Source organism: Thalassotalea euphylliae, assembly GCF_003390335.1.
Classification (GTDB): domain Bacteria; phylum Pseudomonadota; class Gammaproteobacteria; order Enterobacterales; family Alteromonadaceae; genus Thalassotalea_F; species Thalassotalea_F euphylliae_B.
The window spans coordinates 403,701-461,371 of sequence record NZ_QUOU01000001.1 but is presented as its reverse complement, the minus strand read 5'-3'; the positions used below and the strand labels follow the sequence as shown (position 1 = coordinate 461,371).

The window sequence follows — 57,671 nt, the reverse complement described above, 5'->3', positions numbered from 1 at the left end:
GAGCTGTCAACTTAACAAGCTATAACGAGATCATTTTGGTACTAAAAAAACGCTTGACGACACCCTAATTACGAAAACTTTCATAATTATGCGATAATGTCACGCATTCTGGTTGACCTCGTGATGAAATATCCCTAAGTTAACGCCCAAATGAAGTGAACTTTGATACAAGTCATTATCAGTAAAATGAATCTTAATTATCATTGCAATAACCTTATATACCCAAGCGGGATGGACAAAATCTCAGCGCACATGAAGCAACATCAGACATTGCCTTTCTTGCTATCAAAAGCCACTCTAATCGCCGCTTTTTCATCTTGTATTCGACCACGACAGATACTCACTGCACTTTCAGGCAAAGCAACGATTTTCCAGATTCAACTTAACCAGACTCAACCTAAATAGAACAATAAAATGAACGCCCTAAAATCACTCTCTATCAGAACGAAAATACTCCTAATCCCTTGTGTGGCGACAATTGGCTTTTGCCTATACTTAGCCATCAGTATTATGTCGATGAATAAAACCGTTGCTCAACTGGCGCAAGCGTATCAAGTGGATTACAAATTGCTGCAAGGTGCAGAGCGCAGCTTAGTACAACTTGACAAGATCAAAGAAAACTTAGGGAATGCCGTAACGCTTGGTGAGTCAGAGTTGTTGGATTCCGCGTCAGCGCTTGCCGACGAGTTTCGCGCCCGCGTTAACAAAGACAAAAACCTATCTGCCGATGCTGACAGTGCACTGAGTACAATATTGGGTGATTTCAATGCCTATTTTGACCTCGCCTATACATTGTCGAGCCAAATGGTTGATGGCAGTGCCGATTTTAGCACCATTGGTGAAACGTCGAAGCGCATGACTGATACGCTTGACCAACTACAACAAGACTTGGAAGCGTTCCAAGCACAGCGCTATGAAACCTTTGCTAATGCCTTTACTAACGCGTCAAACACAGCTGACACCACAAGTTCAGTCGGTTTAACTGTTGGCGCTATTACTATTTTTATTCTTTTCATCGTAGCGATTCCAATTGCCAACGCTATTTTCCGCAACCTCAACAGTATCATTCATTCGATGCAAGACATCGCCAAAGAAAATGGTGATTTAACCGTGCGCTTGGAAACCAACAGTAAAGATGAAATTGGCGACTTAGTTCTGTGGTTTAATAGCTTTATTGAAAAGCTACAAAGCGTCATTAAAGATGTGGTTGAAACCGCAACACCCGTCGCGCAAACGTCAAGCAGAATCCAAGCGCTTTCAGATCAATCACTCGAGACGTTTAGCCAACAAACGCAAGCGGTAGTGCAATCTCGTCAATCGGTTGAAGAGATGAGCCAAAGCATAGCCAGCATTACCCACAACGCCGCTGACGCAGCAGAAGCAGCTCGCCTGGCAAGCAGCGAGGCCGATAGTGGCAAACAAGTCGTCGAGCAAACGGTTCAGCAAATTCAGGCATTAGCCGAAGATATTGAAGGTGCAGCAGTCACCATTAACCAACTACAGCACGACACTGAGCGCGTTAATGTCGTACTCGACGTGATCAAAGGTATCGCCGAACAAACTAACTTACTGGCACTGAATGCCGCTATCGAAGCCGCGCGGGCGGGCGAACAAGGTCGAGGCTTTGCCGTGGTTGCTGACGAAGTGCGCAGTTTGGCGTCGCGCACACAAGAATCAACAGAAGAAATCAATCAAATGTTGATGCAACTGCAAAATGCTGCCGGACAAGCCGTGACGAAAATGGAAAGCTCTTGTGCTAGTGTTAATGTCAGTGTTGATTCTGCGCACCAAGCGGGTGCTAGCCTAGTCGCCATAAATGAGAAAGTGAATATTATTTCCGATATGAATGGCGCCATTGCAACCGCAACAGAGCAACAAAACCAAGTATCGAACTTAATGATTAATCACGTTGAAGACATCCAAGGCTGTGCCAATGATGCCACGCAAGTATCAAACGATGTCGCTGCGGTCAGTAACGAACTCGCCAATTTAGCGACCGAGCTCGAAGGCGTTACTAAACAATTTAAAGTTTAAAATTAGTGGCCGGGTTAATGCCAATGGCAATGACTTCGCCGCATTTATTAATAACCACAGGAATTCACAAGATGAAAAAAGCACTACTGCCATTAGCATTATTAGCCTGTGCACCTATTGCTTCTGCCTACGCTGAAATCAGCTTCAATGGCTTTGCCAATATTGTTGCTGGTAAGGCATCTAGCGGCGATACGCAATGGGGCTATGACGATGACGTTGATTTCAAACAAGACTCATTGTTTGCACTACAAGCATCAACTGAGCTGAGTGAAGGACTAAGTGCCACAGTACAGCTTATCTCTCGTGGTGAAAACGATTGGGATACTGAGTTTGAGTGGGCTTACCTTGCCTATGACCTCAATGACGAGACCCGTGTTTTGATTGGTCGCCAACGGGCACCAATGTACATGTTCTCAGATTATTTAGACGTGTCATACGCCTATCCTTGGATCACACCACCAGAAGGCGTGTATGACTTAGAGCTGTCAACCTATGATGGCATCAGCGCAAGCTATGCATTCACCGTTGGCGAATTTGATGCCAATGCCCAGCTGGTGTTCGGCTCAGAAACCAATGAAATCGAAATTTTAGGTCAAGAGGTTGAGTCAGAATTCGATAAAATTCACGGTGGTAGCTTGACCTTAAACCGCGACTGGCTAACCTTGCGCGCAGCCTACTTATTAATCGACTTAACGCTGCCTGCACCCGGTGTAGACGAGCTAATCGCCGCTTGGCAAAGTGTTCCTGGCCTAGAATTTATTGGCGATGAAGCAACGATTATCGAAGAAGAAGCCAAGTTTGCTGAAGTTGGCTTTCAAATTGATTACAACAACTGGCTAGTGGTTGGCGAGTATACTCACATCGAATATGAGCAAATGCCGTTAGATGTTGAAAAATCTCTGTTTTTCACCGCGGGTTACCGCTTTGATAACGTGTTAGTGCACTTAACCTATGGCCAAGATGAAAACGAGGTTAATCCGACCATCAACGCGTTGCCGTTTGGCGTTAGCCCAGAGCTAGATGGTTTGTCAGCAGTGACGGCTCAAACGTTCCGTTTCCGCGAGCAAGACTCATCTTATTACACCCTTGGCGCACGCTGGGATTTTCACGATTCAGCTGCCCTTAAAATTGAATACAGCCGCTTAGATAACGATTTAGTGAATCAAGATACTAATTTAGTTCGTACGGCACTTGTTACTGTTTTTTAGAGAATATTTATGAAGTTGTTAAAATCTTTAGCTATTGGTTTACTCGTTTCTGTTAGCACTGCAGCCTCGGCACAAGTGGCTATTATTGTTAACCCAGCCAATGCCAATGCCTTGTCAGACAATGACATTTCGCGCGCCTTTCTCGGCAAACTAAAAACTTATGCCGATGGGCAAACAATTGAAGCAGTTAATAGCAAAGCCAATAGCGATGCTCGCGTTGAATTTGAAAAATTGGTGTTGAAAAAGTCGCCATCACAAGTGAAAGCCTACTGGTCAAAGCGCCTATTTACTGGTAAAGGCAAGCCGTTAAAAGAGCTTAGCTCAGACGCAGAGGTACTAAATCACGTTGCTTCAACGCCAAATGCCATTGGTTATGTTGATGCCAGTGCCGTAAACGACACCATTAAGGTCATCAAAACCTTATAACCAAACGATGTCTAAAAAATTAAAAAGCCGACAATCTTGTCGGCTTTTCTTTTGCTGTTGATTTAATTTCCATTTTTTGCGCTAGTCTGGCTAGTGCCAATATCTAAAAATGCTAATTTCTTGCTGTTCAGACCAGAAAAACTTTGACGTAGCTCAATAAAAACACTATCTTGCGCGCGTCATAACGCTGTTGTGACGGCTGATTAACATTGTGACAACAATTGACCCTGCTTACTACAACAATAATTTCACGTCAAACTAGCTCAATTGAGCTAAGCAAGAGCAATTTCACATAAACCCAGACACTAACGAAATAAGATAACTCATGAGAAAAGCATTACTAAGCTGTGCCATTTGTGCAGCATTACCCTTGGCTTCTGCGCAAGCAGAAATCACCTTTAATGGATTTGCAAACATTGTTGCTGGACAAGCATCTAGCGGCGATACCCAATGGGGCTATGACGATGATGTCGATTTTAAACAAGATTCATTGTTCGCGCTGCAAGCGTCTACGGATTTAGGCGAAGGTTTAAGTGCAACCGCACAAATTATTTCTCGCGGTGAAAACGATTGGGAAGCTGAGTTTGAGTGGGCATACATTGCCTACGACATCAACGACAACACGCGTGTATTAGCAGGTCGTCAACGCGCTCCGCTTTACATGTATTCTGACTACTTAGATGTCTCTTACGCTTATCCTTGGATCACGCCACCAGAAGGTGTGTACAACCTTGAGCTATCGAAATTTGATGGCGTCAGCCTAAGCCATAACTTTACGCTTGGCGAATTTGACACAACAGCCCAAGTGTTCTTAGGCTCAGATAATGATGACATCAATGTTCAAGGCATTGATGTTAACTCAAGCTTCGACGAAATTTTCGGTGGTACAGTCACCTTAAACCGCGACTGGCTAACACTCCGCACGGCCTACTTAACCACAGACTTAACCATTCCAATTCCTGTATTTGATGAGCTAGCAGCTGCTTGGAACAACATCCAAGGCTTTGGCGGTGTCGCCGAAGCCTTGGTCATTAATGAAGACAAAGCAAAATTCTTCGAATTCGGCGCTGTGGTTGATTACAACAACTACTTATTAATCGCTGAAGTTACGCGTATTAACTACGACAACATGCCACTAGACACTGAAGAGTCGATGTATGTGACCGCTGGTTACCGCTTTGACGATGTGTTAGTGCACTTAACCTATGGTGTTGATGAAAACACCATCAATGGTGTTGGTGAAACATTACCGGTTGGCGTATCACCAGAGCTTGATCAATTAGTAGGTTTTACTCGCCAAGGTTTAGAGTTCCGTAACGAAGACTCATCTTACTACACCTTAGGCGCGCGCTGGGATTTCCACCCATCAGCCTCATTTAAAGTGGAATTTAGCAAGCGCGACGATGATTTAATCAACCAAGACACAAGCTTAGTTCGCACTGCCCTTGTTACCGTTTTTTAAGGAAAATTCATGAACTTATTACGACCTCTAACCCTTGCCGTAGCACTGGCCACCAGTATGGTCGCCTCAGCTCAAGTCGCTGTCATTGTTAACCCAGCTAACGCTAATAGTATCTCTGATAACGATATTTCTCGTGCATTCTTAGGGAAGCTGAAAACATTCGCTGATGGTCAATCAATCAAAGCGGTTAACACGAAAGCAAACAGTGCTAGTCGTGTTGAATTTGAAAAGCTGGTGTTGAAAAAGTCACCGGCCCAAGTAAAAGCCTATTGGTCTAAACGACTGTTCACTGGTAAAGGTAAGCCATTGCAAGAGTTAGCATCAGACCAAGCCGTTATTGATTTAGTGGCTTCAACGCCTAATGCGATCGGTTATATTGATGCCAGCAGTGCGACTAGCGCAGTAAAAGTGATTAAAACACTTTAATTGTCACACAATTATTGAAAAACAAAGAGCGACCTATGGTCGCTCTTTTTGTAAAAAGGGTTTAGCTGGCTGATTTACGATCTTTCTTTGAGAAACGCCAAAAAGTCATCCGCCGGCATTGGTTTGGCATAGTAAAAACCTTGCACTTCATCGCAGCCTTGTGCCACCAAGTGAGCCTCTTGTTCTAGGTTTTCGATACCTTCGGCAATCACTTTTAAATCTAACTGTTTACCTAAGTTGATAATGGTATCAGCCAATAGTGAGTTACCATCTTCGGTCACATCGTTGATAAACGAGCGATCCACTTTTAAGCGATCAATTGGTAGCTTTTGTAAGTAACTCAGTGACGAATAGCCCGTACCAAAATCATCAAGTGCAATACTGATCCCTTCGGCTTTTAGCTTTTGCAAGGCATCAATAATGAGCTGCGGATCATCCATTAAGATATTTTCGGTAATTTCTAACTCTAGTTTGGCCGCTTCAATATCGTGAGACCGCGTGGCCGCAATCACTTTACTGACAAAGTCATCTTGCCTGAACTGCGGAATTGAGACATTAATGGAAATACCGACATCGTTAAAACCGTGCGCTTCAACAGCTTTAATATGCTGACAAGCTTGGTGCACAACCCAATCGCCAATATCTAGGATCAGGCCAGAGTATTCAGCAAGTGGAATAAATACCGCTGGTGAAATAAAATTGCCATCACTGGTGCGCCAGCGCAACAATGCCTCAGCGCCAATCACTTTACCGGTTTCCAAATCAAGCTGAGGCTGGTACCAAAGTGCTAAGCGATTTTCAGCAAAATCTGTCCTTAGTTGTCTGATCATCCCCAAACGCCATAGCGTTTGATCTTCCATTTCTTGCTTGTAGTACTGAATATTTTTATCGCGGTTTTTCTTGGCAAGGTTCAGTGCAATATTAATTTGATTAAGCACTTTCACGCCACCTTGGCCCGCGTCGCGCTTGCGGCATATGCCAATGCAAACGTTAACAGGCAAGGTTTGCTCGCCAGCGTCGAATGGTTGGCTAAATACTTCCGATAAAATATCTGGGCTTAGCATTTCTTCATCGCCAACGATACCAAAAACATCAGCACCAACTCGAGCCACCGAAAGCGATTTATCAATACTCAACAAGCGCAGTGCAACGGCGCGCAATAACTGGTTGCCAACGTCTTGCCCAAGGCCATCGTTGATGTCACTAAAGTGGTTAATATCAACTAAGGCCGCGACAGTGTTATCCGCTTGTTCAGCAGAGAACTGGTCAAGTGTTTTCAAAAATTGTAAGCGATTAGGTAACTCTGTTAGCCAATCTTTATAAGCCGCATTGCGCAACTTCTGAAACAAATGAACATTTTCATAACCGATGGACACATTGGACAAAAACACTTCTGCCAACTGCATTTCCAAATTGGTAATAGGTTTTTCAAGTTCAATGTAAATAACCGCACGATAAGCGCTGCGAACAAGGTAAAATGCGATGTGATCACTCGTACATAAGTGCTCTTTGTGCTGAAAACAGGCATTGACGGCTTCGGTAAGTTGCACACAACCAATCTGTTCGACTTTCTCGTTAATAGCATTTGCCTGCCAGCCATCTTGTGCCAGTGCATACAAGCCTAAATCATCAGCGCCATCAATGATGCCGTGGCCTCGTGCACAAAATGCACCGCGCACATAACCATTAAGTAGCGTTTTAAGTTGTGTCAGTACACCAGAGCCAAACTCTTGAATAGAGTGTAATTCCAGTAAGTTTGACGCACTGTTAATGATTTTCTCAAGGCCAGCTCGACCTTGGCTAACCGTGGTAATTTGCTGATAAGAACGAATCGCGGCGTATACTGTAGTCACCAGCTTACGACGGGTTAACTCAGTCTTGGTTTTGTAATCGTTGATGTCGTAATCTTTGATCACGCTTTCTTCAGGCGCATAACCTGGTTGGCCTGTGCGAAGCACAATACGAATATCTTCGCGATTGAGTTGCTCGCGAATATGCTTAACGACTTGCAGGCCTGCATCGTCACTTTCCATCACCACATCAAGCAAGACCAAGACAATGTCTTGGTCTTGCTCAATAATCGCGATGGCTTCCTCGCCAGAATAAGCGTGAAGGTATTCTAGGCGACGGCCTAACACGGTGAGATCAGATAAGGCTAATTGTGTGACAGAGTGTATTTCAGGGTCATCATCTACGATCAACACCTTCCATGTTTCACCACTTGTTTCATCTACAATTTGATCGTCTTCACTGTCATCAATAAACAAAAAGTCGTCATTGCTATGTTCTGAAGCCTGCATACTACCCTCTGCTAACCAACACTGCGCTGGTTAGGATCTGTCCTAAGATATTATTGTTGACAATAACTTGAATTACATCATTTGTGTGAGGTACATAATAAGAGTCACATCAACAATATTCAACTAATCAATCACGAAACGCTAGGTAATCAATTAACAAGTGACGCATTGTTACGCAAGGCGTACGCTGTGACTAAAATCGATACTTAAAATAAGCATTTGAAAGTTATATAAATCTAGCTAAAAATAAACAATAGCACAGGAATAAGAAGAGATGATGAACGCGACGCATGAATAATGAAAAAATGCCGAATACCCCGGTGGTTATCGACGGCGATAGCAACTCAAACGATGATAAAACCTCAGCACCCGTTGTCGCGCAAGAGCAGTCGACCAACCAAGGGAAGAAGAGTAATGCTTCTGCTCAGGTGCAATTGTTAAACCTTGCTAAATTATTTGCCCTCGACGGCAGCCTCAAGCCCGCCGAAAAGCAAATGCCCATTGAAGATCGCAGTGGTCGCCGCCTTCGCATCAATCATCTTCGCCGCCAGCAAAACATGGAAAAGATCATTGAAAAATCCATTCACTACTGTGCTGGTGATCAAGTTGCTGAACGCAGCGATGCCGACTGGTTCGACAGTTTTATTGAATTGGCCGAGCGGGTTAGCAACCCAGCGATGCAAGAGCTGTGGGCAAAAATTCTCGCGGGTGAAATTAGCCAACCTGGCTCATTTTCCCTAAAAGCACTGCAAGCCTTTAAAAACATGAGTATGCACGAAGCCAAGCTGTTCGGGAAAGCTTGTTCACTGGCGGTAAGCGATACCAATAAGAAGAACATTCGCATTATCACCGGCTGCTATCAACAACCGGGCTTACTCAATCTATTTGATGGCAAACGCAAACAACACCTTGGCCTTAATCAATTTGGGTTTAGCTATGGCGATGTACTGACGCTGGCAGAGCATCACTTGCTATTCACTCAAGAAACAGAGTTAGAAACGAGCAAGGCTGGCGACGCTTTAAACTTAAAATACAACGGCCTAGCACTTACCCTTAAAGCAAGAAAAAAACACTGTGCCATCACTTGCTACAAACTGACCCCCATCGGTACTGAACTAGCACAGTTAATTGCCGACAAACCTGACAATCAATTTCTAGCGCATTTAAAAAACCAACTAAGTCATCACTACGTCACCGAGTAGCAAGAGCGTGCTACTCCTTGTCACTCATGGGTTGGATAGCCAAACAGCACCGCCCGTTTTTGCTGCCAGCCTTTGGCTTGTTTTAATTTGCGTAGCATATGTAAGCCTTGATCAACATTGGCTTTAATCGGGTTATTGCCCGGCAGTTCGCCAACAATACCGAACTTACATGGCACGTCGTCTTTTTCTTCGATAAAGGTGCCAAACATTTTGTCCCAAATAATTAATATGCCGGCGAAATTCTTATCAATGTATTCACGGTTCGTGGAATGATGCACACGGTGATGCGACGGCGTGTTAAACACTTTTTCTATCCAACCCAATTTACCCACCGCTTGGGTATGAATAAAAAATTGAAACGCTAAATTAAGGGCGACAATGGCAAACACCATGGCTGGCTCAAAGCCGACTAAAATCATGGGTAACCAAAACAACCACATGCCCATGATTGGGTACATCACACTTTGACGAAATGCCGTCGAAAAATTCAGTTTGGTCGAACTGTGGTGGGCGACATGCGCGACCCAAAACCAATGAATAAAATGTGACGCACGGTGAAACCAATAATACAGGAAATCCTGAATAATAAAGCCAATCAGCAGTGTCCAGCCAGTAAATGGGATCTCGAACAGGCTAAATTGATGTAACCAAATAAACGCCGGCATCAATAGGAACAAGATCAGCGTATCACTTACCTGATAACTGGCGCCTAATGCCATATTAGAAAGACTATCTTTGACTTCATAGAAATGGCGATATTTAAAGTATTCCGCCACCATAAAGAGTAAAAAAATCGGGCTTAGGGCTATTAAAATTAATTCAACACTCATAGTTAACGCATTCCAAACTTAGTTAAATAAGGCAGCAAGCCTTTGCATTGCCTTAGCAACATCCTTGGTTAATAAATACTGCAATAAAGCCGATGGGATAAACCAAGGCGCCTGACAGACAATTTGATAATCCACCACAGTCGCGCCATGTTTGGTTTCAGATAAGGCAATATCGCCGCGATGATGTTTTACAGGCCAATCACCGACAATTTGATAGCTCACGCCGTTTTCATCTGCCGCCAATATTTCTTCGACAAAGCGAGTGCCCAGCATTTTTATTTGTCGCTGGCTGCCTGTGCCGCCAGTAATTTCGTTGCTGTGCTGCGCTTGAATCAAACTAAACTTAGCATCAAAAAAGCGAGACAAATTCACATGATCCAACAGCTCAGCCAGCACTTGCTGACGACTTGCCTGAACTTGTTGTTGAACACTCACTTTCACCATATTGCTTTGCACCATTATTCGTTGAATCGGCTTATTTATTAAGCTTACTGTTGACGAGTAAATTTTTAACGCCTCAACTACGAGACATAAATTATCGACGCTTTATTATCGATACAGGTACTAGCATAATAAAAATTTCTATGGGAAACTTGCGCCATCACGCCAACTTTTTGTCCTAAGGCGACAACCAAGCATTCACAACAAGCTAATTCACTATCATGGAATTTACCAGTTCAACCCATTACTTTTTAAGCATACTGCACTTTCTTGAGCGCCAAGGAATTCCGCCTAAGCACGCGCTTGAACAAATTGATTTGGTGGGATTTAACCTTGACGATAATGAACAGCGCATTGCCCTTAAACAATACAGTGACTTGCTGGCATTTGCCGAGCAGGAATTAGCGCATCCGTTAATTGGCTTTGAATTAGGTAAAGATATTAAAAGTGCTGACTTTGGTTTACTGGGCTATTTGATCGAGTCGGCCACCACCCTCGCCGATGCGGTTGATGTGCTATTAAAATACGATCAGCTGGTCGCCAATATCGGGCAAGCAAGCTTTAGCCAGCAACACAAACTCGCTCGTATTAGTTGGCAACCGTTTGCGCCTTGCAGTCGGCAAGTAGTTTTGCGAAATTTCACTGCGTGGCTAGCTTCTACACGACAGATCCTTGGCCGCGAGCTCAGCCCAACACGGATCTGTTTTCAAGACAATTGGTCCAGTGCAGATCAGCAAAGCTTAGTGGATTGGTTTGGCTGCCCAGTCTTGATGAATGGCGATAGCAACTCTGTTGAGTTTCCAACCGCATACTTAAAACTGCGATTTCAAAGTGCCAATCCGTCCTTATTTACCTCGCTTGCAGAGTTGTCGAAACAACAGCTTGCGCAAATCATCGCGCTTAACGATAACCAAGATGGCATTCAAGGTATTAACCAAAAATTTAGCTCTCAAGTAACATCACTACTGGCAGATCACCCAAGTCTAACCGACTGCTCTATCGCACAAGTTGCGCAGCACTTTGCAATGTCGACAAGGCAGCTACAGCGAAAATTGAAAGCAGAAGGGACAAGTTATGCCGAGCTCTTTGATTTAGAACGTAAAGCAAGAGCTGAAGCCTTGCTGAATCAGCTGGTCGGCAAATACTCAAGTGATAACCAAAAAACAAATGCAAGCCCCTCGCCTGCTACAAAGCCCTCTGCTGCACAACACATAGCTAACCAGTCTATTGGTGATATTGCCGCCGCCTGCGGTTTTAATGAACAAAGCTCATTTAATAAAGCCTTTCATCGCTGGTTTAATTGCTCACCATCACAGTATTTGAAATCTAAAGCTCGAAGCTCAGAGAGCAAAATCTAACGCGCACAAAAAAGACTCTTAAAAGAGCCTTAATCAATTCCAACACGCGAGCGTTTCTGTTTACGAACTTAGATACCATCACCATCCGTATGCAAACCACATTCACGTTGCATACCGTTAAAGCGCGTATCACTTTCGTCCATATCAGCCGTTAATGGTCGCGTGCTATGGGTATCGCCAACCGAGACATAGCCTTGATCCCACAGCGGATGGTAGGGTAAACCGTGTTTCGTTAAGTACTGATGGACATCACGGTTTGACCAATCAATAATGGGGTGTACCTTAAAGCGGCCACGTAAAGTGCTAACAACCGATAGACTGGCACGGTGATCCGATTGCTGGCGACGAACACCGGAGAACCAAGCACCTGCACCTAAGTCAGTTAAACCGCGCTCTAGCGGCTCTACCTTGTTCATTTGGTTATAGCGTTTTAACTCATCTGCGCCTTGCGCCCATTGCTCACCATATTTCGCTAACTGCCAAGCCGCGCTTTCTTTGGCGCTGTATACCTGCAAATTCAGGTTGAGCTTAGTGGTTAGCTCATCAATAAAGCGATAGGTTTCTGGGAACAAATGGCCTGTGTCTGTCACCAACACCGGAATGTTCGGATCCACTTGCGTTAGCAAGTGCAACATTACCGCTGATTGAATACCAAAGCTTGATGACAGCACAAAGTTACCCGGCAAGTTTTCCATTGCCCAAGCAACACGCTCTTGTGGTGTTTGCTTTTCTAGCTGCTCGTTCCACTGGCTGAGCCAAGCGGCTGGTACAGTAGCGGGCGATAGCTCGCTACTCGGCGCACCAGCGACGGGCAATTCAGCGACAGAGGCAGCAGCTTCTGACTGAATACTAGGCATGAAAATCCCTTACACTAATGATCACTTCTTCAACAACGCCAGCGCGGATCACAAAGTCACCAAAGCGCTCTACTTGGCCTTGCTCATCTGTTTTACGCTCAGCGACCCAACGGCCAATTAAACCGTCTAGTTCTGCTAATACCGTTTGCTCGTCAATGTTGTCTTTGTAAAGCTTAGGAATACGTGTACCGCCAGTGTTACCACCTAAGTACATTTGGTATTTACCCGGGCCTTTACCCACTAAGCCAACTTCGGCCAACATGGCGCGGCCACAACCGTTCGGACAACCCGTAACACGCAAAATAATGTGCTCGTCAGCGACATCATGCTTAGCAAGTAAGCCTTCAACATCGTCAACTAGGCCCGGTAAGTAGCGCTCTGCTTCAGCCATCGCTAATGGACAAGTAGGGAATGCTACACATGCCATTGAGTTTTGACGTTGCTCTGACGTTGATGCGTCTAATAAACCATGCTCAATCGCTAAGGTTTCGATTTGCGCTTTATCAGCTTCGGCAACACCGGCAATGATGAGGTTTTGGTTAGCCGTCATACGGAAGTCACCTTGGTGAACTTTCGCAATCTCACGTACACCGGTTTTTAGTGGCTTACCTGGGTAATCTAATAAACGACCATTTTCGATAAATAGGGTTAAGTGATGCTTGCCATCGATACCTTCAGCCCAACCGAAACGATCACCACGTTCAGTGAACTCATACGGGCGGCTTGGCGCAAATTCAACACCAGCGCGTTTTTCTACTTCCGCTTTAAAGACATCAACACCGACGCGATCTAGCGTGTATTTCGTTTTTGCATTCTTACGGTTAACACGGTTACCCCAGTCGCGTTGTGTGGTCACCACAGCAGCGGCAACATCTAACGTTTTCGCTAATGGCACAAAACCAAAATCGTCAGCACGGCGCGGGTACGTTGATTTATCACCATGCGTCATTGCAAGGCCACCACCAACTAACACGTTAAAACCAATAAGCTTGCCGTTTTCAGCGATAGCAACAAAGTTTAAGTCGTTCGCGTGCACGTCAACATCGTTTTGCGGCGGAATAACAACCGTTGTTTTGAACTTACGCGGTAAGTAAGTACTTCCTAAAATTGGCTCTTCCGTGGTTTCGACTTTTTCACCGTCTAACCAAATTTCTGCATAAGCTTTGGTTTTTGGTAGTAGGTGTTCACTGATTTTCGTTGCCCACTCGTACGCTTCTTGGTGCAGTTCAGACTCAACTGGGTTTGAGGTACACAGTACGTTACGGTTTACATCACCTGCGGTGGCAATTGAATCAATACCAATGCTGTTCAGCGTTTGGTGCATTAACTTAATGTTCGGCTTTAACACACCGTGGAATTGGAATGTTTGACGCGTGGTTAAACGAATACTGCCATAAGTGCTACTTTCTTCTGCGAACTTATCAATCGCTAACCATTGCTCAGGCTTGATAATACCGCCCGGCATACGCGCACGTAGCATGACATTGTGCATAGGCTCTAGCTTTTGCTTTTGGCGCTCGGCGCGAATATCACGGTCGTCTTGTTGGTACATACCGTGGAAGCGAATTAACTGGAAGTTATCCGCGGTAAAACCACCGGTAATGCGGTCTTGCAAATCTTGAGCAATGGTACCGCGTAAAAAGTTACTTTCGCGCTTTAGACGTTCGTTATCAGCTAAGTTACCTTCTACCTTAATTGGGCCTTCGCCCTTGAGAGGACCTTGCGCAGGTAATGGACCTGTCACTGTATCTAATGGCTCAGTGGTCGCTACTGGCGTTGGTTTTTGTACAGCACTCATTAGTAAACATCCTTCTGATAACGCTTGCCCTTACGCAAGGTGGTTAAATATTCTTCAGCTTGCTCGGCAGTTTTACCTGACTGCTCAGCAACAATTTCAACTAAGGCGTTGTGCACGTCTTTCGCCATGCGGTTTGCATCGCCACACACGTATAAGTGCGCGCCGCGCTCTAACCATGCAAATACCTCAGCGGCATTTTCTTTCAGGCGGTGTTGTACATACACTTTCTCTGCTTGGTCACGTGAGAAAGCGACGTCCATCTTAGTTAACAGGCCAGATTTTAAGTAATTCTGCCATTCCACTTGGTAAAGGAAGTCTTGGGTAAAGGTTTGGTCGCCAAAGAACATCCAGTTATCACCGCTCGCATCGCTTGCTTCACGCTCTTGCATAAAGGCTCTAAACGGCGCAACACCTGTACCTGGGCCAATCATAATTACTGGCGTTTCTGGATTTTCAGGTAAACGGAAGTTGTCGTTGTGCTCGACAAACACACGTACTTGACCGCCCTCTTCTAAACGGCGACCTAAGAAACCAGAAGCACCGCCAACACGCTCATTGTCGTTAAATGAATAATTCACTACACCAATAGTTAAGTGTACTTCTTCATCCACTTCCGCTTGGCTTGACGCGATTGAATATAAGCGCGGCGTAATTTTGCGTAAGTTGTCTGCTAACAATTGCGCTTCAATCGCTGTTGGCGCCGCTTTAATCACATCAACGACTTGGTGATTGGCAGCAAACTCACGCAATGTGTTCTTATCAACAACCTTCTCAGCTAGTTGCTCGTCACCACTGTGCTGTACCCAGAACTCCACAAACGCTAGTGGTGTTTGGGTAATTTCAAGCTGCTCAACTAAGGCTTGCTTGATCGGTAGTGATAAGGTTTCACCTGATTTTTGTAGCTCAACCGTTTCATCACCCGTCAGTGATACCGCCGCTAATAGCTCTTCAACTAAGGCTTGGTCGTTATCAAAATAAACACCCAGTGCATCACCTACACGGTAAGTAACCCCTGACTCACCTAAATCAATTTCGATATGACGAACGTCTTTCGCTGAATCGCGACCCGTAATTTTCTGGCTAACTAACAGCTCTGCGGCATAGGGATTTTGCTTGGTGTAAATCGACGCAGGCGCTTGAGTGCCCGGTAACTGAACGACTGGTGCAAGCCCCGCTGCCGGCGCAGTTAATTCATCTTTTAATGACTCAACAATGGATACGCGCCATGCATCGGCATCAGCATCGTAATCAACATCACAATCAACACGATCAGCAACACGTGTTGCACCTAGCTCAGCTAAGCGTAAGTCAAAGTCTTTACCGGTTTGACAGAAGAACTCGTAGCTAGAATCACCCAGCGCTAGTACGCTGTATTTCAGGTTATCTAACTTAGGCGCTTTCTTGCTGTTTAAGAATTCGTGGAACTCAATAGCATCATCAGGTGGCTCCCCCTCGCCATTGGTACTCGCGACAATTAATAGATGGGTTTCGGTTTTCAAGCCTTTCGCTTTGTAATCCGCAACATTTTTCAAGACAACTTCAATACCTGCGGCTTTTGCAGCATCAGCCACTTGCGTTGCCACGCCTTTCGCGTTGCCCGTTTGCGATGCATAAAGCACAGTCAACGTTTGGCTAACAGCAGTTTGTGTTGCTGCTGCAACCGCAGTTGCCACTGGTGACATTTCGCTTTTCGCGGCTAAGTAGCCGCTTGCCCAAGCCAGTTGCAATGGCGAATAGCCTTGCGTGAGTTGTTGCAGCTGCGCTAGCTGATTAGCATCTAATGCACTAGTACCTGAAGCTGGCGCACCAGAAGTAGGATTCGAGTTTTGCTGATTAGTAAGCATGAAATACTTCGCCCATTTAAAAAGATGAGCAAAGGATAGACAAATGCACCTTAAAATAAAAAGAATAGAAAACGCTTTTTTATTCCAAAAGTGAATAGCGCGGTGGTTAAGTTGTAATAGTTAGTGGTGAATCTATTCTAAGCTGCAGAATTTCGTGTAACTTTTCATATTTCACTATAATTCTCTCACCTAAAATACTGGCTTTAGGTCTCTGTAGCGCCAACAATTTTAACATTAAGGTTGTAAGGTGTACGCTGTGTGCGTAGACTTTTAAAGATGAAAGCGGTATTTGTAGAATCAAGTATTTTTGAAAAACATCGCCAGGACTATATGTCTGATGATGAATACAGGGCTTTTCAGCAAACATTACTTGTCAATCCTTTACAAGGGGATGTAATTCAAGGCACAGGCGGATTACGAAAAATTCGGGTTGCCGCAAAGGGCAAAGGAAAAAGAGGTGGAGCTAGGGTCATCTATTACCACCTCGATAAGTACCATAGATTCTACTTGCTGACGGTATACGCCAAAAATGAAATGGCAGATTTAACCACAACCCAAAAGAAGCAATTGAAAGGCTTTATGGAGGTCTGGAAAAATGAGCAATCGTGACTTATTTTCTGAGTTAACAACAGCCCTAAATGAGGCAAAAGCTCATAGTGAAGGCAAATTAACGTTAAAAACACACGCAGTAAAAGAGGCTAGCAATTTAGCAATTAGCCCTCAAGAAATATTGTCGATCAGAGAGCAATACAATATGTCTAGAGGGGTATTTGCTAGGTATCTCCATACCTCAATTCGCACCTTAGAAAACTGGGAGCAAGGTAGAAGTGTGCCCAATGGACAAGCAGTTACTTTGCTAAAACTTGTGCAATCTCACCCTGAAACACTTGCTCATATCGCATCTCTTTAACGCTAAAAGTTAATACTTTGCGCCGTCCTAAAATACGTTGACGGTTTTGAAAGCCTGTGACTCGCTCACAGGCTTTTTTCGTTATGCACTATCTGAGCGATGGGTTCAATTGTTGTGATGCACTAACAGGACGCAGGAGACTTAGCAAAGGGGTAAAATAATTTATACAGTTTTCCCGAACGACGACAAAGGAGCATACCAATAGATAAAAACTAATCGTTTCAATATCTTTTCTATTCGCTTATGGTAGCTATTAGATTTTCTTAGCGCTTTTAATTACCTAACAAAGCGCAAAAAATACAGACGGAATTTTAATCTATCTATAACAAGGAGCCTCAATGGACATCATTTTAAATTACGTGTTTACCGTGCAGTTTGCCCTGCTTGTTTTCGTGTTAGTAGTACTGAAAAGCGGGATTAAATTTGTGCCGCAAAACCGCGCTTATGTAATCGAACGATTTGGTAAGTACACCCGCACCTTAGAATCAGGCTTAAACTTCCTCGTGCCTTTTATCGAACAAATCAGCGCCGATCGCTCGTTGAAAGAACAAGCGGTCGATGTCCCCAGCCAAAGTGCGATTACCAAAGACAACATCACCCTTACCGTTGATGGCGTTTTATATTTCCGCGTGTTAGACCCACAAAAAGCAACGTATGGTGTTGATGACTATAACTTTGCCGTGACTCAGCTGGCGCAAACTACCATGCGCTCTGAAATTGGTAAGATGGAGCTGGATAAAACCTTTGAAGAGCGTGACGCCATTAACGCCGCTATCGTTAATGCCATCAATGAAGCCGCTGGCACTTGGGGCGTACAGGTACTACGTTACGAAATTAAAGATATTATGCCGCCAAACTCCGTCATGAATGCGATGGAGCAACAAATGAAAGCGGAGCGGGAAAAACGCGCTACCGTTCTTGAATCGGAAGGTTTAAAACAAGCGGAAATCAACAAAGCGGAAGGTGAAAAACAAGCCAAGATTCTAGCCGCAGAAGCGGATAAGCGTGAGCAAGTATTAAAAGCCGAAGGTGAAGCAGAAGCGATTATTAAAGTTGCCAATGCCCAAGCAGAAGCGATTGAAAAAATTGGTGAAAAAGCGGCAACCCAAGAAGGCCAAAAAGCGGTTGAGTTAGAGCTAGCGACCAAAGCCATTGGCGCCAAAGAAGCTATCGCCAAAGATTCAACCGTTGTCTTACTGCCCGATGGTTCAACCGAAGCGGGTTCACTCGTTGCTCAGGCAACTAGCATTCTGAATGTGATGAAGCAGAAACCTTAATCGAATGTAAGGAAATAAAATGGAACTTATTGCGAATAATGCCGGCGAGTCATTAGTTACGCTCGGTCTTTTACTGCTTATTATTGAAGTAGCTGTGCTGGGCTTTTCCACTTTTATTCTGACCTTTATTGGGCTCGCGCTGCTTGTGGCTGGAAGCTTAGTCTTAGGCGGCATGTTACCCGTGCAATTGATGCCAATTGTCTTGACCACCGCCATACTGACAACGGTATTCGCATTGATATTGTGGAAACCATTAAAGCGATTTCAAAATCGCCAAGATACTCACAAAGTGAAAAATGACTTTATCGGTATGGAATTTGTGCTGGATAAAGCAATTGATTCCTCCACATCCACTACCCACAAATTATCTGGTATCGACTGGCAAGTGAAAGCTAAACGCGCGATTCCTGCTGGCGCTAAAGTGGTTGTTATCGACACCGAAGTCGGCGAGCTCTGGGTAGAGCCAGCCTAGTTTCAAATTTCGATAGCAGTAACGATTAAAAGTATCAGTCTTCACGTATAGCGAACACTGCACAAGCCAAGCAAAACGCTTGGCTGTTTGTTTTCTGTTGCCATGTGAAAACCCCACCAAAAGTAAAAAATCGCCAATAGCAATTCTTTTCACGATTAACCTTCGCGCTGGCTTTTCCCAAAACTAACCGAGATAATTACAGCCAATTTTTCTATCAGTTAGCCCACTTTATGCTGTTTTTGCTGACCGTTTTTTTAAGCGCATTTCTTCTTTTTCAGGTGCAACCTTTTATCGCCAAGGTGATTTTACCGGCATACGGTGGCAGCGCAACGGTATGGACAAGCTGCATGTTGTTCTTCCAATTGTTATTGCTGGCAGGCTATAGCTATGCGCACGTATTACAGCGCTTATCGTTTAAGCGACAATGGCAAGTGCATGCCGTGGTACTGTTACTGGCAGGATTAAGCCTGCCGTTTACCACTCCTGCGGCCAGCCTTGAGTTTGCCAGCAGTATGCCTATAACCAATATTTTAGCGACCTTGGCCGTGGCCATTGGTCTCCCCTATTTTGCTTTATCGGCCACAGGCCCTTTGGTGCAAAAATGGTTAACGATTAGTGATGAAACTAAGGTGCCGTATCGCCTTTACTCACTGTCAAATTTAGGTTCGTTACTCGCGCTATTGAGTTACCCATTTGTGTTCGAGCCGCTATTTAACTTACAGCAACAAACCCTTGTTTGGTCGAGCGGTTTTATTGCTTTTGCGCTGGCGATTATGGCACTTGCTTATCAATTGGAAAAAGCGGGAGTGGGCAAGCCAGTGATCATAAATAATGATGCCCTAAACAACGCTATAAGCGATGAAAATAATACCGCTAGCTCGTCACATCAGTCTTCAAAGCGCTCAGCAAATCCAGTGGCAAATTTAACCATATCGCTATGGTTGGGGCTGTCAGCACTTGGCGTTATGCTGTTAGTTTCCACCACAAACGCAATGACCCAAAACGTTGCGCCTATGCCCTTTTTGTGGGTGCTGCCACTGGCGCTGTACTTGCTCACTTTTATCGTTGCGTTTCACAGCCCACGTTTGTACGTACGTTGGTACTGGCTGGCGTTCTATTTAATTTGTGCGTTAATGGCGATTATGCTGCCAGTGGTTAGCGCACAATTTGATTTTATCTCGCAAGTGTTGATGTTCAGCTTTATTTTGTTTGCTGGGTGTATGATTTGCCATGGTGAGTTGATCAAACAAGCCCCCAAGGCTGAGCAATTGACCTTGTTCTATTTGATGATTGCACTTGGCGGTGTGCTAGGTAGTGCACTGGTATCATTGGTTGCGCCGCAAGTGTTTAACCAATTTAGCGAATACCCGATGACGGTAATTGCCATTGTGATGGCCTTTACCGTCAGTTTAGCGGTGGCATCACACGGCCAGTTAACCTTCAAGACCTTGTTCGGCAGTGTGCCGCGAACTTTGTCGTTAGGCTCATTAGGCATTGTTGTTATCGGCTTGTCGGTATTGCAGATTTCCCTAAATGAGCAATTAGCGAAACACCAAATTGCCAGTGAGCGTAACTTCTATGGTTTGCTGTCGGTAGTGGAAACCTCAGTGAATGGACAAGCAGAGCGCCGCTTGATTGATGGCACTACGTCACACGGCACTCAAGCCCTCGCTCCTGCGCTGGCGCACATACCTAAAAGCTACTACCGCCAAGGCACTGGCGTTGCCTTGGCACTCGACAACTATATGCCATTAAAGCGCGCCATCGCCCCAATAAAAGTTGGTCTAATTGGCTTGGGAGCTGGTACGCTTGCCGCCTATGGCAACACTGGTGAGCAGTATCATTTTTACGAGCTTAATCCCGCTGTTGTTGACTATGCTCAGCAGTATTTTAGTTATTTGCGCAATAGTAAGGCGGATATCTACTTGCATCAAGGAGATGGTCGCTTTTTACTGCAACAAGCACTGGCTGAAAATGGCAGTGAAGCATTTGATATTTTGGTGTTAGACGCCTTCTCTGGCGACGCCATTCCTGCGCATTTACTCACTGTTGAAGCTATGCAACTATATCAAGCGCACCTCAAAGAGAATGGCATATTGGCCATTCATATTTCAAACTCCCATTTAGAGCTAAGCGCGTTAACGCAAAATCTTGCCGATGCGATCAAAATGCAGGCAAAGTACTTTTACACTGCCAGCACTGAACACGAACCAAATGCCGCACAATGGGTACTTATTTCAAATAATGAGGCTATTTTTAAGCGCTACCAAGTCAAAAAGCATATGTCATCGTGGCCGAGTGAGCGCTCAGCGGTATTGTGGCGAGATGATTACAGCAATTTACTGTCTGTGCTCAAATAACAAAGCGAAGTAAACAGTCGCGCTTATGAGTTAACCCCATATATGGGGTTAACTACATTATCAAGGCTCGCTAGCCTCCTAATAGGCTTAATAACGCAACCAGCATAAGGCTAACCTAACGCCTGACTATGCTTAGCTTAGCTATACTTAGTTGCGTCAAGTTGTCTGTGACAATAAAACTTGTATTAAAAATCATCAGCCTAAAGCTTGATAGCAAGTTGAGATGACTGAGCGACCGCTTGGCACGACAAAATCTTACCCTCGGCTTGCTCTTCATCGGTCAGAAACAAATTTTCCACCATCCTTGCCTCACCGCTGACAAGCTCGCACTGGCAACTACCACAAACCCCTTCTTCACAGCTGAACGGGGCATCGAGCTTGGCACGTAACATCGCGGCCAGCAGTGATTCATTTGCCTTAACCTCAATTGTATGCTGCGCGCCACTGAGCTCTATTTTGAGCTTGGCAGACTGGCTAGCGGTTGCTGACCATACCGTTTGCCCACCCCCGAAGCTCTCTCGATGAATACATTGCGGTGCAACGTCAAGCTGAGTTAACGTCTGATGAACTGTCTCCATAAAGCCGCTTGGACCACACAGAAAGTAGTGGCTGTATCCGGGCAAATTCATTTTTTCCAGCGCAGCATAAACCACGGCTTGTGTTACTCGCCCGTGATGCCACATATTTTTCGGTTTAAACCAACCGGGTTTAGAGTAGCAGTTAAGCAACGTAAATTGATTTGGAAAGCGCTCACGCAATACCTCCAGCTTGTCGGCAAAAATAGCACTGCGCCGATTGCGGTTGCTATAAACTAAATACACTCGTGTACTCGTTGCCGTATGTGCCGAAAGCAATGCCGTAATCATGCTAAAAATTGGCGTTATGCCACTACCGGCAGCAAAAAACACAAAATATTGAGCCTCATGCCGTGCACTTGGCACATTGGCTTCGACGGTGCCTATATTTGATGAAAGTTGAGGTAACGTAAACAGCCCACCTGGTTGACTAACTTCCAGATAATCACCTGGCTTTAATTTGCTGATCAAATAGTTGGACACAACACCCAATTCAACCGCTTTCACCGTCAGCCTTAACCCTAACGTTTGCGGACAATTTGATAGTGAATAACTGCGGATATAAGACTGCTCACCCAGCTTGATTCTGACATTCACATGCTGCCCTGGCTGCCAGCGTAAGCTACCGATCAAATTGGTGGGCACATCAAGTAAAAATGATTTGGCACCTTTGGCCTCTTTGTTAATTTCGCTAACTTTTAAACTAAAAAAATCCACGTGTATCACTCACCACAATACTTTCTTATCAGTTATTAGCATAGCCTGTGGCGTCGACAAGTCGATTATTACTGCGCATAAAAATACCATTGTCTCGCCTGCATGGACGCAGGTGCTTAGGTTACGCAGGGAACATGTAACCTGTGTCTAAATCGCTTTTAATGCCAATTGAAACAAGCACGCCGCCAGCCAAATGGTGATATTGCTCGCCCAGCTCAAGGCTTATCTCGCAACGCCTTTTGCAATAGTGATTTGCGGCGGATAAAACCGGTTAATTGGCACTGCTGCATACATCTTGGCCAGTTGCTATAAATGCTCCATGGTTTATCGCGACTCTTACTCTGTTTTTATTGAAGCGTTGTTGGCCGCGGTAAAGCTGACTTGTTGGCCGCGCTCAATTAACAGCCTTGCGCTCACTTCGCTTGCGTCATGGTTTAGCTCCAATACACCAATGCCACAGCCGTTGTACAAGGTTTTGTTGGCATCAATACTGGGTCTTCTAACCCGAATGCGCATTCGGCGGCGTTTGGTAAACCAATTCAGCGGTGAATATCGGCCATATAAGTAATAATTTAAGCGCTCCAGAGTGTGGATCAATTTCGGTGGGAAGGCATTTTTAATGCCGCTACAAGTGATTTGTACAATCGACGAGCTCGAGCGAATAAAACGGTGACTGACATCGTAAACAAACGAATAATGGACATCGCCAGAAAGGATAATAAATTGTGGTGGTGTTTTGCGATTGCGGAAAATATTTAGCATCACATTCGCGGTGCCGCGATGTGCCATCCAGTTCTCGGCATCTACGGCTAGCGGATTGCCAAAGAAGGTAAAAACCCGCTGCACCGCTTCAATTAATTTTACCCCGTAAATCGGCGCGGCAGACACCAAAATAACGCTCGGCTCATGGAGCAATTGCTGCTGTAATTCAGTGAGCGATTCCCAATCCATCAGCCCAGATGGCTTGCCAGCATTACTTTCGCTACGCCAGCGCTGGGTGCGGGTATCTAGCACCAGCATTTTCGGGCTGGTCGGTAAGTGGTAATGCCACTGATCAAACGCCAACATGGTATCTACCAATTGATCGTGCTGCTTCACCCCTTGGTCGGTAAACCAAGTTTCATGTTGGGCAATTAATTCATCGTGGCGATGCAGTTGATTGCCTAAGCCTTGGCACAAGTAATAAGCCACCAAGGCATTACCGATAATACGTTTAGAAAACGGGTTGCCATAAGCCGCCTCTTCCCAGCCACGGGTTAAGTTCCAATCATCAGTAATATCGTGATCATCGAAGATCATATACGTCGGCACATGTGCCATCGCACGCCGAACTTGTCCTAAGCCGATAGTAAAATCTTGGATCGCCGCATATTCATCTAAGTACAGCTGATGGCTTTCGGGTGGAATATTCGCTGGCGGTAATGCCGGAATATTCACTTCGTCCCATAACGTTGGTGACCACGTGAGTAGATACATAGCGATCATCTCACTCAGGGTAACCAAATGATTTTTCGCGTTTACTGAGCTGAAAATAGGTAGCCTGCGAGCGCCAAACAAGCGGCGTTTCCAGCCAGTACTGGCTTTGCTATGTGGCAATAACTGTTCTCGTTGATAGTAGCCCAGCGGGTGATGAAACAGCTGCTCACTGGTGGTAATACTGTACTCTTCTTTGTTGCTCGCATTTAAAACATCATCTGACTGCTGCCAGTGCTCATCAAACAAGCCCAACTTATCGATCAACTGGTGAATGGCGATCAACATCGGGCCGGCAACATCATCCACATACACTTGATCGCCACTTAGCATGAGCAGTGACGGTCGCTCTTGCGCGCTATATTCAGCACCTGCCAATTGGTTATCTAGTGCCACTAAGCTGTCTTTGCCAGCAAAATGCGGTTTACGGCATGAGCCGTGATACAGGCGACGAATATCTGGCTTAATGGCAAAACTCGGCGTTTGTTGTGGCTCATCTGAGTTTTGGGCGCCCCCATCACTGGTATAACTTAACTCAGGTAAGTCTCTAGCCAATGAAAAAGCCGTATCACCATGGTCAGTGATTAGTTTGAGGTTGTAGTGAATCAGCGTATCTATTGGCAGTGGTTTCTCCAGCCCAATATCAATAATGTTGATAAAACACTGAGAGCCGACCGGAATTTGCAGATATTGCGTTGGCGCTAACGGCTGCGAGAAAACGACTTGCTTGCCATCATCCAATATGAGTTCAAGGTGAAATTGGTAAGCGGCTTTTGTCGCAAGCCACAACGTAAACTGGTGCTGATGGCAATCTCGCAGAATGGGACCGGCCAACAATGGCGGCAGCGCAGATTCAGTTGTATCGTTGTCTGATGAAAATGGTGGTGAAGAATGCGCAGAATTGATAACTAAACCTCATGTCATAATGAACCGCCACTATGTGGCAGCGCTAAAATAAAAGTGACTAGGATTACCAATTTACTTTTACTATCAATAAATTGTCTAGTGATATATACCCGTGCCACTTCAAAGTGCTTGTTTCAGTTGGAATTAAAAGCGATTTAGGCAAGGCATTGATCGTAGAGAATGGTCGCCCCTTGTTAAAATCAATAACACAGCATAAATCGCTTTTAAACCAACCCATTTTTTAAGGTAGAGAGGGCGCTTCACAGGAACTCACTCTCTGCGTTGCAGCTTATTGAAAGGGAATAACCATGCCTGCAAGCTGCGCCTTGATACTGAGCCCCTGTGAAAGCGCTGAAATCAAGCATCTTGAAGTAGCACGGGTATAACAACTAAGCCTTAACAATTAATGTTAGCAGTTATTTCGTTTTAGCCCTGTATTGTCGTGTGCTCTAAGTACTTTTAAAAAAAGTAATACGCAAAAAAACCGAGGCTAGCTCTAAGGTTTGTTAACTAGAAATGATTAATATAACATTGAGTTTCTTATAACATCATATTAAGGATAAGCGATGAATGATAAGCAGAGAGTAAAAGAGACTATTAATGCAATATATACTTTCGCAGGGATCGGCAAAAAATTTACTGGCGATGTTAACCCTAAAGTTGCTGAAGTAGTTGGTAATTTGTTAAAGGATATCAACTCATGTTCAACTGCTTTTAGTTGGGTACCACAACCAACAGGAGGAAAAGCTACGATCAGTTGGATCGCTAAAAATATGAGTAGAAGTATTTTAGAGCAGTTAAAAAACGACCAATCATACGTGTGTGCTCGTGCAAGAGTCTGGCAATATGTAAGACCAATTCAGCTTGCTTCACAAGGAGTATAACGTGTTCAATTTATCAAAATTAACTTGTATAGCAATTTTATTCAGTAATATGGTTTACGCTGATAATAGCTGGCCCAAATATTCCTGTAAAAAAGACAGCACAAATATAGCGTTAGTAGACCTTAACTTATGTGTGAATGAAAAAATTGCATATATAAATATACTTGGAGGCTCTCACCCAGGACTTGTATTTAAGGTAAATGGGATGCCTGAACTTTCAATAAGTTACGTGTCATCAGATTTCGCGTTATTAGGAGCTGATCATAAAAACAATTTGTCAACTCAAGAGTTTTTTCTTGAATTAATGTCAAAAGCTCCAGCGATAGATAAGGCTGTAGCGATAAAAAACGCTCTTGGGATTGATTCAGAAAACACCTTAACTAAGTTTGAATATAGTGAATTGATCGCATTCTCCATTACAGGTAAAAACCAAATTGACACAATATACTTAACTAAAAAGGACAGTAGTCAGCTCTATCAAGTAACCGGAGAAATAAACGAAAGCCAAGTTGTTAAATTACTCTCAAAAATAAAGCCCTCCATATAGATATAACAACTTGCTTTAACCAACAAAAACAGCTGGCTACCCATAATTTACTCTACACTGTAGCCAAGCTGTTTTTACTGATTAGCGATATTAATCAACACAATCACTCAAAGTAGAACTTCTCGCGTTTATTATCGTAGTTACCGATTTCGTTCATGGTCTCGGCATCGTATAAACGGCCGTTGATCATAGTGTGCGTAACGCGATCACTCATGCGAATATCTTGGGTAATATCGCCATCAACAATCATTAAGTCCGCCAATTTGCCGGCTTTTATCGAGCCAAGCTGCTGATCTAAACCTAAGGTAATGGCTGGTGACATAGTGGCAGTGCGCAGCGCTTGTAGCGGTGACATACCGCCTTGCGCCATCATCCACATTTCCCAGTGCATGGCCAAACCTTCACGTTGACCGTGACCACCTGAGTTCACTTCCACGCCTAAGTCTTGCATTTCTTTGGCAACACGTGCCACGTTCATGTGATTGTAGTGGTGGTGCGGCGCAGTTGGACGACGCATCGAGCGTGGGTCTAAAAACTCTGACGGCACATATTGGCTAAGGCGCGGATGTTTCCACACCTCAGTTTTATCGTACCAGAAGTTTTCGCCCCAAATACCACCATAAGCAACGCCCATGGTTGGTGTGTACGCCATGCTTGAAGCTGACCATAACTGCTTAACATCATCATAGATATGTTCGGTTGGGATCGAGTGCTCTAGCGTGGTGTGACCATCCACCAACATGGTTAAATTATGCTGTAATAACGAGCCGCCCTCTGGCATGACCATCACTTCTAACTCTCGCGCCGCTTGAATAAACTGCTGGCGTTGGTTACGGCGTGGCTGATTGTAGCTTTTGACACTAAAAGCACCCGCTTTTTTCAAGCGCTCAACGTGGAATTTAGCATCGTCCAAGCTATCGACATGCGAAGTATAACCCGCAACGGTTGCGCCGTATAAAATCGTACCGGTTGAGTACAAACGTGCGGCGACAATATCACCTGCTTTTTGCATTTCGCTCGCGGCAAAGAACTCTGTAGTGTCGTTCGACGGATCGTGAATCGTGGTAACACCTAACGCCAAGCCACCGTAGTTCTTCCAGTTTTGCTGTGGGATAATTTCTTCCAAGCCTTGCGGGCCATGAGCATGGGCGTCAATTAAGCCCGGCATAATGGACTTGCCGGTGATATCCACCACTTTGGCGCCACTTGGAATCGTAACATTTGCTTTTGTGCCGACTGCTTTAATGGTGTTGCCTTCAACCACAACCACACCATTGTCGATCACTTGCTCGCCTTCCATGGTCACGACTTTACCGCCAACAAAGGCAACAGTACCGGATGGCTTATCAACTTTGTGTTTGAAGCCGAGATAAGTTTGAGTTGGCTCGGCTTCTGTATCCGCCTCTGTCTTTTCCGTAATATCAAATAAACCAGTCACCTTGGTTTGGTACAAATCAGCACCTAAACTCCAGTACAGCTCATTTGATTTTGCCCCCCAGCTAATGCCTTCACCAGCGCGCACAGATAGCTTTTTCACTGGTAGATTGCTCGCTTTCGGCCCTGTATCGATAACATCACCACGCTCGATATATGGCGTCACAAACACCTTAAAGCGCTCGGCAAAAGCCACGTGCTCGCCATCAGGTGACACCTTGTATTCAGTGGCAAACTTACCTTGGTATAAGGTGGTGTCGTGCTGACCGTCTAAGTCGATACGCGCCAGCTGAGTTTTCTCGCCGTTACGTACCACGTACACGCGATCATTACGCTTACCAAAATGTGGTTGTAAGCCGTTTTCTGTCACTAGCTTAGGCTCGCCACCTTTACTTGATACCGCATAAATCCCCGGATTTAAGCCCCAAACAGGATTAGTGATAAAGCCGCCTGAAACTTTGCGATAAACCACAGTTTTACCGTCAGGAGAGAAGCTCGGCTCAACATATTTACCCGGTGCTTTAGTGATCACTTTACCTTTGCCGCCACGGCTTGACGCGACGCGAATTTGGCCTAGCTTGTTATCATCCCAAGTGACGTAAACGATTTTCTTACCGTCACGTGAAAAGCTTGGATTGAATTCAAAATGGTCTTTTTGCTTGGTCAAACGCTTAGGTTTACCATTTGGCAAGCTGCGGGTGTAAATATGCCCCATGGCTTCAAATACCGCGCGGCGACCGTCGGGGGAAATTTCCACATCACGCAGCATTTTCACGTCAAACTCATCTTGCTCAATGGTTTGCGCAAAGCGCACCGCGGTTTGCAGTTTTTTCTCGGTTTCCACTTTAAACGGAATAACGCTGGCGGATTTTTTCGCGACATCTAGTTTGTTAATTTTACCGTTTGCCCAAAAGACAATGTGTTTGTTGTCAGGCGTCCACGCCATAGTTGGGTAAACACCGTGAATCGCCCACGTTTCCTGCATATCACGCTCTAAGTCATCATAAACCAGCGTTTGCTCACCACTTTGTAGATCGTACAAATACAGCTTAGATTGAAAGTCGTCACGGCTAATAAACGCTAAGTAGCGGCCATCAGGTGACGGCGTTGGACGAATAGCGCCGCCGCGACCGGAAAGAACCACTTCAATCTCACCGGTTTCTAGCTCCAAACGCTTAATTTTATAAATGCCTTTTTCTGAGTCTTTCGAGTAATGGAAAGTTTTACCCGGTGTTTGATCTTGCGAGAAGTACACGTATTTACCATCAGGTGAAAAAGCCGGCTCGCCTAAGTCTTTTTGCTGATTTGGTCGCTTGGTCAGCATCACCCCTTGGCCGCCGGTTTTGTGGTAAAGCCATACTTCACCCGCGCCTAATGAACGTGCACCAGTGTAATGCTTACGACCCACTAAATAGTTACCATCTGGCGACCATGCTGGGCTGTTTAGCAAACGGAAGGTTTCCGTGGTGACGGCTTTGCCGCCAGAGCCATCGGCATTCATGATCCACAAATTATCGCCACCGTCTTCATCAGAGGTGTAAGCGATATGCTTGCCATCTGGGCTAAAACGCGGCTGCATTTGCCAGGCAATATCTGTCATCAAGGGTGTTGCTTTACCGCCCGTAATTGGCATGGTGTAGATATCACCTAACAAGTCGAAGGCAAGGGTTTTGCCATCAGGGCTGATATCAATATTCATCCAAGTGCCTTGGTCAACATTGATTTTGGCAGAAGTAAACTGGCCTTGTGGATCGTTAACCGACCACTTTTTCTCAGTGGCTTTGGCTTCGTCTGCTTTGGTATCAGCGGCATAGCCAACTGAAGAAAACGCCATACCGACTGCCAAGGCAATCGCCGAAAGTTTGTTTGCGCTATACCCACTTGATTGACGCATCAAGCGGCTAGAAAGTCGTTTAGACATGTTAAAGTAACCTGTTTTTATAACGTTATTAGTTTGAAGTATGTTTTGTTTGTACAGCCACTAACTAAAGCACAGCCGCTGTCAAAAGATAAGGTCTTTGCGATAAATAGAAATATTTTTTGCGATTGTACCAGCAACAGAAAAGTAAACTAAAGTGTACTAAAATCGCTCAGTTCATAGCGTTAAATTCAACCGTATTCGATAGCAAAAAAACAAAGCTAACGCTGATTTACTTATGGCTGATTTACTTATGGTTGATTTACTTATGGTTGATTTACTTATGGTTGATAGCCCCAGCGCGGCATAATTTTTTGATCGATACCAAGATGATCCAATATTCTGCCAACCATAAAATCCACCAAATCGTTAATAGATTCAGGTTGGTGGTAAAAGCCGGGAGCGGCGGGCATCACAGTTGCGCCAAGCTCAGACAGGCTGAGCATATTGCGCAAATGTATGGTGGAAAATGGTGTTTCTCGCGGCACTAAAATCAGCTGGCCGCGCTCTTTAATCACCACATCTGCTGCGCGCTCAATCAGATTATCACTCATGCCTTGGCTAATGGCCGCCAGCGTTCCCGTTGAGCATGGGCAAACCACCATCTGTTTTGGCGCCGCCGAGCCAGAGGCCACTGGCGAAAACCACTGCTCTTTACCAAACGCGATCACTTGCTCTGGCTGAGCATTAAAATGCTGACACCAAAACGCACTTTGCGCTTCGGGCGAGCCGGGTAATTTTAGGCCAACTTCAGTGTCAAACACGACACGCGCAGCGCTCGACATCAGCACATACACTTGTTTGTTCGCGGCAACCAAACATTCAATTAAACGCAGTGCATAGCAAGCACCCGATGCGCCTGTAATAGCGACTGTCACCGCACTATTAAAACCTTTTGCATGGGCTTGGCTAATTTCTGTGCCTTGCATACCAGCATTAATATCAGTATTGCTCATTAAGCTTGTTCAACCTTTTGTGTGAATTCTTGTTGCAAATTGGGCCTATCAGTTTCGCTCAGTTGCGGATATTTAGCCGCCAGCGCTGCCAGTAGCTTGTTATGAAAACCACCAAAACCGCCGTTACTCATGACCACTATATGATCGTCAGGTTGAGCTGATGCCGCGACCTTAGCCACTAACGCATCAATATCCGTGTCGGCAAAACACGCCTGCTGACACTGCTCAGCAATATCTGCCACTGACCACTGAACCTTCTCCCCCTGGAAAATATACACTTCATCCGCTTGTGTTAGCGAAGCGCCCAAGGTGTCTTTATGTACGCCACTTTTCATGGTGTTGGATCTCGGCTCAAGCACGGCAATGACTTTTCCTTTACGCACATAACTGCGCATGGCTGTTAAAGTTTTTGCAATTGCCGTTGGGTGGTGCGCGAAATCGTCATAGACTTTAACCTTGTTGATCGTGCCGCGAAGCTCTAATCGACGTTTGGTATTGATATATGCTGCCAGTGCTTCAACCGCCACATGGCTAGGCACGCCAGCATGGCGCGCCGCGCCTATTGCCATCAGCGCATTGTCGATATTAAAGTCGCCAATCAGTGACCAACGAACAATACCCTGCAGCTGCCCCGCAAAATAAACCTCAAATGCACTGCCATCGTCACACAGTTTCTTTGCTTGCCAGCCAGCAGCTTCAACCTCTGATGGTGCGCAGCCAAATGCCTGCTCAGTTGGCGTCCAGCATCCTTGTTCAAGGGTTTCATTGATATAGGTTTCATCAGCAGGCGATAATACCAAGCCATTGCTCGGCACCATGCGAATCAGATGATGGAATTGACGCTGAATATCACTGATATCATTAAAAATATCGGCGTGATCAAATTCCATATTGTTGATCACTAGCGTTCTTGGGCGGTAATGAACAAACTTAGAGCGTTTATCGAAAAAAGCGGTGTCGTATTCGTCGGCTTCGATCACGAAAAATGGCGCATCACCCAAACGTGCTGACACCTCAAAATTTTGCGGCACACCACCAATTAAATAGCCCGGTTTCATGTGCGCGTACTCTAAAATCCAAGTGAGCATACTACTGGTGGTGGTTTTGCCATGAGTTCCCGACACCGCCAGTACCCAGCGATCTTTTAAGACATTCTCTAACAGCCATTGCGGGCCTGAGGTATACGGGATATTGCGGTCGAGCACGTACTCCACCATAGGGTTACCACGTGCCATGGCATTACCGACAATCACCATATCAGGCTCATCAGCCAAATGCGCGGTGTCATATCCTTGCATTAATTCAATGCCAAGCGCTTCCAGTTGGGTACTCATGGGCGGATAAACATTGGCATCGCAACCTGAGACGCGAAAACCCAGTTGTTTAGCTATCGCGGCAATTCCACCCATAAAGGTGCCACAAATGCCGAGAATATGTACGTGCTTCATTTGAATGTCGATAAATTTCGTGTAATTGCAATTAGCCGACAATATACCTGACTGGCAGCCAATTGAATACTTTCGGGCGTTTACCCTGCCCCTTTAACGCCTTATCTCAGCAAGTAAATTAACGGCTAACTAGAACGAATTTCATAGATTTGTCATTGCTTTATTACCGCTAATTGACCAAGATTTAAGAAAATATTCCCTGCTGCTGTGCTATTCAATGAAAACGGATTGCACGGCAATAGCGTATCGGGCACAAATTTTCAGGAGTACAAGAGCGCAATGGCACACTTGCAAGAGATCAGCGTTTATCCCATTAAATCAACGGCTGGCATCCAATTATCATCAAGCTGGGTTGACCCGATTGGTTTACCTTACGATCGCCGCTTTGTGGTTTGCGATCAGCATGGGCAATTTATTACCGCCCGTACCCACGCCAAACTATGTTTAATTCAAGCGAACCTGACGCCTGATGGCCTAATGCTCACCGCACCAGATATGCCATTATTGGCGGTGCGTTATCAACAGTTAATAGACGAGTACCAGCACGTCGCGGTTTGGGGCGATACCATTTTAGGCCAGCGCTGCCATACCAGTGTTGATTTGTGGTTTAGCCAATTTCTTGGGCAAAGCTGTCACTTGCTATTTTTTGGTGAGCAATCTAATCGCCAAGTTAAAAATACCACGAACCCTGTTGCCTTTGCCGATGGCTACCCTTTGCTTTTAATATCGCAAGCATCGCTCGAACACTTAAATAGCCGCCTAAAACAGCCTGTGTCTATGCGCCAATTTCGCCCGAACATGGTGGTACAAGACTGCGAACCTTTTGCCGAAGATACGTGGCGACATATTCGCATTGGCGAAGTGGAATTTGAGCTGACCAAACCTTGCACGCGCTGCGTGTTTACTACCGTTGATCCAGATACCAGTGAAAAGCACAACCAGCTAGAGCCTTTAGCCACATTGAAAACGTTCCGCCAACTAGCCAAAGGGGATGTTTTATTCGGCCAAAATTTAATTCCACTCAATCAAGGGCAAATTCGCTTAGGCGATCCAGTTACGGTACTAGACCGCCAATTTGCGCCAGAGTTTGTTAATGTCAAAGCGGTCGGACGTGCTAACACCACTAAAAAGCAAACCACCAGCCAACAAGCGGCTGATATACCAAGGCTAGTGCCGAGCGCAGAACAAGCAAGCCTGATTTGCCAGCACATTTACGACGAAACCCATGATGTTAAAACCTTTGCATTTAAAGCGAAAAACGGCAGTTTGCCGGAGAATTTCAAGCATTATCAGGCAGGTCAGCACTTACCGTTTAAGCTGACTATCGAGGGTAAAACCGTTAATGCCATTTACACCCTAAGCTCGTCGCCAACGCGCAGCGAAACCTTAACGATCACCGTTAAGCGCGTGCCCAATGGCAGAGTATCGAACTTTTTGCACGACCACTTTACGGTAGGCAGTGAAATTGTCGCCAAAGCACCGAATGGTAAGTTCCATTTAGGCAACATCAGTCAGCAACGTATCTTACTGCTCAGCGCTGGCTCGGGTATTACCCCGATGTTGTCGATGCTTAAAGCACTGACTGATCAATGCGATAACCGTGAAGTCGTATTTTTCCACAGTGCGCGCAGCGAGAAAGACCTAATCGCATTTGAAGAAGCGCGCGCCCTTGCCAAACAACATGGTCATTGCAAATTACACTTTACCCTCACGCAGTCAGCCTCGCCCCAGTGGCAAGATTTTCAAGGCCACCTAAATGCCAAAATGCTGTCGGTTATCCCGGAAATTAGTAGTGTCGATGCTATGGTTTGCGGCCCGCAAGGATTTAGAGACAACGCCAAGGCCCTGTTACTCGCGGCCGGCTTACCTGAATCACAATTTCATTTTGAAAGCTTTGGAAAACGCCTAAACGATAAAAGCACTGAAAGCGCTAGTGTGCCAATGCCCTCGCCAGTCAGCATTCGCTTTGACTCATGGGATAAGGCAGTGGTTGGTAACACCAAAGAGTCCATCCTAGAACAAGGAGAAGCGGCCGGCTTAATCATGTCTTATTCCTGTCGCGGCGGTATGTGTGGCAGTTGTAAAGTAAAGCTGGAGAGTGGTGAAGTGCGCGAGCTAGCCAGTGATGGCCTGATGCCGAGCGACAAAGCGCAAGGTTATATTCTCGCTTGTAGCTGTGTACCGAAATCGGATATTGTGATCAGTAAAGTACCACCGAGAAAGTAAGTAAAACCTAACCTATGACCCCAGCCGTCACCTTTGCCAAACGCCAAAAGCTGGCGTTTGAGCTTTTAGAATATCAACACGATAGTAATGCCGCTTCCTATGGTATGGAAGCGGTAGAAAAACTTGCGCTCCCAGCCGCAAGCGTATTTAAAACCTTAGTGGTGGAAACAGAGCAAGGTCAACTTATCGTTGCCATCATTCCCGTGGCAGAAAAACTTAGCCTAAAGCTTATCGCCAAAGCGGCAAAGGCCAAAAAAGCGGTCATGGCTAATCCCGATAAAGTGCAGCGTAGCACCGGCTATGTACTCGGTGGCGTTAGCCCTCTTGGACAAAAAAAGCGCTTGCCAACTTTTATTGATGCGAGCGCGGAGCAACAGGCGAAAATCTATGTGAGCGCTGGTCGTCGCGGGTTAGAAATTGGTTTGGCACCACAAGATTTAAGACATGCACTCAATGGCGAGTTTAGCGAGCTAAGTGCCTAACTCGCCTGTTTACTGTCAGCTATTCACAGGCTTTTTCGCCAGCTTGCGCTGCAAGGTTCTGCGATGCATATTCAGTTGACGTGCGGTCGCCGAGACATTGCCTTGGTTTTCTTGCAATACCCGTTGAATATATTCCCATTCAATACGCTCAGGAGAGGTAAGCGTTTTGACCTGTTGAGCTGAGTGATCAGTTTCTGCATCGCTTTTAGTCTGTTGATTATCGCCCAACACCGCCAATAACGAACTTAACTCGATAGGCTTGGGCAGGTAATCATCTGCACCTGACTTTATCGCCGTAACGGTTGTGGCAATACTGGCATAACCAGTCACTAACACAATTTTACTGCTGGGTAGCACAGCGCGTACCCGTTGAATGAGCGGTAGTGAGGAATCTGTACCTAAGTTCATATCAAGTACCACAGCATCTGGCTGCCAGCTTTGACAGCTCGGCAATAATGCATCGAGCTGGTCGATATGCTCGACCTGATAGCCTTTGCGCGATAGTTGACGGGCTAATACGCCAGCAAACGCTATATCATCTTCAAGTAACAGTAATTTCAACGTACTTTTCCGTCTTTGAATTTTATTTTTTATGGTGCTGGTTTTTGTTGTGAACTTAGTTTCTTAGCCCGAACTAGATGCTTGCAGCCGCTAATGGCTGGCACGGCAACACCACTTGGCTACGTGAACCGCTAGGTAAATTAAATAACTGAAGCTGCCCTGCAAAACGCTCTATCGTGGCATTCGCCAGTGCTAAGCCCATCCCCATGCCCTGTGGCTTGCTAGAGACTTTCACTTGGCCCAATTGTGACATTAACTGTGGATCAATACCTTGCCCTTGATCATCAATATTAATCACCACTTGCTGATCTTTAATCGCCACTTCAATGCTAATCTCGTCCTGCTGGTTCGCTAGGCTGGCATAGGCCGCGTTTTCGAGTAAGTTAGTCAGTGACATTTGCAGGTTAAAGTCGGTTGCTAGCGCATAGTCAGCACATTGTGGTGCGACATTGAGTTGGTAGCGAATATCGTTACGGCTGATCCACCAATACTGCAAGGTTTGCTGAATAAAATCATCAATCGGCAAGCGCTGCATATTGGCTGATTGATGACTGCGTACCTGTTGAGCAATGGTATGAACGGTTTGATGACAAACGTGAATTTGGGCGCTCAGTTCATCGACTAAGCTCTGCTCGAACGCTTTTTGCTCGTTGAGTTCGTCAACCAACAAGCGAGCTGTCGATAACGGTGTTGCCAAGCGGTGGGTGGTATTAGCGCCCATGGTTGCCACCGAAAGAATTTGCTCATCTCTCAATTGGCGCTCGCGCAGTTTTCGAATTTGTTTTTGCTGGCCAATAATCGCCTGACGCTGCTGGGTCACGAACCAAGTCATCAACAAGGTTGAGATCACAAAAGTGAGCCACATCCCCGAAAGGTGATTAGTAAAGCTTTCTGATAAATGTTCAAAGTGCGCGGCGTGCCCTTGCAGCATTAATAATGTATAAATTGTGATCGCAAGCATTGCAACAAACCAAGCAATACGCCGCTTCATCTCCATCGACGCAACAATCACAGGTAAATAAAGAATAAATACCCCCGCATTACTGGCGCCGCCATGCAGTTGCAAAAGCACACCATAAAAACATAAATCCAGGATAAATGGCGCGAGCGATAGCACGATGTGCACCGTTTCAGGCTGCGCCGTTGAAGAAAGCTCGCGTAGATCTAGATAGCGAGTCATTAGGGCGAGTATCAACGCATAGCCAAAGCTTATTGCCCAGACGATAGGGTTGTTGGCATCACCAAGGAAAAAAATGGCTACGAGGCAGGTCAACCACAGTAGCCAAGGTAGAAAAAACCATGCGGTTTTTTGCGGAACTGTCTGCGGAACGTTCCATGAGAAAAATCTAGCCATCAATTGTGTCTTCAACGCGATACCTTAAAAAATATGCCCTTATACCAATGCACTATGCCCTTATGCCAATACATATAGAGCGATGCACTCAATTCTACACCCAGACAGAGGCTAATGGCGCCTCGCTTGCTTTGCAAGCCTTAACACCAGCGCCAACTTTAACTCCAAAGTTAGTTCGTTAACGATGCATATTTGTAAGGAAGAGCAAATAAAACACACAAGTGAATGCGTTGATTGGTTATCAGCATACCGCTGCCACGGCATTGAGACGATGTGACAAATTGTCGCACCAGCCACTTAATTGCGGTATAAACAATTCATTGCGGTAGAAACAAAGTGTGTAACCCAGAAGAAATGTGCGATCGTAGCGTAAAAAAAATTAAGCTTAACTGTGATTTAGGTGAGAGTTTTGGCCAATGGCAAATGGGGCGAGACGCGGATGTCATGCCGCTGATTGATGAGGCCAACATTGCTTGCGGTTTTCACGCTGGCGACCCTGTGGTAATGCAACAAACCGTAGCGCTTGCTGTTAAACATCAGGTAAGTATTGGCGCACATCCAAGCTACCCTGATTTACAAGGCTTTGGTCGCCGCTCAATGAAAATGGCAGCCAGTGAACTGATTGCGCAGCTGCACTATCAGTTAGGTGCACTGCAGGGCATTTGTCAAGTCAACGGCACCCAACTTGAGTTTGTCAAACCGCATGGCGCACTCTATAACGATATGATGCGCGATTTGGCTTTATTTGAAACCCTGTGCCAAGCCCTCAGCCAGTTTGACGCCAACTTAGTGCTGGTTATCCAAGCATTGCCCAACACCCAGGATTGGCAACAAATTGCCCAACAATATGATCTGAATCTACGATTTGAAGCTTTCGCCGACCGCAATTATCAAGACAATGGTTTATTGGTGCCTCGCACTCAAGGCAATGCCGTGCTTAGTGATCCTCAAACTATTTTTGCCCGTGTAACCCAGCTAGCTCAAACTGGCAAGTTAACCAGTGTAACCGGCAAGCCACTGAGTTTGCAGGTAGATACTATCTGTGTACACTCAGATACCGACAATGCACTGGCGATAGCCAAAAAACTAGCAAGTATTCACTAACAGCACTATTAACATGCGAGACATACCCATGTCAGCCAGCGATATTCAATTTGATTTTATCAGTGAAGATGCCCTGCTTTTGCTCTGGCCTGAACAAGTGTGCCGTCACCAACACCAAGGTATTCTATGCCTGCAAGCACAGCTAGAAAATAAACTTAGCCACTACATTACTGAGTCACTCGCTAGCTTTAATTCCCTGCTGCTTAGCTATCGCTACCAATTACTGTCTGCCGAGCAATTACGCGTGCTTGTCGAGCATGTTATCCAAGCGAGCTGTGACCAAGAAAATAGCGCTCAAGGCGCAGCGGATAACCTAGTAAACAGCACTGTAAATAACCAAGCACAACCTACACCTAGAGTCATCACCATTCCAGCTTATTATGGCGAGCAAGCAGCTTGGGATCTTCCCTACGTGATGCAAGCGACAGGCCTGAGCCAGCAAGCCATTATCGCTAAACACAGCGAGCTGGATTATTACGCCTATGCGCTAGGTTTTACCCCCGGCTTTGCTTATCTAGCCAGTATTGACTCACAACTGAGACTGCCAAGAAAAAGTATGCCCAGAAAACAGATGCCCGCAGGCGCGATTGCCATTGCTGGTGAACAAACGGCTATCTACCCAGACGCCAGCCCCGGCGGTTGGCATATTATTGGGCAATGCCCAATCCCGCTTTATCAAATTACAGATGAAGGTATAGAAAGCCTGATAAATACTGGCGATACCGTGCGCTTTCAAGGGATTTCACTGGCAGAGTTTGAGCAGCTTGGTGGAGTCATCGCGCTTGAAAGCGAGTCAACAAGTGAGCCAACGCAACATGACTGAGCCAAACGCTAAAACCAGCACTAAAACAAGCACTAAAACAAGCACTAAAGTCACCAATAAAGTAAACGCTAAGGCACTCAAGCTTTTCACCGTTACCCAAGGGGCTGAGCGCGTGTGCTTGCAAGATTTGGGGCGCAAACAATCAAGCCAGTTTGGGGTATCAGCGTCAGGTGCGGCGGATGAATATGCGCTATTGCAAGCAAACCACCTCGTCGGCAATCAAGCGGAAGAAGCCGCGCTCGAAGTATTACTGGGCAATATTGAAATCGCGATTCACCATACTTGCCAGCTCGTGGTGACGGGCGCAAACGCGGCGGTAAACAAGCGACAAACGGCGACACAAGCAGCAGCGGAATTCACGCCACCAAAGGCAGATCTAACGCTAAACCAAGAGACTAAAGATTTTTGGCAGGTGATCACCGCACAAGCTGGCGATATCCTGCGCATTGCGCCGCTTAAAGTGGGAAACTATGCCTATCTGAGTGTTGCAGGTGGTTTTAAACACGACAATTGGTTTAATAGTGCTATCGCTAAATTGTCTTCACAAAGCACAAACAACAAACTGAGCGCAGCTCCCATTACCGACTATTTCGCGGCAACGTCAACGACAACAGCTCTGCGCGAAAGCGAAAAAGTGCCAGTGCGCAGCGAACAACTCACCACAAAGAAAGTCACAATAAAACAGGTCAAAACAAAACAAGTCGTTAAAAATCAAACGTCTTATAGCAATTTTTACTCACTAGCGGGGCGCGAGCAGCCCTTTGTCGCGAGATTTATTGCCAACACCTATTGGCAACAATTAAGTGCCACACCCCAAGCGTTACTGCTTGCGCAAACTTTTTCAATCGACACCAGCTCAAACAAAATGGGTTATCGAGTTAACCTTCAATCACCAAACGGCGCAATAAAGTCTGCATACCAAGCACTTGCCGATGTATCAGGCAATATTTCCAAGCCCGTGGTCTACGGCCAGATTCAATTACCCAGCGCTGAGCAGTGGATTGTCCTGATGAAAGATAGGCAAACTATCGGCGGCTACCCGAGCATCGGCACAGTGATGAAAACCGACCTCTTTAGATTAGCGCAGCTCAAGCCGGGGCAAAAAATGCGTTTTCAACCAATCAACCTGGCGCAAGCTCAGGCACAGCTGAACGCTTTTTATCAGCGATTTGGTCGCTAACATCATAAATAAGCACCGGTTTTTACTTGCGCACCACTTTTTTTCACCTCTTGCTTATCTAGTTACTTGTGTAAGCTAAAGAAATTCAAGCACATTTACATTTATTTACAGTTATCGACTAACAATCAAGTAATATCCACACGCGAATGATATCAATTGTCATTTGCAAATATGAGTGAAGGATTACTGCGCGCCCTCATGCACTGGGTTAATCCTTGACTCTTCACAGATAGAAAAAAATAACAAGGAAAATTGTGAAAACACTGAATCTCAACGCTATTTCACTAGCAATAGTCTCTCTTTTCTCAGCAACGAGTATCGCAGCAACGCCACCTTCAGATATTGAAGTCATTGAAATTACCGCGAAACCATTTGAAGTCCCGGTATCTTCCCTACCTGGTACCGTACAGCTGATCAGCCAAGATGAAATTCAGGCACAGGCTGCGGTCAGTGCCGATGTTTCTTCACTACTCGCCAATCTAGTGCCAAGCTACAGCCCAGAAACCCAAATGCTGTCCAGTACTTACCAAGGATTTCGCGGTCGAAAATCCATCGTGATGATCGACGGTATCGTAGTCTCTAACTCACTGCGTGAAACCAGCCGGGTACTCGCTTCTATTTCGGTTGAAAACATTGCGCGTATTGAAGTTATTCACGGCGCGAGTGCGGTTTACGGCAACGGTGAATCAGCAGGTGTTATCAATTTAGTGACTCACCAAGCCAGCAGTCAAGACATTGAATTTTGGAGCCAAGTAAAATTTGATGGCTCTATCCATGATGCAGACTCTTACGGTTATCAATTTAACCAACGTGTGTCAGGCACTGTCGATAAGTTCTCGTATCTTGGCCAGCTGAATTGGCGTGACAGTGGTGAAATATTTGATGGTAATAGCGATCAAATTCCCTCAGATCCAGCCGGTCGTGGTGGCTTGGGTGAGTTAAAAGACATTGATGGTCTATTGAAATTCACTTACCAATTCAATCAAGACGCCGATTTAGCGCTCAATGCCCATTACCGCAAGTTAGAGAACGAGTTAAGTTTTGGTCGCAAAACTATCTTCGACAATGTGGTCGTCGTTGATCCAACCAAGCCTTTTACTGGCGATGCCCCTTATAGCGAAAACCAGTACCTGCAACTTGAGTTTAACCATCAAAAATTATCAAATCACAAAGTCAATATTGAGCTTAGCGTTGCCAACAGTGAAAACACGCAAGCGAACACGGTAAAAGTAGAATCTGATAAGTTCGCCTTCCGATTTGCTGCCCAGCCACTTTCCTTGCCACGTGCACAAGACGTGTTTACGTACGGGATCGATTATCAAATTGACGAAACAACTCAGCACAGCAGTCGCGGTATTTGTGAAATTTGCGATGTCGAGCAAACCAACTTGGCACCGTTTGCAGAGTACCAATTCAATTTTGATCACTTTATGGTGCAAGTCAGTGCACGCTACGAGAATTTTGACTTAGATGTACCGAGTTATGTCGCGACAGGTCGCTACGGCGATGCGCCGTTCTTTGGTCAGCAAATTGATGGCGGCGAGTTAAGCTACAACAAAACCGTATTTAATGTTGGCGCTGTGTACCGCTTCACAGATACCGAAATTTATGGTTCATTTTCACAAGGCTACGGTTTAGGTGATCTACGTCGCTTGCGCTCTATCAATGTTAACGATGTTGATAACTACCGCCAAGCGCTAAAGCCGGTTGAAGCCGATAACTTTGAACTGGGTTTACGTGGCCAAATTGACGCGTTCAGCTTTGATTTAAGCCTCTACTACACGGATGCCGAACACGCACAAAGCTATGTCGACATTACGGATCAAGTTATTTACGCCTCATTGCAACAAGTCGACCCAAGACTCACGTATGATTTAAGCCAAACGTTTAATCCTGATGCCATCGACGCCTTAGTGACGCGCGATGAACGCACTTACGGCGCAGAGTTTAGTTTTGCTTACAGTGTGAGTGATACCTTAGATATTGGCGGTACGCTAAGTCACAGTGAAGGAGAATATCGCCATCCAACCAATGGCTGGATTGACTTGAACCATTCGCGTTTAAGCCCATTCAAAGCAACCTTATACGCCAACATCGAATTCACTGACCACCTTGGCGCTAACATTCAGGCTAATCACATTGGCTCACGCGGCGCGGGCGACCAAGTTAACCTTGCCATTCCGCAAAACGGTGCTTTTGGCACGTTTGAAGGCTATCAATATTACGGCGCGGGTGTTGAAGGCTATACAACCGTTGATGTTTCGATGTATTACCACACTGATGTAGGAAACTTTGCACTCGGTGTTAAAAACTTATTTGATCGCGTTTACTTACCGACTTATGCCCAACAAGGTAGCGGTAGTGTTTACGGCCAAATTGATCTGCCAGCAAACCCTGCACTTGATCAAATCGAAAGCTTAGTTCGTGATTTTGCGTTTAGAGACAGCTATCACGCGCAAGGCACTACATTTACGCTAAGCTACAACGTAACTTACTAATACCACGCGGGTAAAAACAGCCCCACTCACGCTTGTGAGCCTAATGATTAGTGCGTGATTGGCGCACTAATCCTGCGTAGCGGCGAATGCCTAACGTTCATCTGGTATTCGCCGTTATCACTCAATCATATCAGCCTTAGTCGCTAAAGGCTTACCTTAGCACTCGCATCAAACGTTAACTTGCGTATAAAATAGCGCTGCTTTTCGCTTCGCGCTAAACACTTTGCCCTACATACTGAGGTTTTCCTGTGCTGTTAATGATCGACAATTATGATTCTTTTACTTTTAATCTAGTGCACTATTTTCAGTCGCTGGGGCAAATCGTAAAAGTTGCTCGTAACGATGAAATCAGCCTTGATGAAATCGCCGAACTGGCGCCTGAATACTTAGTGATATCTCCTGGCCCATGCGATCCCGATAAAGCCGGCATATCACTATCCGCCATTGCTGAGTTTGCGGGAAAAATTCCAATACTTGGTGTTTGTTTGGGCCATCAGTCCATTGCGCAGCACTTTGGCGCTAAAGTAGAACGAGCGAAACAAGTGATGCACGGCAAAACCAGTTATATACGCCACACTGGCACAGGTTTGTTTGACGGCCTCAATCAACCATTAGAAGTGACGCGTTACCACTCACTGATTGTCAACCGTGATAGCTTGCCAGATTGTTTAAAAGTAACCGCTTGGACAACGACTAACTCAACTCTCAGTGATGAGGCTGATAGTGGCAAGGCAGATAGTAGCGACGATGAATTCGAGGAAATTATGGCGTTAGAGCACCAAAGCTTGCCCATTGCCAGCGTACAATTTCACCCTGAATCCGTGTTGACCGAGCAAGGGCATATACTCCTGAACAATTTCTTGGCAAAATACCAACAGCACAGCTAGCACAATATCCTCATGAATTTATTGCGCTAGTCGATAATAATACCAGAGCGTATTGACCTTTCGAGGTTGAATTTTGTTCAGTCTAAACGCTTTCTGATCACGGCGCTCGATTTACAGCATAGTCGTTCTATGTAAAAATCGAGCAACAAAGAGCAGCAAGCGTTTAGATGAACCCACCCAAAAACAAAAGGGGCAGCGCTTGTTTGGCTTTTCTACTGCGTTGTCACAGGGTTTATGTAGCACAACTACACGACACCTGCTCCGCCTTGTGTAAAAACCAAACACGCGGCTGCAAAAACAACCCTGAAAGTTCAACACGCTCTAACTATAATCACCATTAGATTTAATAATCATCACCCTACATGCAGCTTTTTGAACAGCACGATACAACTTGGCTCCTTTACCAGCGCTATATTGCCCTGTGTATAAAAAAAGAGTTCGCACACAAACTCACTGGCACTTTGATCAAGGCGAATCGCCAAGACAGTGAGCAGGCAAACCGTCGCCGAGAGCTACTCGCCGTAGAAGAGCAAACTAACCAGGAAAAAGCGATCAAAGAGCACGGTGAGCAACATTATCGCAATCAAGTGAAAAATCGCTTTTTTCAGCAAGTCTCCTCAGAGCTCAATACCGAGTTTGAAAACAAAGAGCGCTTTTATCAGGAATTTCTTGCCATTGACGATGCCGCGCCAGCTATTCTTGAACTGTTGTCGCTGCGTGCTGCTTCATTGAAACGCGTAACACCGCTTGTCGGCAGTTTACGTTGGCTATCAAAAGACGCCATAAACTTGGTCAATAAGCCACAATATCGCAAACGTGCTGATGTCAAGGTGACAGATGCCAGTCTGGCCATTAATTACATCGGGTTAGAAAATTTAAAGCTCGTCATGCCAACCTTTATTCTCAAACATTGGCTACCAATAAGCACTCCCCCCTACCCCTTGTTAAAGCGCAAGCTGTGGAACAACAGTTTAGCGGTTGGGCTGGCAACTCGTGCGCTGGCTGAAGCACAAGGTATTGATTGGTATCGCGCATTCACAGCAGGCATGCTGTCTAACGTTGGGCCATTAGCAGTGACCCGTTGTTTTTTAACTAAATTCAATGAATTTTATAACCAAGAAATTGAGCAAGCTTACGAGAATCGAGACAAACGCCTACACGACGCGCTTGTCAATATCGACCAATCACCAGAGCTTTTGCTCGAGCAGCTGTGTACACGAGGGTATCAGGTAGGTGCCGATTTAATTGAACAAATGAAGTTTGATCGCCTACCGATCACCGAACCTTTATTTGATATCGCCTTTGCTCGCACAACCAACGCAATGAGTGACTTAGCCAAGCTCATTGTCAAAGCCAACGCTTATGTGATGTTACGCAGTCTTGCCAAAGAAGAGCTGATCAATAACACTGAAGCAAAGCAATTGCTGGCTGTCGCCAAAATTAGCACAGCAGATCTCGCCTTGTTAAAGAAAACCGACATCGATCACTTAAAGCTTAACTTTGCCTAGCCAGCGAGATACTCCTATCAGCCTTGATTGGCGATATTAACGATTCACTCGCGACCGTCAGCGAGTGAACCGCGCTAGGTTAGCTTGAGGGGGTTATACGCCCTCTCAAATTCATCTCAAAATAAAAAACAGCCTCTTTTCTTTAAATGAGAATCACTCCGCTTGATTTACTGACACTTTGCTCTCTTAGGTCGCGTTTAAACCCTTAAATGACACTTTTTCGACAGACTTTTTTTTGATTAGTTATGAAATCCCGCCATAAGTGGAATTTTTCAACTAAGTAAGTGACGCCCTTTATCACCTGAGTTACGCCAGTTTCCAAGCGTTAAAATAGTTATGCACTCTTGATGCATAAATCTCTACACCCCTTGAATACACTGACTTTGAAACCTTCACAAACAAGACATTGATGGATTTTTCTGCCATACTGTCGGCCTCAAATTTAGCCGTGAAGTGTTCAACACAAGGTTTGAACGCAACAAGAATCACGGTCAAAAGATTATTGATAAGCCCACTAGAAGAGGAGATTCAAATGTCGAACCATTTTCCTGTCGACCGCGCGTTATTTGACGATGTTATGGTGCCAAACTACTCACCATCAGCAGTAATTCCAGTACGCGGCGAAGGCTCTCGAGTTTGGGATCAGCAAGGTAAAGAATTTATTGATTTCGCTGGCGGTATCGCGGTGAACTGTTTAGGTCACTGTCATCCAGCATTAGTAGGTGCTTTAAAAGAGCAAGGCGAAAAAATCTGGCACTTATCAAATGTCATGACCAACGAGCCAGCATTGCGTTTAGCGAAAAAAATGGTCGATAGCACCTTCGCTGAAAAAATTTACTTCGCCAACTCAGGCGCAGAGTCAAACGAAGCAGCGTTAAAGCTGGCACGTCGTTGGGCACTAGATAACTTTGGCGCTGAAAAGTCACAAATTATCTCATTTAAACAAGGTTTCCACGGTCGTACCTTCTTCACGGTAACGGTTGGTGGCCAGGCAGCATACTCTGACGGCTTTGGTCCTAAGCCAGGTGATGTCGTGCACGCTGAATACAACAACCTTGAGTCATTCAAAGAACTAATCTCTGACAAGACTTGTGCAGTAATGATGGAGCCACTACAAGGTGAAGGCGGTATTGTTTCACCAACACAAGAATTTGTTGAAGGTGTACGCGAGCTTTGTAACGAGCACAATGCACTATTAATCTTCGATGAAGTACAAACAGGTGTTGGCCGTACGGGTGAACTATACGCCTACATGGGCTTAGGTGTGACACCAGATATTTTAACGTCAGCCAAAGCACTCGGTGGCGGTTTCCCAATCGGCGCTATGTTAACCACAACTGAGATTGCTAAGCACCTGAAAATTGGTACGCACGGCAGCACATACGGCGGTAACCCATTAGCGTGTGCCGTTGGTGAAGCAGCGTTTGATACGGTTAACGACCAAGCGGTTTTAGACGGCGTAAAAGCAAAAGAAAAGCTTTACTTTGATGGTTTAAAAGCAATTAACGAAAAGTACAACGTATTCCAAGAAATCCGTGGTAAAGGTCTATTAGTCGGTGCTGTGCTAACAGAAGCATACCAAGGCCGCGCGAAGGACTTCTTAAACGCCGCAATGGAAGAAGGGGTAATGACTTTAGTTGCTGGCGCTAACATTGTGCGTTTTGCACCGTCATTAATTATTCCAGATGCAGACATTGCTGAAGGTCTTGCACGCTTTGAAAAAGCAGTTGCTAAGCTAAGCCAGTAAGCTCGGTTCAAGCGACAAAACTGGGTCATCACAAAAAAGGCCCAGTAATTTAATAGCCAACCTATAACGCTTGCCTAAGCTGTCAGTTGCCAGCGGCAGGCGTTATTTCTCTACAGAGACAGATTTATGATTATTATACGCCCTATTCAAACCAGCGATTACGACGACTTACATCGCATCGCTATCGAATCAGGACACGGTTTTACATCACTTCCTGTTAACGAAGAACTGCTCACCAAGCGCATTACTCACTCTGAGTCGTCGTTTGCTGCTGATGTGACTCAGCCAGGTAACGAAGGCTACCTGTTTGTGATGGAAGACACCGAAACCGGCGAAGTTGTGGGTACCAGCGGCATTGAAGCGGCAGTTGGCTTAGAAGATGCGTTTTATCACTATCATTTAGGCAAAGTGGTTCACAATTCGCGTGAGCTGGGCATTTACAACACCGTAGAAACGCTATCCTTGTGTAACGACTACACGGGCGCATCAGAAATTTGCACCTTGTTCCTCAGTGAGTCACATCGCAAGAACAACAACGGACGCTTGCTGTCGCGCTTCCGCTTCTTGTTTATGGCGGAGCACAGCGAGCGCTTCTCTGACACAGTGATTGCTGAAATGCGCGGCGTGTCTGATGACAGCGGACGCTCACCATTTTGGGCATGGCTTGAAGAGCACTTCTTCTCGATGGACTTCCCAACCGCAGACTACCTCACGGGTATCGGTAAAAAAGTGTTTATTGCCGAGCTCATGCCTAAGTACCCAATCTACGTCAACCTACTGAGCAAAGACGCTCAGCAAGTGATCAACAAGGTACACGACAAAACGGTTCCAGCTCTGCGTTTGTTAGAAGCAGAGGGCTTCGCTCGCCGCGGTTACGTTGATATTTTTGATGCTGGCCCGACGGTTGAAGCCAACAAAAATACCATTCGCACGGTTGCCGAAAGCCAGAAGTACCAAGTAATTATTGGTGAAGTTGACGACGCCTCAAACTACATTATTTGCAACACTAAAGTGAAAGGTTTCCGGGCGACACAAGCGCCAGCGTCAATACGTGAAACGGCGAAACAAGTGGTGATCAGCCACGGCGTTGCTGATGCACTAAATCTTGGTGAGGACGACTGGGTGCGCTTGATCGCAAACTAACCCAGTCGCTTTTCAGATCAGCCGAACTTTTCAATCTATAGATGATTGCAATACAAAGAGAAATAAACATGACTCAAGCAATTCAATTTATTAATGGTCAATGGCAAGCAGGCCAAGGCCATCAAGTTTCTTCGCTAAACCCAGCGAAAAACGAAGTCATTTGGCAAGGTAACACAGCATCGCCAGCACAAGTTGACGAAGCCATTAACGCAGCCCGCACTGCCTTTACTAGCTGGTCAATGCAAAGCCTAGAAGACCGTATCGCGGTGATTGAAGCGTACGGCAAACAGCTAGAAGAAAACAAAGAAGCCATGGCGCGTACCATTGCAGAAGAAACCGGCAAGCCATTGTGGGAAACCCGCACAGAAGCGGCGGCAATGATGGGTAAAATTGGCCTATCGTTAAAGTCTTATCACGAGCGCACGGGTACCGTTGAAAACCCAATGCCGGGCGCCAAAGCGTTTATTCGCCACAAGCCACACGGCGTAGTGGCAGTATTTGGCCCGTATAACTTCCCGGGTCACTTACCAAACGGTCATATTGTACCGGCGCTAATCGCAGGTAACACTGTGGTATTCAAGCCAAGTGAATTAACGCCGAAAGTGGCTGAATTCACATTACAACTTTGGGAAAAAGCAGGCTTACCAGCGGGTGTGATTAACCTAGTACAAGGTGAATTAGAAACCGGTAAAGCGCTAGCAAGTCACCCACAAATTGATGGCCTATTCTTCACTGGCTCGTCAACCACAGGTAAATTGCTACACGAACAATTTGGTGGCCAGCCGGGTAAAATCCTAGCGTTAGAGATGGGTGGCAATAACCCGCTAATCGTTAAAGACGTTGCTGATGTTGACGGTGCAGTGCACGAGATTATTCAGTCAGCATTTATCACCACAGGTCAACGCTGTACTTGTGCCCGTCGTTTATTCATTAAAAACGATGCCCAAGGCGATGCTATTGTTGCCAAGTTAATTGAAGTGACAAAGAATATCAAAATTGGTCATTTCGATGCTGAAGAACAACCATTTATTGGTTCAATGATTTCAGCCAAAGCGGCACAAGGTTTAGTGGCAGCGCAAGCGCAATTAGTTGAACTGGGCGGTAACAGCCTAGTTGAATTAAAGCACTTAGAAGCTGACACAGGTTTTGTCTCACCGGGTATTATTGACGTTACTGCGATTGATGCATTACCAGATGAAGAGCACTTTGGCCCACTATTGAAAGTGTTCCGCTACACAGACTTTGATGCGGCTATTGTAGAAGCTAACAACACGAGCTTTGGTTTGTCAGCGGGCTTACTTGCCGACAGCAAAGACGACTACGATTACTTCTTCGCTCGCATTCGTGCCGGTATTGTTAACTGGAATAAGCAAATCACCGGCGCCAGCGGCGCGGCACCTTTCGGTGGTATTGGTGACAGCGGCAACCACCGTGCATCGGCATACTACGCAGCAGACTACTGTGCTTACCCTGTGGCTTCTGTTGAAGCTGACAAGGTGGCGATGCCTGCCACATTAAGCCCAGGATTAAGCATTTAATTGATCTTGATTAATCTTTCGTATGCCCGCTTTCTTTGTCATCAAAAGAGTATAGTAAACAGGCATACGATTGATTAATATATCGACCATGAAGCTGACGTATCAACTACAAACTGCTGGCTTTCGCCCGGCATTTTTCAAAAGTATTGATCAAATCTAAACCACTGACGACAAGTTAGCGTTTGCTTTCGTCATGCTCAATTTTTACACCTAAGCGCTCGCTGACCTGACGCCCTCTTATTCACGTTATTTGAATTCATTTTATCTACGAATTTAATAACGGAATCTTAACCTAACTAATGATTTATTAGCGTTTAATTCGCCTCTTATTAGGAACTGTTATGACTGCGCAAGTTACACAATTATTTAACAACATTTGGCAACACTACTTAACCGTGACTCCGTCTGCGGAAAAAATTCACCAGCTACTCGGCTCTGGCAATGATGTGATAAACGATCACGTTGCCTACCGCACCTTTAATATTGAAAAGGTTAACTTAGACAAGTTAGCGGCTCACTTATTAGCACTTGGCTACAAAGAGTGTGGCGAATACAACTTTGAAGCAAAAAAGCTTTACGCTAAGCATTTTGAGCACGCTGACAGCACTCAGCCAAAAGTATTTATCAGTGAGTTATTGGTGGAAGAATTCTCACCAGAAGCACAAGCCATTATCCACAAGCTGATTGATCAGCTACCAGAAGATGCAGCAACAGCAGAAAACTTCTTATACTCAGGTCGTCAATGGCAAGTCAGCCACGAAGAGTACCAAACATTATTGGCAGAAAGTGAGTACGCCGCTTGGGTGGCGGCATGGGGTTACCGTGCTAACCACTTTACCGTCAGCATTAACCACCTAGAAAACCATGAAACGATTGTTTCAGTGAATGATTCACTAAAAGATGCTGGCTTTACGCTGAACAGTGTCGGTGGCGAAATTAAAGGTGACGAGACAGTGAAGCTAGAGCAGTCTTCAACCATGGCAGATCACGCTGAGGTCGCCTTCACTGATAAAACCGTTAGCATTCCTAGCTGTTTCTACGAGTTTGCGAAACGCTACCCGCTAGAAAATGGCGAGTTATACACAGGCTTTGTTGCGGCCTCTGCAGACAAGATTTTTGCCAGCACTAACGTTGCCGCGTAACGCGTTGATTCGCTAACGGCTCGCACTGCCGCCGATTAACCGCCATACTTATGCCGCTATATCTGTAGCGAATAAGCAATCATTGGTTAATTAAGCGCTGGCAGTGCGACTATAACAACCGCGACTCTTCAAAACGTAGCGACAACGCTACTGCCCATTATTTTTTGCTACTACTTGCGTCGAATATTTATCCTGCCGGAAAGTCGCTGACTACAGCTTACTACGTTATCAATACACCTTATTTACATCCTGTTAACTTGTTGCACTCGGGTTGACAAACTATCGTCTTAATTCTGCTCAAACTGCCCAGCCACACTTGCACCAGCTAATCGAATAGGAGTAAAGTATCAGCCAATTTGACGCTTATTTTTGATGAATTATGGTTACCGATACCGAAGGTTATGTTCATATCATTGAATACCTGACAGAGCATTTAAGCCTGTTTGAAAATGCTACCTGCCAAGGTAATGCAGAATCTGTAATGGAAGTCATCGAGCAAGAGCTGAGTGAACAAATCATTTTGGTATGTAGCCAAAATGACGATCTAACCTTTAACCAACGCAATATGATCATTCGCGAAGTCGATTCGATCGTTTACGACTTGGAAGAAATCCTGTCGGCGGTTGTGAATAATGCCGTATCGGAAAAACAAAAAACCTTTATCAAAGAGTTCGCCACCTTGATTAAAAACTTATTTGATACTGAAATTCACAATCTTCCTCACTAAACAAATTTGATAAACTTGCTGAGTATGTGCGGCTAAACTAGCAGCTGGCAAGTTCACTATCGTAAATTAACCATTGAGCACCTACAGAGGCATATATGAAAGCAACCGTAACTTGGGCTGGCGACGAGCTATTTTTAGCCCAATCAGAAAGTGGTCACTCTTTAGTATTAGACGCTAATGGCGGTAAAACAGCGCCAAGTCCGCTGGAAAATGTATTGTTATCACTAGGGAGTTGTTCATCAGTTGATGTGGTCAGTATTCTGCAAAAGGCTCGACAACAGATTAGCGACTGTCGTGTCGAAATTGATGCAACACGCGTTGATACCGTGCCGCGTTTATTCTCTGATATTCACCTTCATTTTGTCATTACGGGTAAAGACGTAGCGGCCAAGCACGTAGAGCGTGCCGTTAGCTTGTCAGCCGACAAATACTGCTCTGTTGCCTTGATGCTAAATAAGTCGGTTAACATCACACACGACTTTGAGATTATTGAGGGTTAATATTGCTCACACAAGGCTAACAACGCCATAGTCTCATGCTACCAGCCATAATCTCATGCTACCAGCCGAATTCACGCAATACGCGCTGGTAGTTTTGCTCAGTGAGGAATAAGTTAGCCACGGCCAAGGCGACATCCTTATCCACATTGCCCTTATCACTGGCTTTTTGCCCTAACCCCAACCAAAAGTCATAACTGATCTTTTCTGCTGAGCCGCTATATTCAGCCAATAATTGGTAAAAATACGCGCCACATTGGTATAGGGCGTGATACTCTTGGTGTGCGGCAAACTCTTCAACGCGGAACTTTGCCAACTTGGCTTTGCAATCTTGTTGAGCTTGAAAACGCTTTTGCTCGACAAACGATGTGGCTTGTGGGTAAAACTGCATCAACAATTCACCGGCGACAAATTCAGCGTGCCCCTCGTGAATCCAGGCGTGGTCATTTTCAATACTATTGACGTAACCACCTTGATATAAATGAGTCACTTCGTGAGCATAAAACCAGATAAGATCATAAGGGTTACTCACTTTTAACTGCCCATACCAATGCATAAAAATCTGATCTGGTAGCACGCCACCTTGACGGCCATAACGTTGCCCCTTGGTTTTGCCAAATGAAGCAAATAGCATCGGTTTTTGTCCCAGCGCAGGAAAGCGACTTGCCATCGCCACCATAGCGTTGGGAATAAACTCCTCAAGCGCGCTAATCAACGCTGGCGGCAGGGCATTATCAATGACCGCGATATAATGGTTGGTTTCGGTAATTTCGGTGTTACCGACAAAGACTTTTCGACCGTCATTTTCGTCATACCAGCTCACCTTGTTATTGGCTGATAGGCCATTTAACACAATTCGCTCATTGGCTGGTGCCGATAAGGTGAGGTACCACAAATTTTCATCGCTTCGGCACAGCGTTGCGCAAGCGAAAAAGCGGCCACTGTGCAGTAATACTGAGCCATCTGAGTATGGCGCAAAAGGCGCGTACGACTTAGGCAGGTGAATATACGTGGGGGTTAGTGCAAAGGTGACTGAGGTAAAGCCACTGCCATCTTGTTTAAATACAGTATCTTTACCGTTGAGCTTTCGAAACGAAAAGCCGTCGCTAATCAGCTGCCAGCGTTCAAATCGCGAGTCATCTGGCGAGTGATGAAATTGGATACTTTGCACAGGCGTTTGACTGCGGTAGGTCACTGACCAGCTGGCATCCGCTGATTTTACGATATCAGTAATTAGGATATTATTGGCGCTCAGCTCAAAATTGGCCGCCAGTAATCCAATCAATAAAACACTGCGCAAGAGCTGCCAAAGCATTTATAAGTCTGACATCCAATCCAGTTGTTTATTAGCTTCCGCTTTTTTCTCCATCAGCTCTTTAATGAGTGGCGTTAAAATCAACTCCATCGCGAACCCCATTTTGCCACCGGGCACAACTAAGGTATTTACTCGCGACATAAACGCACCATCGATCATCGACAGGTAATAAGGAAAATCGATATGAGTCGAGTCGCGAAAACGAATGACCACAAAGCTCTCGTCAAGCGCGGGAATAGCTTTGGCACTAAACGGGTTCGAGGTATCAACCGTCGGCACCCGTTGAAAGTTGACATGAGTGCGAGAGAATTGCGGCGTGATAAAGTTGATGTAATCATCCATCGAGCGCACAATACTATGGGTCACAGCTTCACGACTGTGGCCGCGCTTGTTGGTGTCGCGGATAATTTTTTGAATCCACTCCAAGTTGACAATGGGTACCATACCAATGAGCAGATCTACGTGCTGTGCAACATCGTTTTTGTCAGTGACGACACCGCCGTGTAAGCCTTCGTAGAAGAGTAAGTCGGTGCCCTCACCTAAATCTTCCCAAGGCGTGAAAGTACCTGGCATTTGGTTGTATGGCACGGCTTCGTCAAAGGTATGTAAATAGCGACGCATTTTACCTTTGCCAGTTTCACTGTAATCTTTAAATAACTTCTCCAGTGCATCAAAATCATTGGCTTGATCGCCAAAGTAGCTAATATTACGACCTTCATCACGCGCCTTGCGCTTTTCAAGATCCATTTCTTGGCGAGAGTAGCGATGAAAGCTGTCGCCCTCGACGTGGGCAGAAGTGATATCGAGCGTGCGAAATATATGTTCGAACGACTCAGTTGTGGTCGAAGTCCCTGCACCTGATGAACCGGTAACAGCAATAATGGGGTTACGTGAAGACATATCGAGCTACTTTTTAAACATTGAGGTTTGTTTATACGGACAATCAATTTTTAGATCAAGCCATTCTCTTTGTTAATTATTCGGCTAAACTAGAGATGTAATTAAATAGCAAAGAACGGATTAATGGTTAAGCGGTATTACCAGTCACTAATAGCAGGGATTGCATTAGCAATTATTATCCCACTCCTCTATTTTGCTTTTTTAGCGTTGAATAACGACGACGTAGATACGGCAGCAGTGAAAACTCAATACGAATTCGTTACTGTCAATCACCCTATTCAACCCTTACCGACCATTACTTCCATTGACGAACGCTGGGTAACGCTAGGCAAAGCACTCTTTAACAGCCCATTATTGTCGAAAGACAACACCATTTCTTGCGCCTCTTGCCATATGCTCGATTTTGGCGGTGATGATGGTTTTAGCGTGTCAACTGGTGTGGAGAGTAAACAGGGGGTTCGCAACTCCCCGACCGTGCTCAACGCTGTGTTTAATTTCAAACAGTTTTGGGATGGCCGAGCCAATTCGCTTGCACAACAAATCGACGGCCCTATTCACAACCCAGTTGAAATGGGGACTTCTTGGCAAGACGTTACAGAAAAACTCAGTCAAGACACCTACTTTTCTCAAGCATTCAAGCGACTTGGCATTAATCAAGTCGAAGCAAAGCACATTGTTAACGCGTTAACCGTTTTTGAACAGTCGCTCATCACCCCTAATGCCCCTATCGACCAATACCTTATGGGTGACAATAATGCACTTAGCGCCCAACAAATACGCGGGCTAGCAAAATTTAACACGTTTGGTTGCAGTGCCTGCCATCAAGGCCGTAACATTGGCGGTAACTTATTCCAAAAGCTTGGGCAAGTGGGCGATATTCCACCTGAGCTTGCTGACGACAAAGGGAAATTTGATTTAACAAGTGACCCGCTCGACCTGCATGTATTTAAAGTGCCCAGCTTGCGGAACGTAGCCGAAACAGCACCTTATTTTCATAATGGTGCTATTAAAACACTGCCAGAAGCGGTACAAGTCATGGCAAAAACTCAACTTGGTCGCGAATTATCACCTCAAGATATTGATGATCTGGTCGCTTTGCTTGAAAGCTTCACAGCTCCAGTGAGACACTAGTTTGCCATGAGAATCTTTAGCTACCTTCCTGAAGTACTTTGCCTACTCGTATTCACTGTCGCTTCGGTTATCGCGGTTAATTCTCATCACCACCAAGAAATTGAGCAAACGTCACTCAGCCAATTGTCTAGTTTGGCAAGCTTATTGCCCAAACACACCAACGAAGTGGTAAACACGAACTTTGCCGGGCAGCAACATTACGATCTGTACGCCCAATTGCAGTTTGAAATCGATCAGTTAATTATCCAGTTACCCACAGATAGCCAAGTTCGTGCGTTGATCAAGCGCTATAACGAATTGTCGAGCAGCTATATGCAGCTGGTGACTATGCTGAAAACCTCACGCCAACTGGTGGCTAACTCGAAAGTCAGTGGCTTGTCAGACGCGCAATTGAATACCTTAAACACGGTCACTAAGCTACTCTTTCAATTTGTTATCTCCCCCACTATTAAGCGGCAAGACCAACTACAGCAACAAATTGACATGATAGACAATGACGTCGCTAGCACAGCCGCAACAGACAATAGCTGGGCTTTGTTTAAACAGCACGTTTATTTCATTCTCAATAACACGCTTAAAGCCAGCGATTTAAAATTAGCCATGGAGACGCTCGACGTTAATTCAGCGATCCAAGTGGCGTTAGATAGACAAACCTCATTAATTAAACGTACAGAAAAGAAAACGTTAACGAGCATTTTTACAATGCTCTTGGCCGGCCTAGCGTTAGTCATCACAGTGCTATTGCGGCTGCAAAAAGAACTCACCCTTAAAAACGCCAGATATAAAGAAAGTGCAGCGGTTAAAAGTAAATTTTTAGCGAATATGTCGCACGAAATTCGCACGCCGATGACGGGTATCATTGGTTTGGCAGAGCTATGTCTTAACACCCCCATCAACGACGAACAAAAAGATTATCTAGATAAGCTGCTCTTTTCAGCCAATTCGCTACTCACCGTGATTAACGATATTTTGGACTTCTCAAAAATTGAATCCGGTAAGCTTAATATTGAGCAGGTGCCCTTTACCTTTATGGATGTGTTTAACAGCCTGAGTGTACTGGTCGGTAGGCCCGCGGAAGAAAAAGGGGTTGAATTGATTTTCGATATTGATGAACGAATACCTACCCAAGCGGTAGGCGATGCGGTCAGGATCAGCCAAATATTACTCAACCTTACGTCCAATGCGATCAAATTTACGGAGCGAGGGCACGTGCTTGTCTCAGCCAGACTGGATGCTAACAAAAACGTTGCTTTCAGTGTCGAAGACACTGGCATAGGCTTATCTGATTCGCAACAAGCCAACTTATTTCAGCGCTTTACACAAGCAGATAACTCCACAACAAGAAAATATGGCGGCACTGGGCTTGGTCTTGCCATCAGTAAAAAACTCGCTTTTTTGATGAAGGGAGATATTGACGTAACGAGCACGCTAGGCGAAGGGTCTGTGTTTACTTTGACCTTACCCTTGGTCTTAGTCGCAGATCGCGATCTTGAAGCCGCTGCGGCTCAAGACGATGCATCGCAAATAAAAGCGCCACGCCAGAAGGTATTGCTAGTAGAAGATCACCCAATAAGCCAACAGATTATTGCGACGATGTGTAAACGCTTGGGTTTTCAAGTTTCAATTACCGATTCAGTATCAGCGGCATTAGCGCAAATAAAAACGTCGTACTTCGACTATGTGTTACTCGATTGGCACTTGCCCGAACAAAATGGCTTTAACCTGATAAAGCACATTGCATCCTGTAACCTCAGTGTCGGTAACGTTATTATTTGCAGCGCCTTTAGCCCCTCGTATATCAAAGAGCAATCAGGTAGCAGTGACAACTTTAACTACTTGGCAAAGCCTGTAACGATAGCGAATTTGGCCAGATGTTTAGGCTCAGCCGCAAAGGCTGCCCCTGCGTTGAACCCAGAGTGCGAAATAACCATAAATGAGAGCGTCAATGAAAAGCACTTTACAGCAGAAAGCTGCGTTAAGCATGCAAACGCGTCAGCGAGTAAAGCGCTAGTTGGTACTTTTGCCAAGAACACCGTGTTATTGGTGGAAGATAATCGGATTAATCAACTCGTTGCGAAAAAGTTATTAACTGAATTTGGCTTAGCGGTCGATTTGGCGGAAAACGGAGAAGACGCGATAAACGCTATTTCCGCTAAACAATACCCAATGGTCTTCATGGACATCCAAATGCCTGTCATGGATGGTATGGAGGCCACCAGAGCCCTTCGCAAGGCTTATGACAAAGATTCGCTACCTATCGTCGCAATGACGGCGAATGTCACTGAACAAGAAGTCTCACAATACCTAGCGCTTGGTATGAATGCACACCTTAGTAAACCTTATGAAAAAGACAAAATAGCAGCGCTACTTAAAGAATATAATTTATACCAATTGAAATAAACATGTGATCTAATAGTTATGATTTTTCAATGATTAGATCATCATGCATCAACCAATAGAATTAAAAAAACTTGCCCAACAAGAGAGTGATGCGAGAGTCCGAATAAGATTGCTCGCCATTTATCACTTTTCACTCGGCCAAAATAGAGCACAAATAGCTAAATTGCTTGGTGTTGCTCGCGGTAGTGTTAATAAATGGGTTAATAAGTATCTCTCTGGTGGGCTTAAAGGGCTGCAAACCAAAGTAAATACAGGTAGACCCTCGAAACTATCACAAGCGCAACTGAACCAATTGTCAGCATTTGTGTTATCTCATGTCGAAAAAGACAGTGGTGGCAGGCTGATTGGGGAAGATATTCAAAAATTCATCGATAAAAAATTTGATGTCTCCTATTCACTGCGCAATATTTACCACTTATTACATGCACTTGGATTTAGTTGGATA

The 57,671-nt window shown here is 45.3% G+C and carries 46 protein-coding genes (1 of these 46 only partly in view); 31 read left to right on the top strand and 15 right to left on the bottom strand.

Annotated features, from left to right (window positions below):
* Positions 1 to 516 precede the first annotated feature (516 nt).
* The 5 genes from DXX93_RS02015 to DXX93_RS01995 all read left to right on the top strand — a co-directional run bounded on the left by DXX93_RS02015 (position 517) and on the right by DXX93_RS01995 (position 5,556).
* Entirely contained in the window at positions 517 to 2,034 is a 1,518-nt protein-coding gene (locus DXX93_RS02015) for a methyl-accepting chemotaxis protein (protein ID WP_181902114.1), read from the top strand.
* Positions 2,035 to 2,105: 71 nt separating this feature from the next.
* On the top strand, positions 2,106 to 3,242 hold the full coding sequence (locus tag DXX93_RS02010) for a porin (RefSeq protein WP_181902113.1): 1,137 nt from the start codon (positions 2,106 to 2,108) through the stop codon (positions 3,240 to 3,242).
* Positions 3,243 to 3,251: 9 nt separating this feature from the next.
* Positions 3,252 to 3,668, top strand: a complete 417-nt coding sequence (locus DXX93_RS02005) for a substrate-binding domain-containing protein (RefSeq protein WP_116006575.1) — start codon at positions 3,252 to 3,254, stop codon at positions 3,666 to 3,668.
* 325 nt (positions 3,669 to 3,993) lie between these two features.
* On the top strand, positions 3,994 to 5,130 hold the full coding sequence (locus DXX93_RS02000) for a porin (protein WP_116006574.1): 1,137 nt from the start codon (positions 3,994 to 3,996) through the stop codon (positions 5,128 to 5,130).
* Between the two features lie 9 nt (positions 5,131 to 5,139).
* Positions 5,140 to 5,556 (top strand): substrate-binding domain-containing protein, encoded by a 417-nt coding sequence (locus DXX93_RS01995; RefSeq protein WP_116006573.1) that lies wholly within the window; start codon positions 5,140 to 5,142, stop codon positions 5,554 to 5,556.
* Between the two features lie 74 nt (positions 5,557 to 5,630).
* Here DXX93_RS01995 and DXX93_RS01990 read toward each other — a convergent pair whose 3' ends face one another.
* On the bottom strand, positions 5,631 to 7,856 hold the full coding sequence (locus DXX93_RS01990) for a bifunctional diguanylate cyclase/phosphodiesterase (RefSeq protein ID WP_116006572.1): 2,226 nt from the start codon (positions 7,854 to 7,856) through the stop codon (positions 5,631 to 5,633).
* Between the two features lie 290 nt (positions 7,857 to 8,146).
* Between DXX93_RS01990 and DXX93_RS01985 the strand changes: the two genes are divergently transcribed.
* Positions 8,147 to 9,058: a TIGR03899 family protein gene (locus DXX93_RS01985; RefSeq protein ID WP_116006571.1), complete on the top strand. Its 912-nt coding sequence runs from the start codon at positions 8,147 to 8,149 to the stop codon at positions 9,056 to 9,058.
* Between the two features lie 20 nt (positions 9,059 to 9,078).
* Here DXX93_RS01985 and DXX93_RS01980 read toward each other — a convergent pair whose 3' ends face one another.
* Both DXX93_RS01980 and DXX93_RS01975 read right to left on the bottom strand, forming a co-directional pair.
* Positions 9,079 to 9,888, bottom strand: a complete 810-nt coding sequence (locus tag DXX93_RS01980; RefSeq protein WP_116006570.1) for a sterol desaturase family protein — start codon at positions 9,886 to 9,888, stop codon at positions 9,079 to 9,081.
* Between the two features lie 18 nt (positions 9,889 to 9,906).
* Positions 9,907 to 10,332 carry an SRPBCC family protein gene (locus DXX93_RS01975; RefSeq protein ID WP_181902112.1) on the bottom strand — a complete coding sequence of 142 codons (426 nt, stop codon included), beginning with the start codon at positions 10,330 to 10,332 and terminating at the stop codon, positions 9,907 to 9,909.
* 218 nt (positions 10,333 to 10,550) lie between these two features.
* Between DXX93_RS01975 and DXX93_RS01970 the strand changes: the two genes are divergently transcribed.
* A complete protein-coding gene (locus DXX93_RS01970) occupies positions 10,551 to 11,687 on the top strand; it encodes an AraC family transcriptional regulator (RefSeq protein WP_116006568.1) in 1,137 nt (378 codons plus the stop codon).
* Positions 11,688 to 11,755: 68 nt separating this feature from the next.
* On the opposite strand, the gene DXX93_RS01965 is transcribed toward DXX93_RS01970, so the two are convergent.
* From DXX93_RS01965 to DXX93_RS01955, 3 genes are read right to left on the bottom strand one after another with little or no spacing between them, the layout of a single operon-like run.
* Positions 11,756 to 12,544, bottom strand: coding sequence for a phosphoadenylyl-sulfate reductase (locus tag DXX93_RS01965; RefSeq protein WP_116006567.1), 789 nt, complete (start codon positions 12,542 to 12,544; stop codon positions 11,756 to 11,758).
* Positions 12,537 to 14,342, bottom strand: a complete 1,806-nt coding sequence (gene cysI / locus DXX93_RS01960; RefSeq protein ID WP_116006566.1) for an assimilatory sulfite reductase (NADPH) hemoprotein subunit — start codon at positions 14,340 to 14,342, stop codon at positions 12,537 to 12,539. Before cysI ends, DXX93_RS01965 begins: the two co-directional genes overlap by 8 nt.
* Positions 14,342 to 16,186, bottom strand: a complete 1,845-nt coding sequence (locus tag DXX93_RS01955) for an assimilatory sulfite reductase (NADPH) flavoprotein subunit (RefSeq protein WP_116006565.1) — start codon at positions 16,184 to 16,186, stop codon at positions 14,342 to 14,344. The genes cysI and DXX93_RS01955 overlap by 1 nt, the downstream gene beginning before the upstream one ends.
* 258 nt (positions 16,187 to 16,444) lie before the next feature.
* On the opposite strand from DXX93_RS01955, the gene DXX93_RS01950 reads away from it, so the two are divergent.
* From DXX93_RS01950 to DXX93_RS01930, 5 genes are all read left to right on the top strand, one after another.
* Positions 16,445 to 16,795: a type II toxin-antitoxin system RelE/ParE family toxin gene (locus DXX93_RS01950; RefSeq protein ID WP_258872561.1), complete on the top strand. Its 351-nt coding sequence runs from the start codon at positions 16,445 to 16,447 to the stop codon at positions 16,793 to 16,795.
* Positions 16,782 to 17,096: a helix-turn-helix domain-containing protein gene (locus DXX93_RS01945; protein WP_116006563.1), complete on the top strand. Its 315-nt coding sequence runs from the start codon at positions 16,782 to 16,784 to the stop codon at positions 17,094 to 17,096. Before DXX93_RS01950 ends, DXX93_RS01945 begins: the two co-directional genes overlap by 14 nt.
* Positions 17,097 to 17,434: 338 nt before the next feature.
* The gene (locus DXX93_RS01940; protein ID WP_116006562.1) at positions 17,435 to 18,373 is read left to right on the top strand and encodes a slipin family protein; all 939 of its coding nucleotides are present in this window, start codon (positions 17,435 to 17,437) and stop codon (positions 18,371 to 18,373) included.
* 19 nt (positions 18,374 to 18,392) lie between these two features.
* A complete protein-coding gene (locus tag DXX93_RS01935; protein WP_116006561.1) occupies positions 18,393 to 18,845 on the top strand; it encodes an NfeD family protein in 453 nt (150 codons plus the stop codon).
* A gap of 230 nt (positions 18,846 to 19,075) precedes the next feature.
* Positions 19,076 to 21,205, top strand: a complete 2,130-nt coding sequence (locus DXX93_RS01930) for a fused MFS/spermidine synthase (RefSeq protein ID WP_116006560.1) — start codon at positions 19,076 to 19,078, stop codon at positions 21,203 to 21,205.
* A gap of 200 nt (positions 21,206 to 21,405) precedes the next feature.
* On the opposite strand, the gene DXX93_RS01925 is transcribed toward DXX93_RS01930, so the two are convergent.
* Entirely contained in the window at positions 21,406 to 22,497 is a 1,092-nt protein-coding gene (locus DXX93_RS01925; protein ID WP_181902111.1) for a ferredoxin--NADP reductase, read from the bottom strand.
* Positions 22,498 to 22,833: 336 nt separating this feature from the next.
* Positions 22,834 to 24,804 carry an alkaline phosphatase D family protein gene (locus DXX93_RS01920; protein WP_258872560.1) on the bottom strand — a complete coding sequence of 657 codons (1,971 nt, stop codon included), beginning with the start codon at positions 24,802 to 24,804 and terminating at the stop codon, positions 22,834 to 22,836.
* A 638-nt stretch (positions 24,805 to 25,442) separates the two neighbouring features.
* Here DXX93_RS01920 and DXX93_RS01910 point away from each other — a divergent pair.
* Positions 25,443 to 25,760, top strand: coding sequence for a hypothetical protein (locus DXX93_RS01910; RefSeq protein ID WP_116006557.1), 318 nt, complete (start codon positions 25,443 to 25,445; stop codon positions 25,758 to 25,760).
* A gap of 1 nt (position 25,761) precedes the next feature.
* Positions 25,762 to 26,307, top strand: coding sequence for a hypothetical protein (locus tag DXX93_RS01905; RefSeq protein ID WP_147302624.1), 546 nt, complete (start codon positions 25,762 to 25,764; stop codon positions 26,305 to 26,307).
* A gap of 103 nt (positions 26,308 to 26,410) precedes the next feature.
* On the opposite strand, the gene DXX93_RS01900 is transcribed toward DXX93_RS01905, so the two are convergent.
* The 3 genes from DXX93_RS01900 to mpl all read right to left on the bottom strand — a co-directional run bounded on the left by DXX93_RS01900 (position 26,411) and on the right by mpl (position 32,063).
* Positions 26,411 to 29,635 carry an amidohydrolase family protein gene (locus DXX93_RS01900; RefSeq protein WP_374188937.1) on the bottom strand — a complete coding sequence of 1,075 codons (3,225 nt, stop codon included), beginning with the start codon at positions 29,633 to 29,635 and terminating at the stop codon, positions 26,411 to 26,413.
* A gap of 305 nt (positions 29,636 to 29,940) precedes the next feature.
* Positions 29,941 to 30,588, bottom strand: a complete 648-nt coding sequence (locus tag DXX93_RS01895; RefSeq protein ID WP_116009792.1) for a flavin prenyltransferase UbiX — start codon at positions 30,586 to 30,588, stop codon at positions 29,941 to 29,943.
* A gap of 26 nt (positions 30,589 to 30,614) precedes the next feature.
* The gene (gene mpl, locus DXX93_RS01890) at positions 30,615 to 32,063 is read right to left on the bottom strand and encodes a UDP-N-acetylmuramate:L-alanyl-gamma-D-glutamyl-meso-diaminopimelate ligase (protein WP_116006554.1); all 1,449 of its coding nucleotides are present in this window, start codon (positions 32,061 to 32,063) and stop codon (positions 30,615 to 30,617) included.
* A gap of 279 nt (positions 32,064 to 32,342) precedes the next feature.
* Here mpl and DXX93_RS01885 point away from each other — a divergent pair, with 279 nt between their 5' ends.
* Positions 32,343 to 34,289, top strand: a complete 1,947-nt coding sequence (locus tag DXX93_RS01885; RefSeq protein ID WP_116006553.1) for a hybrid-cluster NAD(P)-dependent oxidoreductase — start codon at positions 32,343 to 32,345, stop codon at positions 34,287 to 34,289.
* Between the two features lie 14 nt (positions 34,290 to 34,303).
* Entirely contained in the window at positions 34,304 to 34,771 is a 468-nt protein-coding gene (gene ybaK / locus DXX93_RS01880) for a Cys-tRNA(Pro) deacylase (RefSeq protein WP_116006552.1), read from the top strand.
* 15 nt (positions 34,772 to 34,786) lie between these two features.
* Here the strand turns inward: ybaK and DXX93_RS01875 are convergent, their stop codons facing one another.
* Both DXX93_RS01875 and DXX93_RS01870 read right to left on the bottom strand, forming a co-directional pair.
* Complete coding sequence (locus tag DXX93_RS01875) at positions 34,787 to 35,332, bottom strand: response regulator transcription factor (protein ID WP_116006551.1); 546 nt, start codon at positions 35,330 to 35,332, stop codon at positions 34,787 to 34,789.
* A 73-nt stretch (positions 35,333 to 35,405) separates the two neighbouring features.
* Positions 35,406 to 36,686 carry a sensor histidine kinase gene (locus DXX93_RS01870; protein ID WP_116006550.1) on the bottom strand — a complete coding sequence of 427 codons (1,281 nt, stop codon included), beginning with the start codon at positions 36,684 to 36,686 and terminating at the stop codon, positions 35,406 to 35,408.
* A gap of 336 nt (positions 36,687 to 37,022) precedes the next feature.
* On the opposite strand from DXX93_RS01870, the gene DXX93_RS01865 reads away from it, so the two are divergent.
* From DXX93_RS01865 to DXX93_RS01810, 12 genes are all read left to right on the top strand, one after another.
* Positions 37,023 to 37,790 carry a 5-oxoprolinase subunit PxpA gene (locus DXX93_RS01865; protein WP_309545390.1) on the top strand — a complete coding sequence of 256 codons (768 nt, stop codon included), beginning with the start codon at positions 37,023 to 37,025 and terminating at the stop codon, positions 37,788 to 37,790.
* A gap of 28 nt (positions 37,791 to 37,818) precedes the next feature.
* Entirely contained in the window at positions 37,819 to 38,613 is a 795-nt protein-coding gene (locus tag DXX93_RS01860; RefSeq protein ID WP_181902110.1) for a 5-oxoprolinase subunit B family protein, read from the top strand.
* Positions 38,606 to 39,793, top strand: coding sequence for a biotin-dependent carboxyltransferase family protein (locus DXX93_RS01855; protein ID WP_116006547.1), 1,188 nt, complete (start codon positions 38,606 to 38,608; stop codon positions 39,791 to 39,793). Before DXX93_RS01860 ends, DXX93_RS01855 begins: the two co-directional genes overlap by 8 nt.
* A 254-nt stretch (positions 39,794 to 40,047) precedes the next feature.
* On the top strand, positions 40,048 to 42,291 hold the full coding sequence (locus DXX93_RS01850) for a TonB-dependent receptor (RefSeq protein ID WP_116006546.1): 2,244 nt from the start codon (positions 40,048 to 40,050) through the stop codon (positions 42,289 to 42,291).
* A 248-nt stretch (positions 42,292 to 42,539) separates the two neighbouring features.
* On the top strand, positions 42,540 to 43,178 hold the full coding sequence (locus DXX93_RS01845) for an anthranilate synthase component II (RefSeq protein WP_116006545.1): 639 nt from the start codon (positions 42,540 to 42,542) through the stop codon (positions 43,176 to 43,178).
* A 362-nt stretch (positions 43,179 to 43,540) separates the two neighbouring features.
* Positions 43,541 to 44,686 (top strand): HDOD domain-containing protein, encoded by a 1,146-nt coding sequence (locus DXX93_RS01840; protein WP_116006544.1) that lies wholly within the window; start codon positions 43,541 to 43,543, stop codon positions 44,684 to 44,686.
* Between the two features lie 532 nt (positions 44,687 to 45,218).
* Complete coding sequence (locus DXX93_RS01835; protein WP_116009791.1) at positions 45,219 to 46,433, top strand: aspartate aminotransferase family protein; 1,215 nt, start codon at positions 45,219 to 45,221, stop codon at positions 46,431 to 46,433.
* Between the two features lie 126 nt (positions 46,434 to 46,559).
* The gene (astA, locus tag DXX93_RS01830) at positions 46,560 to 47,576 is read left to right on the top strand and encodes an arginine N-succinyltransferase (protein ID WP_116006543.1); all 1,017 of its coding nucleotides are present in this window, start codon (positions 46,560 to 46,562) and stop codon (positions 47,574 to 47,576) included.
* A gap of 68 nt (positions 47,577 to 47,644) precedes the next feature.
* Positions 47,645 to 49,114 carry a succinylglutamate-semialdehyde dehydrogenase gene (gene astD / locus DXX93_RS01825; RefSeq protein ID WP_116006542.1) on the top strand — a complete coding sequence of 490 codons (1,470 nt, stop codon included), beginning with the start codon at positions 47,645 to 47,647 and terminating at the stop codon, positions 49,112 to 49,114.
* Positions 49,115 to 49,455: 341 nt separating this feature from the next.
* Entirely contained in the window at positions 49,456 to 50,256 is an 801-nt protein-coding gene (locus DXX93_RS01820; protein WP_116006541.1) for a DUF1338 domain-containing protein, read from the top strand.
* A 379-nt stretch (positions 50,257 to 50,635) separates the two neighbouring features.
* Positions 50,636 to 50,983, top strand: coding sequence for a DUF3802 family protein (locus tag DXX93_RS01815; RefSeq protein ID WP_116006540.1), 348 nt, complete (start codon positions 50,636 to 50,638; stop codon positions 50,981 to 50,983).
* A gap of 95 nt (positions 50,984 to 51,078) precedes the next feature.
* Positions 51,079 to 51,483 (top strand): OsmC family protein, encoded by a 405-nt coding sequence (locus DXX93_RS01810; protein ID WP_116006539.1) that lies wholly within the window; start codon positions 51,079 to 51,081, stop codon positions 51,481 to 51,483.
* Positions 51,484 to 51,541: 58 nt separating this feature from the next.
* Here the strand turns inward: DXX93_RS01810 and DXX93_RS01805 are convergent, their stop codons facing one another.
* Positions 51,542 to 52,795: a hypothetical protein gene (locus tag DXX93_RS01805; protein ID WP_116006538.1), complete on the bottom strand. Its 1,254-nt coding sequence runs from the start codon at positions 52,793 to 52,795 to the stop codon at positions 51,542 to 51,544.
* Positions 52,796 to 53,695, bottom strand: a complete 900-nt coding sequence (locus DXX93_RS01800; protein ID WP_116006537.1) for a phosphoribulokinase — start codon at positions 53,693 to 53,695, stop codon at positions 52,796 to 52,798. It abuts the gene before it with no gap.
* A gap of 123 nt (positions 53,696 to 53,818) precedes the next feature.
* On the opposite strand from DXX93_RS01800, the gene DXX93_RS01795 reads away from it, so the two are divergent.
* The 3 genes from DXX93_RS01795 to DXX93_RS01785 all read left to right on the top strand — a co-directional run.
* Positions 53,819 to 54,826 (top strand): cytochrome-c peroxidase, encoded by a 1,008-nt coding sequence (locus DXX93_RS01795; RefSeq protein WP_116006536.1) that lies wholly within the window; start codon positions 53,819 to 53,821, stop codon positions 54,824 to 54,826.
* A 6-nt stretch (positions 54,827 to 54,832) separates the two neighbouring features.
* Positions 54,833 to 57,226 carry a response regulator gene (locus DXX93_RS01790; protein ID WP_116006535.1) on the top strand — a complete coding sequence of 798 codons (2,394 nt, stop codon included), beginning with the start codon at positions 54,833 to 54,835 and terminating at the stop codon, positions 57,224 to 57,226.
* 43 nt (positions 57,227 to 57,269) lie between these two features.
* The gene (locus tag DXX93_RS01785; protein ID WP_374188918.1) for an IS630 family transposase occupies positions 57,270 to 57,671 on the top strand; it runs 628 nt beyond the window's last position. Within the gene, positions 57,270 to 57,671 belong to an annotated coding region that runs on past the window's edge; the region does not span the whole gene.

Coding starts and splice junctions, on each gene's coding strand:
- DXX93_RS02015 (WP_181902114.1), top strand. CDS start 517: ATGAATAAAACCGTTGCTCAACTGGCGCAAGCGTATCAAGTGGATTAC.
- DXX93_RS02010 (WP_181902113.1), top strand. CDS start 2,106: ATGAAAAAAGCACTACTGCCATTAGCATTATTAGCCTGTGCACCTATT.
- DXX93_RS02005 (WP_116006575.1), top strand. CDS start 3,252: ATGAAGTTGTTAAAATCTTTAGCTATTGGTTTACTCGTTTCTGTTAGC.
- DXX93_RS02000 (WP_116006574.1), top strand. CDS start 3,994: ATGAGAAAAGCATTACTAAGCTGTGCCATTTGTGCAGCATTACCCTTG.
- DXX93_RS01995 (WP_116006573.1), top strand. CDS start 5,140: ATGAACTTATTACGACCTCTAACCCTTGCCGTAGCACTGGCCACCAGT.
- DXX93_RS01990 (WP_116006572.1), bottom strand. CDS start 7,856: ATGCAGGCTTCAGAACATAGCAATGACGACTTTTTGTTTATTGATGAC.
- DXX93_RS01985 (WP_116006571.1), top strand. CDS start 8,147: ATGAATAATGAAAAAATGCCGAATACCCCGGTGGTTATCGACGGCGAT.
- DXX93_RS01980 (WP_116006570.1), bottom strand. CDS start 9,888: ATGAGTGTTGAATTAATTTTAATAGCCCTAAGCCCGATTTTTTTACTC.
- DXX93_RS01975 (WP_181902112.1), bottom strand. CDS start 10,332: ATGGTGAAAGTGAGTGTTCAACAACAAGTTCAGGCAAGTCGTCAGCAA.
- DXX93_RS01970 (WP_116006568.1), top strand. CDS start 10,551: ATGGAATTTACCAGTTCAACCCATTACTTTTTAAGCATACTGCACTTT.
- DXX93_RS01965 (WP_116006567.1), bottom strand. CDS start 12,544: ATGCCTAGTATTCAGTCAGAAGCTGCTGCCTCTGTCGCTGAATTGCCC.
- cysI (WP_116006566.1), bottom strand. CDS start 14,342: ATGAGTGCTGTACAAAAACCAACGCCAGTAGCGACCACTGAGCCATTA.
- DXX93_RS01955 (WP_116006565.1), bottom strand. CDS start 16,186: ATGCTTACTAATCAGCAAAACTCGAATCCTACTTCTGGTGCGCCAGCT.
- DXX93_RS01945 (WP_116006563.1), top strand. CDS start 16,782: ATGAGCAATCGTGACTTATTTTCTGAGTTAACAACAGCCCTAAATGAG.
- DXX93_RS01940 (WP_116006562.1), top strand. CDS start 17,435: ATGGACATCATTTTAAATTACGTGTTTACCGTGCAGTTTGCCCTGCTT.
- DXX93_RS01935 (WP_116006561.1), top strand. CDS start 18,393: ATGGAACTTATTGCGAATAATGCCGGCGAGTCATTAGTTACGCTCGGT.
- DXX93_RS01930 (WP_116006560.1), top strand. CDS start 19,076: ATGCTGTTTTTGCTGACCGTTTTTTTAAGCGCATTTCTTCTTTTTCAG.
- DXX93_RS01910 (WP_116006557.1), top strand. CDS start 25,443: ATGAATGATAAGCAGAGAGTAAAAGAGACTATTAATGCAATATATACT.
- DXX93_RS01900 (WP_374188937.1), bottom strand. CDS start 29,635: ATGCGTCAATCAAGTGGGTATAGCGCAAACAAACTTTCGGCGATTGCC.
- DXX93_RS01895 (WP_116009792.1), bottom strand. CDS start 30,588: ATGCAAGGCACAGAAATTAGCCAAGCCCATGCAAAAGGTTTTAATAGT.
- mpl (WP_116006554.1), bottom strand. CDS start 32,063: ATGAAGCACGTACATATTCTCGGCATTTGTGGCACCTTTATGGGTGGA.
- DXX93_RS01885 (WP_116006553.1), top strand. CDS start 32,343: ATGGCACACTTGCAAGAGATCAGCGTTTATCCCATTAAATCAACGGCT.
- ybaK (WP_116006552.1), top strand. CDS start 34,304: ATGACCCCAGCCGTCACCTTTGCCAAACGCCAAAAGCTGGCGTTTGAG.
- DXX93_RS01870 (WP_116006550.1), bottom strand. CDS start 36,686: ATGGCTAGATTTTTCTCATGGAACGTTCCGCAGACAGTTCCGCAAAAA.
- DXX93_RS01860 (WP_181902110.1), top strand. CDS start 37,819: ATGTCAGCCAGCGATATTCAATTTGATTTTATCAGTGAAGATGCCCTG.
- DXX93_RS01855 (WP_116006547.1), top strand. CDS start 38,606: ATGACTGAGCCAAACGCTAAAACCAGCACTAAAACAAGCACTAAAACA.
- DXX93_RS01840 (WP_116006544.1), top strand. CDS start 43,541: ATGCAGCTTTTTGAACAGCACGATACAACTTGGCTCCTTTACCAGCGC.
- DXX93_RS01835 (WP_116009791.1), top strand. CDS start 45,219: ATGTCGAACCATTTTCCTGTCGACCGCGCGTTATTTGACGATGTTATG.
- astA (WP_116006543.1), top strand. CDS start 46,560: ATGATTATTATACGCCCTATTCAAACCAGCGATTACGACGACTTACAT.
- astD (WP_116006542.1), top strand. CDS start 47,645: ATGACTCAAGCAATTCAATTTATTAATGGTCAATGGCAAGCAGGCCAA.
- DXX93_RS01820 (WP_116006541.1), top strand. CDS start 49,456: ATGACTGCGCAAGTTACACAATTATTTAACAACATTTGGCAACACTAC.
- DXX93_RS01815 (WP_116006540.1), top strand. CDS start 50,636: ATGGTTACCGATACCGAAGGTTATGTTCATATCATTGAATACCTGACA.
- DXX93_RS01810 (WP_116006539.1), top strand. CDS start 51,079: ATGAAAGCAACCGTAACTTGGGCTGGCGACGAGCTATTTTTAGCCCAA.
- DXX93_RS01805 (WP_116006538.1), bottom strand. CDS start 52,795: ATGCTTTGGCAGCTCTTGCGCAGTGTTTTATTGATTGGATTACTGGCG.
- DXX93_RS01800 (WP_116006537.1), bottom strand. CDS start 53,695: ATGTCTTCACGTAACCCCATTATTGCTGTTACCGGTTCATCAGGTGCA.
- DXX93_RS01795 (WP_116006536.1), top strand. CDS start 53,819: ATGGTTAAGCGGTATTACCAGTCACTAATAGCAGGGATTGCATTAGCA.
- DXX93_RS01790 (WP_116006535.1), top strand. CDS start 54,833: ATGAGAATCTTTAGCTACCTTCCTGAAGTACTTTGCCTACTCGTATTC.